Annotated in this window: 64 protein-coding genes (2 of these 64 cut by a window edge); 55 read left to right on the top strand and 9 right to left on the bottom strand. The window is 67.2% G+C overall.

Features of this window, described 5'->3' with window-relative positions; translation table 11 throughout:
• Together CQ045_RS10220 and CQ045_RS10225 are read right to left on the bottom strand one after the other, a co-directional pair.
• On the bottom strand, positions 1-96 hold the 5' end (the start) of the coding sequence (locus CQ045_RS10220) for a YajQ family cyclic di-GMP-binding protein (RefSeq protein WP_105723360.1). The gene continues 393 nt to the left of window position 1, outside the view; the window shows 96 of its 489 coding nt (coding positions 1-96); the start codon lies at positions 94-96; the stop codon falls past the left edge of the window.
• A 13-nt stretch (positions 97-109) separates the two neighbouring features.
• Positions 110-541 (bottom strand): hypothetical protein, encoded by a 432-nt coding sequence (locus CQ045_RS10225; protein WP_105723362.1) that lies wholly within the window; start codon positions 539-541, stop codon positions 110-112.
• A gap of 185 nt (positions 542-726) precedes the next feature.
• On the opposite strand from CQ045_RS10225, the gene CQ045_RS10230 reads away from it, so the two are divergent.
• From CQ045_RS10230 to rplQ, 43 genes are all read left to right on the top strand, one after another.
• Positions 727-1,935, top strand: a complete 1,209-nt coding sequence (locus tag CQ045_RS10230) for a maltose ABC transporter substrate-binding protein (RefSeq protein WP_105723364.1) — start codon at positions 727-729, stop codon at positions 1,933-1,935.
• Positions 1,936-2,005: 70 nt separating this feature from the next.
• The gene (locus tag CQ045_RS10235) at positions 2,006-3,610 is read left to right on the top strand and encodes an ABC transporter permease subunit (RefSeq protein WP_105723366.1); all 1,605 of its coding nucleotides are present in this window, start codon (positions 2,006-2,008) and stop codon (positions 3,608-3,610) included.
• Position 3,611: 1 nt separating this feature from the next.
• Positions 3,612-4,535: a sugar ABC transporter permease gene (locus CQ045_RS10240; protein WP_105723368.1), complete on the top strand. Its 924-nt coding sequence runs from the start codon at positions 3,612-3,614 to the stop codon at positions 4,533-4,535.
• Positions 4,536-4,625: 90 nt separating this feature from the next.
• Positions 4,626-4,778, top strand: a complete 153-nt coding sequence (locus CQ045_RS18850) for a hypothetical protein (RefSeq protein ID WP_181156533.1) — start codon at positions 4,626-4,628, stop codon at positions 4,776-4,778.
• Positions 4,779-4,893: 115 nt separating this feature from the next.
• Positions 4,894-5,901: an ABC transporter gene (locus tag CQ045_RS10245; protein WP_105723370.1), complete on the top strand. Its 1,008-nt coding sequence runs from the start codon at positions 4,894-4,896 to the stop codon at positions 5,899-5,901.
• A 65-nt stretch (positions 5,902-5,966) separates the two neighbouring features.
• The gene (locus CQ045_RS10250) at positions 5,967-6,401 is read left to right on the top strand and encodes a hypothetical protein (RefSeq protein ID WP_105723372.1); all 435 of its coding nucleotides are present in this window, start codon (positions 5,967-5,969) and stop codon (positions 6,399-6,401) included.
• 92 nt (positions 6,402-6,493) lie between these two features.
• The gene (locus CQ045_RS10255; RefSeq protein ID WP_181156534.1) at positions 6,494-7,141 is read left to right on the top strand and encodes a spermidine/putrescine ABC transporter substrate-binding protein; all 648 of its coding nucleotides are present in this window, start codon (positions 6,494-6,496) and stop codon (positions 7,139-7,141) included.
• 235 nt (positions 7,142-7,376) lie between these two features.
• Complete coding sequence (rpsL, locus tag CQ045_RS10260; protein WP_017201609.1) at positions 7,377-7,745, top strand: 30S ribosomal protein S12; 369 nt, start codon at positions 7,377-7,379, stop codon at positions 7,743-7,745.
• 5 nt (positions 7,746-7,750) lie between these two features.
• Entirely contained in the window at positions 7,751-8,221 is a 471-nt protein-coding gene (gene rpsG, locus CQ045_RS10265; RefSeq protein WP_017201608.1) for a 30S ribosomal protein S7, read from the top strand.
• A gap of 87 nt (positions 8,222-8,308) precedes the next feature.
• Entirely contained in the window at positions 8,309-10,423 is a 2,115-nt protein-coding gene (gene fusA, locus CQ045_RS10270) for an elongation factor G (protein WP_105723376.1), read from the top strand.
• Positions 10,424-10,592: 169 nt separating this feature from the next.
• Positions 10,593-11,783 (top strand): elongation factor Tu, encoded by a 1,191-nt coding sequence (gene tuf, locus CQ045_RS10275; RefSeq protein WP_046747810.1) that lies wholly within the window; start codon positions 10,593-10,595, stop codon positions 11,781-11,783.
• 151 nt (positions 11,784-11,934) lie between these two features.
• The gene (locus CQ045_RS10280) at positions 11,935-12,147 is read left to right on the top strand and encodes a hypothetical protein (protein ID WP_105723378.1); all 213 of its coding nucleotides are present in this window, start codon (positions 11,935-11,937) and stop codon (positions 12,145-12,147) included.
• A 321-nt stretch (positions 12,148-12,468) separates the two neighbouring features.
• On the top strand, positions 12,469-19,416 hold the full coding sequence (locus CQ045_RS10285) for a DUF5979 domain-containing protein (RefSeq protein ID WP_105723380.1): 6,948 nt from the start codon (positions 12,469-12,471) through the stop codon (positions 19,414-19,416).
• 800 nt (positions 19,417-20,216) lie between these two features.
• Positions 20,217-20,525, top strand: a complete 309-nt coding sequence (gene rpsJ, locus CQ045_RS10290; RefSeq protein WP_017201594.1) for a 30S ribosomal protein S10 — start codon at positions 20,217-20,219, stop codon at positions 20,523-20,525.
• Between the two features lie 8 nt (positions 20,526-20,533).
• Entirely contained in the window at positions 20,534-21,193 is a 660-nt protein-coding gene (rplC, locus tag CQ045_RS10295) for a 50S ribosomal protein L3 (RefSeq protein WP_105723382.1), read from the top strand.
• 2 nt (positions 21,194-21,195) lie between these two features.
• Entirely contained in the window at positions 21,196-21,858 is a 663-nt protein-coding gene (gene rplD / locus CQ045_RS10300) for a 50S ribosomal protein L4 (protein ID WP_105723384.1), read from the top strand.
• Positions 21,855-22,178 carry a 50S ribosomal protein L23 gene (gene rplW / locus CQ045_RS10305; protein ID WP_017829206.1) on the top strand — a complete coding sequence of 108 codons (324 nt, stop codon included), beginning with the start codon at positions 21,855-21,857 and terminating at the stop codon, positions 22,176-22,178. The genes rplD and rplW overlap by 4 nt, the downstream gene beginning before the upstream one ends.
• A gap of 20 nt (positions 22,179-22,198) precedes the next feature.
• Positions 22,199-23,038 carry a 50S ribosomal protein L2 gene (gene rplB, locus CQ045_RS10310; protein WP_105670831.1) on the top strand — a complete coding sequence of 280 codons (840 nt, stop codon included), beginning with the start codon at positions 22,199-22,201 and terminating at the stop codon, positions 23,036-23,038.
• 12 nt (positions 23,039-23,050) lie between these two features.
• Positions 23,051-23,332, top strand: coding sequence for a 30S ribosomal protein S19 (rpsS, locus tag CQ045_RS10315; RefSeq protein ID WP_017829205.1), 282 nt, complete (start codon positions 23,051-23,053; stop codon positions 23,330-23,332).
• Entirely contained in the window at positions 23,332-23,730 is a 399-nt protein-coding gene (gene rplV, locus CQ045_RS10320) for a 50S ribosomal protein L22 (protein WP_017829204.1), read from the top strand. Before rpsS ends, rplV begins: the two co-directional genes overlap by 1 nt.
• Complete coding sequence (gene rpsC, locus CQ045_RS10325; RefSeq protein WP_017201587.1) at positions 23,730-24,485, top strand: 30S ribosomal protein S3; 756 nt, start codon at positions 23,730-23,732, stop codon at positions 24,483-24,485. The genes rplV and rpsC overlap by 1 nt, the downstream gene beginning before the upstream one ends.
• A complete protein-coding gene (rplP, locus tag CQ045_RS10330; protein ID WP_017829203.1) occupies positions 24,485-24,904 on the top strand; it encodes a 50S ribosomal protein L16 in 420 nt (139 codons plus the stop codon). Before rpsC ends, rplP begins: the two co-directional genes overlap by 1 nt.
• Entirely contained in the window at positions 24,904-25,221 is a 318-nt protein-coding gene (rpmC, locus tag CQ045_RS10335) for a 50S ribosomal protein L29 (protein WP_017829202.1), read from the top strand. The genes rplP and rpmC overlap by 1 nt, the downstream gene beginning before the upstream one ends.
• Positions 25,221-25,553 carry a 30S ribosomal protein S17 gene (gene rpsQ, locus CQ045_RS10340; protein WP_021201120.1) on the top strand — a complete coding sequence of 111 codons (333 nt, stop codon included), beginning with the start codon at positions 25,221-25,223 and terminating at the stop codon, positions 25,551-25,553. Before rpmC ends, rpsQ begins: the two co-directional genes overlap by 1 nt.
• The gene (gene rplN, locus CQ045_RS10345) at positions 25,550-25,918 is read left to right on the top strand and encodes a 50S ribosomal protein L14 (RefSeq protein WP_017201583.1); all 369 of its coding nucleotides are present in this window, start codon (positions 25,550-25,552) and stop codon (positions 25,916-25,918) included. Before rpsQ ends, rplN begins: the two co-directional genes overlap by 4 nt.
• A gap of 2 nt (positions 25,919-25,920) precedes the next feature.
• Positions 25,921-26,280, top strand: coding sequence for a 50S ribosomal protein L24 (gene rplX, locus CQ045_RS10350; protein ID WP_017829200.1), 360 nt, complete (start codon positions 25,921-25,923; stop codon positions 26,278-26,280).
• Positions 26,280-26,870, top strand: coding sequence for a 50S ribosomal protein L5 (rplE, locus tag CQ045_RS10355; RefSeq protein ID WP_105670832.1), 591 nt, complete (start codon positions 26,280-26,282; stop codon positions 26,868-26,870). Before rplX ends, rplE begins: the two co-directional genes overlap by 1 nt.
• A 132-nt stretch (positions 26,871-27,002) precedes the next feature.
• Positions 27,003-27,401 (top strand): 30S ribosomal protein S8, encoded by a 399-nt coding sequence (gene rpsH, locus CQ045_RS10360; protein WP_017829198.1) that lies wholly within the window; start codon positions 27,003-27,005, stop codon positions 27,399-27,401.
• 6 nt (positions 27,402-27,407) lie between these two features.
• Complete coding sequence (rplF, locus tag CQ045_RS10365) at positions 27,408-27,944, top strand: 50S ribosomal protein L6 (protein ID WP_105723386.1); 537 nt, start codon at positions 27,408-27,410, stop codon at positions 27,942-27,944.
• Positions 27,945-27,946: 2 nt separating this feature from the next.
• Positions 27,947-28,306 carry a 50S ribosomal protein L18 gene (gene rplR, locus CQ045_RS10370; RefSeq protein ID WP_029260926.1) on the top strand — a complete coding sequence of 120 codons (360 nt, stop codon included), beginning with the start codon at positions 27,947-27,949 and terminating at the stop codon, positions 28,304-28,306.
• A complete protein-coding gene (gene rpsE / locus CQ045_RS10375) occupies positions 28,303-29,004 on the top strand; it encodes a 30S ribosomal protein S5 (protein WP_029260927.1) in 702 nt (233 codons plus the stop codon). The genes rplR and rpsE overlap by 4 nt, the downstream gene beginning before the upstream one ends.
• Positions 29,004-29,189 (top strand): 50S ribosomal protein L30, encoded by a 186-nt coding sequence (gene rpmD / locus CQ045_RS10380; RefSeq protein WP_017201575.1) that lies wholly within the window; start codon positions 29,004-29,006, stop codon positions 29,187-29,189. The genes rpsE and rpmD overlap by 1 nt, the downstream gene beginning before the upstream one ends.
• Positions 29,189-29,839: a 50S ribosomal protein L15 gene (rplO, locus tag CQ045_RS10385; protein WP_105723388.1), complete on the top strand. Its 651-nt coding sequence runs from the start codon at positions 29,189-29,191 to the stop codon at positions 29,837-29,839. Before rpmD ends, rplO begins: the two co-directional genes overlap by 1 nt.
• Before the next feature lie 183 nt (positions 29,840-30,022).
• On the top strand, positions 30,023-31,345 hold the full coding sequence (secY, locus tag CQ045_RS10390; RefSeq protein ID WP_105723390.1) for a preprotein translocase subunit SecY: 1,323 nt from the start codon (positions 30,023-30,025) through the stop codon (positions 31,343-31,345).
• Positions 31,342-31,947 carry an adenylate kinase gene (locus CQ045_RS10395; protein ID WP_105723392.1) on the top strand — a complete coding sequence of 202 codons (606 nt, stop codon included), beginning with the start codon at positions 31,342-31,344 and terminating at the stop codon, positions 31,945-31,947. The genes secY and CQ045_RS10395 overlap by 4 nt, the downstream gene beginning before the upstream one ends.
• A gap of 1 nt (position 31,948) precedes the next feature.
• A complete protein-coding gene (gene map / locus CQ045_RS10400) occupies positions 31,949-32,800 on the top strand; it encodes a type I methionyl aminopeptidase (RefSeq protein ID WP_105723394.1) in 852 nt (283 codons plus the stop codon).
• Positions 32,800-33,462, top strand: coding sequence for a thioredoxin domain-containing protein (locus CQ045_RS10405; protein ID WP_105723396.1), 663 nt, complete (start codon positions 32,800-32,802; stop codon positions 33,460-33,462). Before map ends, CQ045_RS10405 begins: the two co-directional genes overlap by 1 nt.
• A 161-nt stretch (positions 33,463-33,623) precedes the next feature.
• Positions 33,624-33,845 (top strand): translation initiation factor IF-1, encoded by a 222-nt coding sequence (gene infA, locus CQ045_RS10410; RefSeq protein ID WP_017201569.1) that lies wholly within the window; start codon positions 33,624-33,626, stop codon positions 33,843-33,845.
• Between the two features lie 64 nt (positions 33,846-33,909).
• Entirely contained in the window at positions 33,910-34,026 is a 117-nt protein-coding gene (gene rpmJ, locus CQ045_RS10415) for a 50S ribosomal protein L36 (protein ID WP_005050492.1), read from the top strand.
• A 176-nt stretch (positions 34,027-34,202) separates the two neighbouring features.
• Complete coding sequence (rpsM, locus tag CQ045_RS10420; RefSeq protein WP_017201568.1) at positions 34,203-34,577, top strand: 30S ribosomal protein S13; 375 nt, start codon at positions 34,203-34,205, stop codon at positions 34,575-34,577.
• Positions 34,578-34,608: 31 nt separating this feature from the next.
• On the top strand, positions 34,609-35,007 hold the full coding sequence (gene rpsK / locus CQ045_RS10425) for a 30S ribosomal protein S11 (RefSeq protein ID WP_017829189.1): 399 nt from the start codon (positions 34,609-34,611) through the stop codon (positions 35,005-35,007).
• 132 nt (positions 35,008-35,139) lie between these two features.
• Entirely contained in the window at positions 35,140-36,129 is a 990-nt protein-coding gene (locus tag CQ045_RS10430; RefSeq protein WP_105670838.1) for a DNA-directed RNA polymerase subunit alpha, read from the top strand.
• Between the two features lie 33 nt (positions 36,130-36,162).
• Positions 36,163-36,726 (top strand): 50S ribosomal protein L17, encoded by a 564-nt coding sequence (rplQ, locus tag CQ045_RS10435; protein WP_105723398.1) that lies wholly within the window; start codon positions 36,163-36,165, stop codon positions 36,724-36,726.
• A gap of 75 nt (positions 36,727-36,801) precedes the next feature.
• On the opposite strand, the gene CQ045_RS10440 is transcribed toward rplQ, so the two are convergent.
• Entirely contained in the window at positions 36,802-38,376 is a 1,575-nt protein-coding gene (locus tag CQ045_RS10440) for an AMP-binding protein (protein ID WP_105723400.1), read from the bottom strand.
• 174 nt (positions 38,377-38,550) lie between these two features.
• Between CQ045_RS10440 and CQ045_RS10445 the strand changes: the two genes are divergently transcribed.
• Genes CQ045_RS10445 through CQ045_RS10465 form a run of 5 tightly spaced genes read left to right on the top strand, consistent with a single transcriptional unit; the run spans position 38,551 to position 41,822 of the window.
• Entirely contained in the window at positions 38,551-39,348 is a 798-nt protein-coding gene (locus CQ045_RS10445; RefSeq protein WP_105723402.1) for a sulfite exporter TauE/SafE family protein, read from the top strand.
• A gap of 28 nt (positions 39,349-39,376) precedes the next feature.
• A complete protein-coding gene (locus CQ045_RS10450; RefSeq protein WP_105723404.1) occupies positions 39,377-39,844 on the top strand; it encodes a MaoC family dehydratase N-terminal domain-containing protein in 468 nt (155 codons plus the stop codon).
• The gene (locus CQ045_RS10455) at positions 39,844-40,242 is read left to right on the top strand and encodes a MaoC/PaaZ C-terminal domain-containing protein (protein WP_105723406.1); all 399 of its coding nucleotides are present in this window, start codon (positions 39,844-39,846) and stop codon (positions 40,240-40,242) included. Before CQ045_RS10450 ends, CQ045_RS10455 begins: the two co-directional genes overlap by 1 nt.
• A 13-nt stretch (positions 40,243-40,255) precedes the next feature.
• Entirely contained in the window at positions 40,256-41,389 is a 1,134-nt protein-coding gene (locus CQ045_RS10460; RefSeq protein WP_105723408.1) for a UDP-N-acetylmuramate dehydrogenase, read from the top strand.
• Between the two features lie 31 nt (positions 41,390-41,420).
• The gene (locus CQ045_RS10465; RefSeq protein ID WP_105723411.1) at positions 41,421-41,822 is read left to right on the top strand and encodes a VOC family protein; all 402 of its coding nucleotides are present in this window, start codon (positions 41,421-41,423) and stop codon (positions 41,820-41,822) included.
• Here the strand turns inward: CQ045_RS10465 and CQ045_RS10470 are convergent.
• The 3 genes from CQ045_RS10470 to ald form a co-directional block, all read right to left on the bottom strand.
• Positions 41,780-42,217 carry a hypothetical protein gene (locus CQ045_RS10470; RefSeq protein ID WP_105723413.1) on the bottom strand — a complete coding sequence of 146 codons (438 nt, stop codon included), beginning with the start codon at positions 42,215-42,217 and terminating at the stop codon, positions 41,780-41,782. The two genes, CQ045_RS10465 and CQ045_RS10470, sit on opposite strands and share 43 nt — an antisense overlap.
• A gap of 98 nt (positions 42,218-42,315) precedes the next feature.
• Positions 42,316-43,515: a pyridoxal phosphate-dependent aminotransferase gene (locus CQ045_RS10475; protein WP_105723415.1), complete on the bottom strand. Its 1,200-nt coding sequence runs from the start codon at positions 43,513-43,515 to the stop codon at positions 42,316-42,318.
• An 82-nt stretch (positions 43,516-43,597) separates the two neighbouring features.
• A complete protein-coding gene (ald, locus tag CQ045_RS10480) occupies positions 43,598-44,692 on the bottom strand; it encodes an alanine dehydrogenase (protein ID WP_105723417.1) in 1,095 nt (364 codons plus the stop codon).
• Positions 44,693-44,799: 107 nt separating this feature from the next.
• Between ald and CQ045_RS10485 the strand changes: the two genes are divergently transcribed.
• Positions 44,800-45,318, top strand: a complete 519-nt coding sequence (locus tag CQ045_RS10485) for an Lrp/AsnC family transcriptional regulator (RefSeq protein ID WP_105723419.1) — start codon at positions 44,800-44,802, stop codon at positions 45,316-45,318.
• A gap of 82 nt (positions 45,319-45,400) precedes the next feature.
• Here the strand turns inward: CQ045_RS10485 and CQ045_RS10490 are convergent, their stop codons facing one another.
• The 3 genes from CQ045_RS10490 to aceA all read right to left on the bottom strand — a co-directional run bounded on the left by CQ045_RS10490 (position 45,401) and on the right by aceA (position 48,964).
• On the bottom strand, positions 45,401-45,832 hold the full coding sequence (locus CQ045_RS10490) for a hypothetical protein (protein WP_105723421.1): 432 nt from the start codon (positions 45,830-45,832) through the stop codon (positions 45,401-45,403).
• A gap of 97 nt (positions 45,833-45,929) precedes the next feature.
• Entirely contained in the window at positions 45,930-47,585 is a 1,656-nt protein-coding gene (gene aceB / locus CQ045_RS10495; RefSeq protein WP_105723423.1) for a malate synthase A, read from the bottom strand.
• A gap of 53 nt (positions 47,586-47,638) precedes the next feature.
• The gene (gene aceA, locus CQ045_RS10500; protein WP_105723425.1) at positions 47,639-48,964 is read right to left on the bottom strand and encodes an isocitrate lyase; all 1,326 of its coding nucleotides are present in this window, start codon (positions 48,962-48,964) and stop codon (positions 47,639-47,641) included.
• Positions 48,965-49,097: 133 nt separating this feature from the next.
• Between aceA and CQ045_RS10505 the strand changes: the two genes are divergently transcribed.
• The 6 genes from CQ045_RS10505 to CQ045_RS10530 all read left to right on the top strand — a co-directional run.
• Positions 49,098-50,549 (top strand): helix-turn-helix domain-containing protein, encoded by a 1,452-nt coding sequence (locus CQ045_RS10505; RefSeq protein WP_105723427.1) that lies wholly within the window; start codon positions 49,098-49,100, stop codon positions 50,547-50,549.
• A 69-nt stretch (positions 50,550-50,618) separates the two neighbouring features.
• Positions 50,619-51,104: a hypothetical protein gene (locus tag CQ045_RS10510; RefSeq protein WP_105723429.1), complete on the top strand. Its 486-nt coding sequence runs from the start codon at positions 50,619-50,621 to the stop codon at positions 51,102-51,104.
• A gap of 148 nt (positions 51,105-51,252) precedes the next feature.
• Positions 51,253-52,356, top strand: a complete 1,104-nt coding sequence (locus tag CQ045_RS10515) for an ABC transporter substrate-binding protein (protein WP_258131030.1) — start codon at positions 51,253-51,255, stop codon at positions 52,354-52,356.
• Entirely contained in the window at positions 52,356-53,153 is a 798-nt protein-coding gene (locus CQ045_RS10520; protein WP_105723433.1) for an ABC transporter ATP-binding protein, read from the top strand. The genes CQ045_RS10515 and CQ045_RS10520 overlap by 1 nt, the downstream gene beginning before the upstream one ends.
• Positions 53,146-53,994, top strand: a complete 849-nt coding sequence (locus CQ045_RS10525; protein WP_105723435.1) for an ABC transporter permease — start codon at positions 53,146-53,148, stop codon at positions 53,992-53,994. Before CQ045_RS10520 ends, CQ045_RS10525 begins: the two co-directional genes overlap by 8 nt.
• Before the next feature lie 110 nt (positions 53,995-54,104).
• Positions 54,105-54,424 carry the start of an NtaA/DmoA family FMN-dependent monooxygenase gene (locus CQ045_RS10530; protein WP_105723437.1) on the top strand. The gene runs 1,060 nt beyond the window's last position, so 320 of the gene's 1,380 nt are visible here — the first part of the coding sequence; its start codon is at positions 54,105-54,107; the stop codon falls past the right edge of the window.

Consider the following 54,424-nt stretch of genomic DNA (forward strand, 5'->3'; position numbering starts at 1 on the left):
GTAGCGCTGCTCGATCTCCTTGCGGGCCTGGTTCAGGGCGTTCTCGGCCTCCTGGTGATCCACCTTCGAGACGATGTCAAATGAGCTGTCAGCCATGGATTCATCCTACTCAGGGGCTCAGCGCGTACACATTGTCGGAGATCCTGGTGGCCCCGTCCGGTGTGGGGTAGTCGTCGGGAACCGTCGTGAAGTGACCGGCCGGGCCGCTCATCTCGACGGGGCCGCGCTCGCCTCCGCAGCCCATGCCCCACTCGCTCTCGTCGAGGTAGGCGAGCACGCAGACCGTCGACGGCTCGACTCCCCGTAGGAGCCAGACCGAGCTGCCGGAGTGTTCTCCGACGAACCGAGCCGAAGACAGATCGGCGACGTCGCCGGAGTCCTGCTCGATCACCCCGTCCGGCACCGTGTCTGCAGGCTCGGCGTCCCGGTCCAGGACGGCGTAGCTCGCCGAGGATGCTGTGCAGCCGCTCAGGGCGATCGCAGACAGTGCCAGGAGGAGACCTGCCGCCGCGCGTGCGAGGGGAAGGGAACGATCCGTCATGCCCCCAGTCTACGAACCTCCGTTTTCGGCAGCCATGGAAGCGTTTTCATCGCCTCGATTGCCGATCTGCCCGGTCACGGGTTGATATCGACGCCCTCGCTCGTTGCGAATCTCGCCATTTTCGATGCATACTGTAAGCGCTTGCAGTCCTTGCAGGTGATCAGCACTGAGAGAGGCACACACCAATGAAGGTGAACAAGAGGGGCATCGTCGCCGCGGGCGCGATCGCCATCGTTTCGACTCTGACGCTCGCCGGCTGCTCCGCAGGGACCAGCGGCGACGACACCTCCGGCTCCGAGGACAGCGGGAAGCTGACCGTCTGGGTCGACGCCGAGCGCGTCGATGCGCTGCAGGGGGCTGCGGACGCATACAAGGACAAGACCGGCGTCAAGGTCGAGCTCGTCGGCAAGTCCGTCGACGACATGAAGGACGACTTCATCCAGCAGGTGCCGACCGGCAAGGGGCCGGACGTCGTCATGGGCGCGCACGACTGGCTCGGCGAGCTCTCCACGAACGGCGTCGTCGCACCGATCGAGCTCGGCGACAGCTCGGAGGACTACCTCCCGGTCGCGCTTCAGGCCGCGACCTACGACGGCACCGTCTACATGCTCCCGTACGCGGTCGAGAACATCGCCGTTCTGCGCAACACCGACCTCGTCCCGGCGGCCGCGACGAGCTTCGACGACATGGTCTCGAAGGGCACGTTCGTCGTCGAGCAGGGAGCCGAGGGCAACCCGTACCACCTGTACCCGTTCCAGACGGCGTTCGGCGCCCCGGTCTTCGGCACGGATGACTCCGGCAGCTACGACGCCACCGACCTCCAGCTCGGCAGCGAGGGCGGCTTCGCCTTCGCCGACTGGCTGGGTGCACAGGGCGCAGCAGGCGTTCTGAACACCGACGTCGACGGCGAGATCGCCAAGCAGCAGTTCCTCGACGGCACGGCGGCCTTCTGGCTGACCGGTCCGTGGAACGTGGGTGCGGCCACCGACGCGGGCATCAACGTCGCGATCGACCCGATCCCGAGCCCGACCGGCGAGACCGCGTCGCCGTTCGCCGGGGTGAAGGGCTTCTTCGTGAGCTCGGAGTCGAAGAACAAGGTCGCCGCGAACGACTTCCTGGTGAACTACATCGGCACCGAAGAGGTGCAGCTCGAGCTGTTCAAGGCAGGCAACATCCTGCCCGCGCTGACCGCAGCCGCCGACACCGCGGCATCCGACCCGATCATCGCGGGCTTCCAGGCCGTGGGCGCCGATGCCGTGCCGATGCCCGCCATCCCGGCGATGGGCGCCGTCTGGCAGTACTGGGGCGTCGCCGAGGCGGCCATCATCAACGGCGAGGACCCGGCGACGACGTGGCAGAAGCTCGTCGATGACGTGACCGCCGCGATCAAGTAACAGCCATCACACTGACCCTGCCGGGGTGGGCGCTCTCCGCCCGCCCCGGCAGGATCATGACGAGGACGACATGACAGACACCGACGAGCGCACTGCTCCTCCGACCAGACGCCAACGCCAGGCCGCGAAGATCGCGGAGGCCGCATCCGGCCCCATCGGCTGGCTGCTGCTGAAGATCCTCCTGCTGGCCGTCGTCGATGCGATCGCGCTGTACGCCGCGTTCGTGCTGTTCACGCACCAGGAGTGGCTGATCCTCGGCATCGTCGTCGCGGTCGCCATCCTCGTCAACTACATCTACTTCTCCCGCAGGCGCATCGCAGCGAAGTACCTCACTCCCGGCATCATCTTCCTGGTCGTGTTCCAGGTCTTCACGCTGCTCTACACCGGATACATCGGCTTCACGAACTACGGCACCGGCCACAACGGCACCAAGGATCAGGCGATCTCCTCGCTCCTCGCTTCGGCGCAGGAGCGCGTGGAGGACTCGCCGACCTACCCGGTGACGGTCGTCGAGCAGTTCGGCACCTACGGCCTGCTCGTGACCGATCCGGACTCCGGCGACGCGCTGCTCGGCACCGCCGAGCAGCCGCTCGAGGAGGTCGACGCCGAGTTCGAGGGAGGCCAGGCCGTCGCGGTCGACGGCTGGACCACTCTTCCGCTGGCGACCGTCTTCACGCTCTCCGAAGAGCTCGAGAAGCTGTCGGTCCCGTTCAGCGACGACCCGAACGACGGCAGCCTCCGCGCACCGGACGGCCAGAAGGGGTACCTCTACGTCTCGACACTCGAGTACGACGAGGCGGCCGACACCATCACCGACACCACGAGCGGGACGGTGTACTCCGACACGGGAGACGGGGCCTTCACCGCGGAGGGCGGCGAGCAGCTGCTCCCCGGGTGGCAGACCACGGTCGGCTTCGACAACTTCGTCCGTGCGGTCACCGACTCCTCGATCCGCGGGCCGCTCATCTCGGTGACGCTCTGGACGTTCGCGTTCGCGTTGATCTCGGTGGCCACGACGTTCTTCCTCGGGCTCCTGCTCGCGCTGGTCTTCAACAACACCCGGATGCGGTTCCGCAACGGCTACCGGATCATCCTGATCCTTCCGTACGCCTTCCCCGCCTTCCTCTCGGCGCTGGTCTGGGCCGGGATGATGAACGAGAGCTTCGGCTTCATCAACCAGGTCATCTTCGGGGGCGCGGACATCCCGTGGCTCACCGATCCCGCCCTCGCGAAGGTGTCGGTCCTGCTTGTGAACCTCTGGCTCGGCTTCCCTTACATGTTCCTCGTCTGCATGGGTGCGCTCCAGGGCATCCCGGAGGACGTGAACGAGGCTGCCGTCATGGACGGCGCCAATCCCTGGCAGGTCTTCCGCCGCATCAAGCTGCCGCTGCTGCTCGTGACGGTGGCGCCGCTGCTGATCTCGTCGTTCGCGTTCAACTTCAACAACTTCAACCTGATCTACATGCTCACCAACGGCGGGCCGCGATTCAGCGACGTGTCGATCCCGGTCGGGCACACCGACATCCTGATCTCGATGGTCTACAAGGTGGCCTTCACCGGTCAGACCCGCGACTACGGTCTCGCATCGGCCTTCACCATCCTGATCTTCGTCGTGGTCGCGACGATCTCGATCATCAGCTTCCGCAAGACCAAGGCCCTCGAGGAGCTGAACTGACATGAGCACCACCTCCCGCTCCACCACTCGCTCCACCAGCGACGTGCAGATCCTCGCCCCGCGTCGCCGCAGCTTCGGCGCCTGGTTCGCAGACACCGGATGGCGCCACCTCGTCGCCGTCGTCGTGAGCGCATTCGCCCTGTTCCCGCTGCTGTACGTGTTCTCGGCGTCGTTGAACCCGAAGGGAACGCTGACGGGATCGAACCAGCTGTTCTCGGCGATCGGCATCGACAGCTACGTCCGCATCCTCAGCGACCCGCAGAACCCTTACGGCACCTGGTTCCTCAACACCCTGCTCATCGCCGTGGTCACGGGAGCCGTGACCGTGTTCATCGGCGCATGCGCCGCGTATGCCTTCTCGCGCATGCGGTTCGCCGGACGCCGGGTGGGCCTGGTCACGATCGTGGTCGTGCAGATGTTCCCGCAGCTGCTCGCGGTCGTCGCGATCTTCCTGCTCATGTCGACGCTGGGCGACTGGTTCCCCGCGATCGGCCTGAACACGCACACCGGCCTGATCCTGGTGTACCTCGGCGGAGCGCTCGGCGTGAACACGTACCTGATGTACGGCTTCTTCAACACGATCCCGAAGGAGATCGATGAGGCGGCGCGCATCGACGGCGCCGGTCACGCCCGGATCTTCTTCACCATCATCCTGCGTCTCGTCGCGCCGATCCTCGCGGTGGTCGGACTCCTGTCGTTCATCGGCACGGTCAACGAGTATGTGATCGCGAGCGTGATGCTCGTCGACGTGGAGCAGCAGACGCTCGTCGTCGGACTCACCAAGCTCGTCGCGAATCCGCGCTACGCGGACTGGTCGGCGTTCTCGGCCGGCGCGGTGATGGCCGCGATCCCGGTCATGATCCTGTTCCTCTTCCTGCAGAAGTACATCGTCGGTGGGCTGACCGCCGGCGCGACCAAGGGCTGAGTGCCCGGAACAACCCGCCCGCGGAGCCGGGGGCGAGCCTCCTCGGCGTTGCTCCCCGCGTCTCCTCTTCTTCGGTCGTAGCGTGGAGTCATGGCACGGGTGGGTGGACGCAACCTCGGGATGAGCTGGTTCGCCGGCATCGTGTGCGCCGGCATCATCGGCGCCCTGGTCTGGCTGTCGCTGCCGATGCTCCCGGTGCTCGCCGGGTTCGCCGGCGATGCGCTGCGCAGCGCCCTCCCCTGAAACGTCGCAGCAGGGCCGCGGCCTCGCGTATGACGACACGTCGGCACGCCTCCGTGAGCGGTCCCTTGCGCGGCGGTACCCTCACAATGCACATATCCGATGAGAGGCGCACCCCATGAGTGACCCCGACGTTCCCCAGCCCGAGAAGCCGGCTGACGTGGACGACGTCGTCGGCAGCGCGAACGCCGGCCTCGACGCCGCCGCCGCCGCAGGCGCGGATGTTCCCGGTGCCGACGATGTCCCCGAGGGTGAGCCGGTCGACACGTCCGTCGACTCGGACCTCGCCGCCTTCGAAGCGGCCGAGCGGGATCACCCCGGCACCTTCGCGCCGCCTCCTCCCGCCGCATCCCCGGCCGTCGAGGAGCCGCGTGCCTGGGCCGAGGAGCCCCGGGAGGATGCCGATGCGACCGCCGTGTTCGTCGCACCGGCCGCCGCCACCTTCGCCGATGAGCGCGCCGAGTCGGGAATGGCCGATGCCGCGTACGCTCCCTACGGTGACGACTCCGAGACGCGTATCGTCCCGTCCGAGCCGCTCGTCGTCGCGGCCGCCGCACAGCCGCAGCCCATCTTCGTTCAGGCCCCCGAGCCCCCGCGCGACCGGGGCAACCGCGGCACCGCAGGCGCCATCGGACTGCTCGCGACCCTCGTCTTCGCCGTGCTGTACCTCGGCACGGCGCTCGGGCTCCGCGCGATCGCAGGGGACGTGACCGGTGAGAACATCGGCGAGGCCGCGATCGCCCCGCTGGCCACATGGGGCTACTGGACGCCCGTCGTCGTTTTCTTCCTCGGCTTCTGGCTGCTCGGAGCGATCATCAACCGCGGCCGCTGGGGACTCTGGGTGGTCTTCGGCATCATCGTCGGTCTCATCGCGTACGCCGGCCACATCCTCGGACAGCTCTTCGAGGCCCCGTTCTGGAAGCTCACCGCCTCGCAGGGCCTCGATCTGGTCGGGGAGCAGCTGCTCGCCCCGCTGGCCATCGCCGCCTTCGTGTTCGCCCGCGAGCTGACGATCTGGTTCGGCGCCTGGGTCGCTCGCAGCGGTGCCCGCAAGACCGAGCTGAACGCCGAGGCGCAGCGCGAGTACGAGCGCACCCTCGAAGCCGGCCCGACGCTGGCGAGGTAATCACGAACTCCACCACGCCGAACCCCCGCGGACCCGAGTCCGCGGGGGTTTCGGCTGTCCTCGCCGTGGCGCTCGCCACCATCAGCTTCTTCGCGCTCGCGGTCTTCGGGCTCGGTGCACTGAGCGTGGCGACGGATGCGGACATCATCGCGGTGCGGGATCTCGGGCAGGCGCCCGGCGTGATCGGCATGCTCGCCGCGGTCGTGTCGTTCGCGCTCATGCTGTGGTCGACGCTGCGCCGCGGCGATCCCTCCTACGTCGCCACGATCGCGATCGCGTTGGTCACCGGTCTCGTTCATCTGGCCGCGGTGTGGATCGCCGTGCTGGTCGGAACCGGGAGCATCGTGCTCGCCACCGCCGTCGCAGGCGATCTCGTGCGTGGCGGAGCGAGCGCGATCCTCCTGCTCGCGGCCCTGATCGCCGCGTGGGGTGGGATCGCCCTCCGCCGCACCCGCGCAGAGCATCCGCGCTGGCCCTGGGAGCGCGACGAGGACGAGTGACCTCCGACCGGCGGAGGGAGGCGGAGATGATCCGCCCCGCCGGGGTGCGGGAAATCGCGGCGGTGGCAGGCGACGCGCCGTACGCTGGTGGGGTGGAGCGCTCATTGGAGACGCAGGTGGACCAGGCCGTCGAGGCCTGGTTGCGCTGGGTGCCGCGCTGGGAGCCGGCGACCCACCGCGGTCGAGTCGCGCCGTGTCGCCGCTGCCTCGGATCGCCGATCCTCTCGGCCGCCGGGATCGGGGCGAACACCCCTCACGGCGTGCAGCACGGGCTCTCGACCCGGATCAAGACCATCGTCGACCACGCGGTCGCCGACTACACGGCGCGGAACCTGCCGATGCTGCAGCGCGAGCTCGATCAGCAGGCCGCACGCAACCGCGCCCGCAGCTACCGCCCGGCCGAAGACCTCGACCCTGAGTTCGACGGGCTCCCGCTCGACCCGGAGCCGGTGGCGGGGGCGCCGTTCCTGTTCACGATCGCGGGACTCGCAGACGACTCCGCCGCGGAGCTGCCCGCGCTGCCGCCCTTGACGGAGGAGGCGAAGATCGCCCTCCGGCAGGAGGTCACCCTCGCCGACGAGTATGCCAACATGGTCGGCCGCGAGATCTGCGGCATCCTGCTCCGTCATCGCATCCACATTCAGGCCGCCATCTCGCAGCACGTCGAACCGCAGATCGAGGCGCTGCTGGCGGAGCTGACCGAATCGCTGGACTCGCCGTTCGACCCCGACCTGCCGTGAGGGGGACGCGGCTCCCGAGCCGCGCCGGACTTGCGCTCATTTGACCGTCACGTTACGCGGCATTACACTTGACCAGGTGTGTGCACGTCTTGACGTGCGCACTGGGCGTCGGCACCATGCCGGTCCGCTCCCACGGCATACCCACCACACCAAAAGCTCGTCGATTCCGGCGTGCCGGTGGGTCATGATGTGAAACCCATCACGCTGTCACCGTGCAGCACTATGAGGAGAGAACGTGCCAACCATTCAGCAGTTGGTTCGCAAGGGTCGCTCGCCCAAGGTCACCAAGACCAAGGCGCCGGCGCTCAAGTCGAACCCGCAGCAGGCCGGGGTCTGCACCCGCGTCTACACCACCACCCCGAAGAAGCCGAACTCGGCGATGCGCAAGGTCGCTCGTGTGAAGCTCCGCAACGGGACCGAGGTCACCGCCTACATCCCCGGTGAGGGCCACAACCTGCAGGAGCACTCGCTGGTGCTCGTGCGCGGCGGTCGTGTCAAGGACCTCCCCGGTGTGCGTTACAAGATCGTCCGTGGCGCCCTGGACACCCAGGCTGTCAAGAACCGTAAGCAGGCTCGTTCCCGCTACGGCGCGAAGAAGGGTTGAGTTAGATGCCTCGTAAGGGTCCCGCCCCCAAGCGCCCCGTCGTCAACGACCCGGTATACGGCGCGCCGATCGTCACCTCGCTGGTGAACAAGATCCTCGTCGACGGCAAGAAGTCGCTGGCCGAGTCGATCGTCTACGGCGCCCTCCGCGGTGTCGAGGCGAAGAACGGTCAGGACGCCGTCGCCACGCTCAAGAAGGCGCTCGACAACGTGCGCCCGACCCTCGAGGTCCGCAGCCGCCGCGTCGGTGGCTCGACCTACCAGGTGCCGGTCGAGGTCAAGCCTCACCGTGCCAACACGCTCGCACTGCGCTGGCTCGTGAGCTACGCGAAGGGCCGTCGTGAGAAGACGATGACCGAGCGTCTGCAGAACGAGATCCTCGACGCGTCGAACGGCCTGGGTGCCGCGGTCAAGCGCCGTGAGGACACGCACAAGATGGCCGAGTCGAACCGCGCGTTCGCTCACTACCGCTGGTAAACAGCTTCGCCCGCCCCTCGGCCACTCGCCGAGGGGCGGGCACCCCCTCTTCGCAGTACGACTGCTCCAAAAGATAAGGACACTCCTGTGGCACAAGACGTGCTCACGGACCTGAGCAAGGTCCGCAACATCGGCATCATGGCGCACATCGATGCCGGCAAGACCACGACGACCGAGCGCATCCTGTTCTACACGGGCGTCAACCACAAGCTCGGCGAGACGCACGATGGTGCCTCGACCACCGACTGGATGGAGCAGGAGAAGGAGCGCGGCATCACGATCACGTCTGCCGCCGTGACCTGCTTCTGGAACAAGAACCAGATCAACATCATCGACACCCCCGGTCACGTGGACTTCACGGTCGAGGTGGAGCGCTCGCTCCGCGTCCTCGACGGTGCCGTCGCGGTGTTCGACGGCAAGGAGGGCGTCGAGCCCCAGTCCGAGACCGTCTGGCGTCAGGCCGACAAGTACAACGTCCCCCGTATCTGCTTCGTCAACAAGATGGACAAGCTCGGTGCGGACTTCTACTTCACCGTCGACACGATCATCAACCGTCTGGGTGCCAAGCCCCTCGTCATCCAGCTGCCGATCGGCGCGGAGAGCGACTTCATCGGCGTCGTCGACCTGGTCGAGATGCGTGCACTCGTCTGGGCCGGTGACTCCAAGGGTGACGTCACCATGGGTGCCTCCTACGAGATCCAGGAGATCCCGGAAGACCTCAAGGAGAAGGCGGCCGAGTACCGTCAGCAGCTCCTCGAGACCGTCGCCGAGACCGACGACGCGCTGCTCGAGAAGTTCTTCGGTGGCGAGGAGCTCACGGTCGCCGAGATCAAGGGCGCGATCCGCAAGCTGACCGTCGCATCCGAGATCTACCCGGTGCTCTGCGGCTCCGCGTTCAAGAACCGCGGCGTCCAGCCGATGCTCGACGCGGTCGTCGACTACCTCCCGAACCCGCTCGACGTGGGTTCCATCGAGGCGCACGACCCCAAGGACTACGACACGATCATCGAGCGTCACCCCGACGCGAAGGACCCGTTCGCGGCCCTCGCGTTCAAGGTCGCCGTGCACCCGTTCTTCGGTCGCCTGACCTACGTGCGCGTCTACTCGGGTCACCTCGAGTCCGGTTCTGCGGTCATCAACTCGACCAAGAACAAGAAGGAGCGCATCGGGAAGATCTTCCAGATGCACGCCAACAAGGAGATCCCGGTCCCCTCGGTCACCGCCGGCAACATCTACGCGGTCATCGGCCTCAAGGACACCACCACGGGTGACACCCTCACCGACCCGGCGGCTCCGGTCGTCCTCGAGTCGATGACGTTCCCCGAGCCCGTCATCGAGGTCGCCATCGAGCCGAAGACCAAGGCCGACCAGGAGAAGCTGGGTGTCGCCATCCAGAAGCTCGCTGAGGAGGACCCGACCTTCCGCACGGAGCTCAACCCCGAGACCGGTCAGACGACCATCAAGGGCATGGGCGAGCTCCACCTCGACATCCTCGTGGACCGCATGAAGCGCGAGTTCAACGTCGAGGCCAACGTGGGCAAGCCGCAGGTGGCATACCGCGAGACGCTCAAGAAGGCCGTCGAGAAGCACGACTACACGCACAAGAAGCAGACCGGTGGCTCCGGCCAGTTCGCGAAGATCCAGTTCACCATCGAGCCGATGGACCTGGACTCCGAGAAGACCTACGAGTTCGTGAACGCCGTCACCGGTGGTCGCATCCCTCGTGAGTACATCGGCTCGATCGACGCCGGTTTCCAGGATGCGATGAACGTCGGCGTGCTCGCGGGCTACCCGATGGTCGGCGTCAAGGCGACCATCGTCGATGGTGCGGCTCACGACGTCGACTCCTCGGAGATGGCGTTCAAGATCGCGGGCTCCATGGGCTTCAAGGAGGCCGCTCGTCGCGCCAACCCCGTGCTGCTCGAGCCGCTGATGGCCGTCGAGGTCCGTACGCCCGAGGAGTACATGGGCGACGTCATCGGCGACCTGAACTCGCGTCGTGGCCAGATCCAGTCGATGGAAGACGCCGCAGGCGTCAAGGTCGTCCGCGCTCAGGTCCCGCTGTCCGAGATGTTCGGCTACATCGGCGACCTGCGCTCGAAGACCTCGGGCCGCGCCGTCTACTCGATGGAGTTCCACAGCTACGCTGAGGTTCCCCGCGCAGTGGCCGACGAGATCGTCCAGAAGACCAAGGGCGAGTAATCGCTCTTCTGGGTTCCCCGCGGCGCCGAGCACCGCGAAGCGCCGCGGGGTTCCCAGGTCACCTACAACTTCACATTCCCTCTCTACTAAACTGAGAACCTAACCCGTAGAGAACCGGTCGCAAACCAGTGCCCGGTCACCTCTACAACGACGTCCTGAGGAGGACCCAGTGGCTAAGGCCAAGTTCGAGCGGACCAAGCCGCACGTCAACATCGGAACGATCGGTCACGTCGACCACGGCAAGACCACGCTCTCCGCAGCGATCTCGAAGGTGCTTGCTGACAAGTTCCCGTCCGACACCAACGTGCAGCGCGACTTCGCTTCCATCGACTCGGCGCCGGAAGAGCGCCAGCGTGGAATCACCATCAACATCTCGCACATCGAGTACGAGACCCCCAAGCGTCACTACGCTCACGTCGACGCTCCCGGCCACGCCGACTACGTCAAGAACATGATCACCGGTGCTGCTCAGATGGACGGCGCGATCCTCGTGGTCGCCGCCACCGACGGCCCGATGGCTCAGACGCGTGAGCACGTGCTGCTCGCCAAGCAGGTCGGCGTTCCGTACCTGCTGGTCGCGCTGAACAAGTCCGACATGGTCGACGACGAGGAGATCCTGGAGCTCGTCGAGCTCGAGGTCCGCGAGCTGCTCGCAGGCCAGGGCTTCGACGAGGACGCTCCTGTCGTCCGCGTCTCGGCTCTCAAGGCGCTCGAGGGCGACGAGAAGTGGACCCAGGCGATCCTGGACCTCATGCAGGCTGTCGACGACAGCGTTCCGGACCCGGAGCGTGACCGTGACAAGCCGTTCCTGATGCCCGTCGAGGACGTCTTCACGATCACCGGCCGTGGAACCGTCGTCACGGGTCGCGCCGAGCGTGGCACGCTGGCCATCAACTCCGAGGTCGAGATCGTCGGACTCCGTCCGACCGTCAAGACCACGGTCACGGGTATCGAGATGTTCCACAAGCAGCTCGACGAGGCCTGGGCCGGCGAGAACTGTGGTCTCCTGCTCCGTGGCACGAAGCGTGAGGACGTCGAGCGCGGTCAGGTCATCGTCAAGCCGGGTTCGGTCACGCCGCACACCGACTTCGAGGGCACCGCGTACATCCTGTCCAAGGACGAGGGTGGGCGTCACAACCCCTTCTACACGAACTACCGCCCGCAGTTCTACTTCCGCACCACCGACGTCACCGGCGTCATCTCGCTGCCCGAGGGCACCGAGATGGTCATGCCCGGCGACACCACCGACATGACGGTCGAGCTGATCCAGCCGATCGCCATGGAGGAGGGCCTCGGCTTCGCCATCCGTGAGGGTGGACGCACCGTCGGCGCCGGTACGGTCACGAAGATCATCAAGTAAGCATCTGCTTCCTCGCAGCGGGGTCGGGCCTTCGGGTCCGGCCCCGCTGTCGTTAACCGGGGACCCGAGGGTTCCCTTCGGCGGGACGGGCATGCACAATGAGTGTGGTCGGCCCGTCGGTCGACAGCACACACGTCAGAAGGGGAACCATATGGGCATCGACGACGCCGTGAACAAGGGCAAAGACCTCTACGAGCAGAACAAGGACAAGATCGCCGAGGCGGTCAAGAGCGAGCAGGCCGAGGACATCAGCGACAAGGTGCTCGACGGCGTCGCCGACTTCGCCAAGAAGATCGCCCCGGGTGCTGCCGACAAGATCGATGAGATCCGCGACAGCGCGGACAAGGCGGTCGGCAACGAGTAGCAACCCCTCACCTCGCTGAGCGGCGACCCATCCATCGGATGGGTCGCCGCTTTTTCGTGCGCTGACGAGACGCGTCGGTTCGCCGATTGGCATCCTGAAGTATCGATATGCCAGGATAAAGGAAGTACGACTCCTTGGACGTTTGGCTACAGACGCTCGAGGTGGCTGGTCGTTCAGCCAGAGGCGACCGGATTCGCCGCGCCCTCTCCGCAGAGGGCCGGAGCTGCCGTTCTGCCGCGCGCATGAGCGGAAATCGCCCCCCGGACCGGGGGGATAGGGGAGGGCCGTCGGCATTGTCGACGGCGGGGGAGGAATGCGCTCATGCGCGCCGAAAAACTGTACGTTCACGCTGCCCGCCGCAAGCCGTGGGCCATCATCGCAGCGATCGCCGTTCTCGTCTCGGCACTCGTCGTGCCGACCGCACCGGTCTACGCGGCCGAAGGGGATCCCGAGTACCTGACGGTCTCGAAGAGCGTCTCGCCCGCCACGGTCTCGCCGGGGCAGCCGTTCACCTACACGATCGCGGTCAACTGCTCGGAGAGCTCGTGCCTCGACGCGACTCTCACGGATGCGCTGCCGGCCGAGCTCGCCGGCTACACGATCCAGAACGTGTCGATGCAGCCGGGGGCAGCGAGCATTCCGCGTGACGTCACCTGGAGCGTCGACGGAGCGGTCGGCACGACGACCCCGTCCGTCGTGACCGCCGACACCGTCCTCGACGTCGACTTCACGGGTGCCATCAGCGCACCCGCCGGAACCGGACTGCAGAACGGTCAGACGTTCACGGTCACGATCACCCTCCAGGTCCCCGACTACCTGCCGCCGGGGACCCGGACGATCACGAACGTGGCGAAGACGGAGGCGACCAACTCCGCGCCCGACACCGATGACGCGACCATCACCGTGGTCACTCCGGAGATCCTCGCCGTCGACGTGGCGAAGACGTGGTCGCCTTCGCCGCAGAGCTTCAACCCCGGTTCGGCCTCGAGCATCGGCCTGACCGTCACGAACGCCTCCAACGGGCCCGTCGAGACACTCATCGTCCAGGAGCCCGCGACCGCGGAGGACGGCGCGACGACCCTCGACGCGAGCAACCCGTTCCTGATCACGGACTTCACCGGCTTCGGCGCGACCGCCCTGCCCGACGGGGCGGATGAGGTGCAGACCGATCTCTACCTGCAGCAGGCGGACGGGACGTGGCAGTGGGTTCCCGGACCTCCGTCCGGCAGGCCCGAGATCCCCTCCGACGTGGACCCGGCCGCGATCGGCGGCATCCGACTCACCTACACCGGCTCGGCGATCCAGGAGGCAGCGAGCGGCACCGTCGCCATCGACGTCGTCCAGCGTGAGACGAACCGCAACACCGACGCCGACCTGTCGACCGCCACGCACAAGATCGACAACGTCGTGACGGCGACGGCTGCCGTCGAAGGACGAGACCCGGTCACGGACACGGCAGGAGCCACCTATCAGGTGATCCCCGCCTCGATCGCCGCAGCGACGAGCAAGAACATCAACCCCGATCGCATCGCCGCCGGCGACAGCGCCGAGGCCCGCATCGTCGGCACCAACACCTCCGACGTGGGGGTCAACGAGCTGCGGGTCGCAGACCTCGACTTCTTCGACGAGGACATCCTCTTCCTGGGCTTCACCTCCGCGCCGGTGTGGCCGCAGGACGCGGACGCCGGTGTGGTGCGCTACCACCCGCTCGACGGCAGCGCGGTGGTCGAGGTGGCGCTGGTCGAGGGTGTGATTCCGGCCCTGCCCGCGGACGCCATCTCCGGATTCGAGTTCGTCTTCACCGCCGCGAACGGCGGGATCGCCTCCGGATCGAGTGCTGTCATCGACTTCACGATCGGCTCGAAGGAGTCCGCGATCGGCAGTGGCACGCAGCGGACAGTGACGAACTCGGCCACCACCTCGGTCATCGCGCAGAACGGCGTGGATGCCGAGGCGACCGACACGGCCGATCTCACGCTGCTCAAGCCCGAGATCGATGTCACGCTGGACAAGAGCATCCGCCCCTCCGGATCCGTCGCCCCCGGCGAGCGGGTCGTGACGGAGCTGACCGCGAAGCTCACCACGACGTCCGACTACGTGCGTCCGACGCAGATCGTCGTCGAGGACGCCTGGACCGGCGACGGCGACTTCTGGGACGCCTTCGACCTCGTGTCGATCGCTCCGACGCAGGTCCCCTCGAACGCAACCCTCGCGATCGAGGTGCAGGACGAGAACGGAGACTGGCGACAGCTCCAGGTGTTCTTCGCGCAGGCACAGCCGCACCTGGTCTCGATGACCGCGACCGAGATCGCGGCCGCGCTCCCGAGCAGTGTCTCGATCGACGACCTCCGCGGCATCCGCTTCACATTCGACAACACGACCGCCGACGGATTCCCGGCCGGTACCACCGTGACGCCGTACGTCGTGACGGAGGCGCGCAGCGAGCTGCGCAGCGGAGGCGACACGGCCCCGGTCCCCGACAAGCCGGTGACGTACACGAACAGTGCGACCACGACCGGCACCGGCAAGACGGCGGTGGGCACCCCGCTCACCGACACCGACGAAGACCAGGGCACCGCCGTCATCGAGACCGAATCGGGCCAGGGGACGATCGGGATCGACAAGCGGTGGAGCGAACCCACCGTCTCCGCACAGTCCGGGCAGCTCCGCGGCACGACTCTGAGCTGGAGCGTGGGCGAGGGGTACGGCAGCGTCGTGATCTCCGACCCCGCCACGAGCGGCGACGCCTTCGACCCGGCCAGCGCTCCCGGCGCGATCGCCGGTTCCGTGTTCGACGCGTTCGACCTCGTGCGGATCAACGCGATCCCCGCGGATCCCGAGCCGTTCAGCAACGGCTGGTACATGCGGTACGACAACGTAGACGCGGTGGAGCTCTACCTCGGCGGCACGTGGCAGACGATTCCCGCGCCCCCGGAAGGATGGATCCAGAACGGAGCGTTCGTCGGTCACGTGCTGGCGCCCGCTGCCAGCGAGAACGCCACCGGCTTCCGCATCCGTCTCTCCCCGAACGATCAGGCTCGAGCCGCGGCCGTCGCAGCGGGTGACCCGTGGGTCACCGCGCTGGGCGCCGGTGTCGGATCCAGCAGCGCGATCCGGACCTTCGACCTGACCTGGCAGATCCGCGACCAGAAGCGGTCGGACGGGAGCTGGGTCACCGACAAGGCGCGGTACAACACCGCTGACGCCGGGTTGGTCGAGAACTCCACGCGCATCGACGCCGAGACCCTCGCGACAGGTGCCGTGCACAGCGACACCGACGCCGATTCGATCCTGATCACCAACCCGGGTCCGGGAGTCACGGTGCGCAAGTCGGTCACGCCGACCTCGTCTCTGCACGTGCCGTTCCCCGGCACCGCCCCGTCCGCCTACCCGACCGCGAGCTACACTCTCGAGGCCCGCAACGACTCCGTCTCCTCCGCGTCGTATGTCCGTGTCACGGACCCGCCGGTGTGCGCCGACGGAGAGGCGATGGCGCTCTGCCAGAGCCCCGGAACAGCGGCCGGCGCGACGGGGGATCCCTTCGCAGACGGCATCGACTGGCTGACCGGGTCCGGACAGGGGAACCCGTTCGAGCGCTTCGACCTGCGCCGGGTCACCGTATCGGCCTCGATCCCCGCTGAGGTCGACCTGGCGGCGAGCATCGTGTGGCTCCTGCGTCACGACGACGGCTCGTACACCACCGAGCAGTCGACGGCAGCTGCGGTGAATGCGATGGCTCCGGCGGACCTCGCCGACGTCGTGGGCGTCAGCGTCACCTTCCAGGGGACCGACCCGGCGACCACCGGCGGCACCATCAGCTCGGCGAACGTGCTGCGGATCGTCATGGACACCCAGCTGCGACCGACGCTGCGGAGTTCCGGCGAGCCGCAGGTCGTGGCCGCCAACGAGAGGGTCGGAGTGGCCAACCGCGTGTTCGCGCAGTCCTACGACCCCATCCTGAACGACGGCGTGACCACCGGCGCGCGCGATGCCGTGGCGGTGACGCTCACGGGCGGCGACCTCAACGTCGCGCCGCGCAAGACCGTGTCGCCGAACGCGCTCACGGAACCGACGAAGGACACTCCCGTCACGGTCACTCTGGGCGCGAACCAGGGCACCTCGCCGGTCAGCACGCTGTCTCCTGCGGAGGTGCGTCTGACCGATGACATCACGGGCTCGCCGAAGTTCTGGAACTCGTTCGACTTCACCGGCCTCGGCGCCATCACGCCGCCGGCCGGAGCCGATCGGGTGCGGGTCGCGGTGTTCGGTCCGTTCGGCGCCGACGGTGCGGCGGAGTGGGTCGAGTCCGCTCCGACGGCGATCGGGAGCGCGACCGTCCCGGTCGCGGCCGACCGGTACGGCGACGTGCAGGGCATCCGGTTCGCGTTCTCCCGCGCCGACGGCGCGTTCTTCTCGCCGACCGTTCCCGCTCCGCGCTGGAGCACTTCGGCGGCGTTCACGGTGCAGCTCCGTGAGGACGACCGCGCCACCGGTGCCGCGATCGCCATGACCGGCAGCGTGCCCAATACGGTGACGGTCATCAGCGACCGGCTGAACGGCGAGACCTCGGAGGAGAAGTCCACCGACGCCTCGATCGCGCTGAGCCCGGGCACCTTCCGGATCTCGGTCAACAAGCAGGTCAACGACGGCGTCAGCCACTTCGCCACCGCTGGCGACCTGCTGCCGTGGGACCTCGCCTTCACGAACACCGGCACCGGGTACCTGACGGTCGAGGAGCTTCGCGATCTGCTGCCGTCGCACCTCGTGTACCTGGGTGACGAGCCCGTGTACACGCCTGCTTCCGGAGGCCTGCTCGGTGCGCCGGAGAGCATGACCGAGGAAGACGGGGAACTCGTGTTCACCTGGGGGACCGGCGCGCGCATGGCGCCCGGCGAGACCTTCTCGGTCAGGGTGCTCCTGCAGCTCCAGCCCGGTCTGGGCATCGGCCAGCAGGCTGTGAACCAGATGACCGTCCACACGGCGGAGAACCTGCAGGCATGCACCAACACCCGCCCCGGCGGTGCCGTCACGGGTGCGTGGGCGGCGGACGACACCACCTGCGGGACCACCGACTACGTCACGCCCGCGAACGCGACCAGCCTGTTCGTGGTCAAGGGCGTGCGCGGTGAGCGTCCCGGCGCCGTGTTCCCGGGCGCTCCCGACCGGATCTGCCAGCAGAACCTGGTCGTGACCGGTGGAGCGTACTTCCGCTCGCCGTGCGCGGCGAACAGCGAGATCGGCGGGACCGACGACTGGGTGCTTCGCGCGCAGAACGGCGGGACCAGCGAGATGGCGGAGATGGTGCTGTTCGACCAGCTCCCCGTCGCGGGCGACCGTTCGCTGATCTCCGGCGCGAGCCGCGGATCGGTGTTCCGGCCGCAGCTGCTCGATGATCTCGCGATCAACGCCCCGCAGGGGACGACGACGGTCGTGCAGGTCTCGACGTCCGCGGACGTCTGCGCCCGCACCTGGGGCAACCTGGTCAACCAGAACCCGTGCGAGCAGAACGGCGAAGTGTGGGTGGTCGCCGATGCGGACACCGACTGGTCCGTCGTCTCCGGCATCCGCGTGAGCCTGGACTTCCGTTCGACGGCGGCCGGGGCTCTCACGCCGGGGCAGTTCGTCGACGTGACGTACAGCACGACGAACGTCGTGGCCTCGGCAGCGAACCCGAGTGGTGCGCCTTCGAGCGTCCCCGCTTCGGATTCGTTCGCCTGGAACCAGTTCGGCGTGAAGTTCCGCGACAAGGACTCGGCCGCCTTCCAGCGCATCGCACCGTCTCCGGTCGGCACACACCTCGTGGTCGGCGCCCTGCGCGTCGACAAGAAGGTCACCGGTGCGGCGGCGGCGTACGCTCCTGATGAGTTCCGGGCCGATGTGGTCTGCACGATCGACGGCGTCGAGCTCGGCATGGGCGCGGACGCGGTCGTCGTGCTCGATGACGGAAACGGCTTCAGCCGCCGTATCGACGGCATTCCGCTCGGCGCCTCCTGCACGATCACCGAGCAGGGCGCGACCGGCTCCTACGGAGAGGCGAGCCGCTCCGGCTCCCCGACCACGGTCGTGATCTCCGAGGTGGCGGAAGCAGGCGACGCCGTTCCGGCGGATGACATCGTGGAACTCGGCAACGACTACACGTTCTCCGGGTTCAGCGTCACGAAGGACGTGGACACGGATGCCGTCGCCGGCAGCTTCGGTCCGTTCGACTTCACCGTGACCTGCACGACGGCGACCGGTGTTCCCGTGACCTTCGCCGGGGGTGCGACCCAGCTCGACTTCACGCTCGCCGCGGGGGAGACCTTCACGGCGCCCGCGAACACGGTGCCCGCGCGTTCGGTGTGCGTGGTCACCGAGGTCGGAAGCTCGGCCGCCGACGAGATCGTCATCACCGGCACCGGCGTCACCGACCTCGGTGGCGGCGCGGCGGAGATCGAGGTCGGCGTGGCGACGGCGGATGTCACCGTCACCAACAGCTACGACACCGGCATCCTGACCGTCGTGAAGGAGGTCGACGGCGACGGGGCGGCTCTCTACGGAACCGAAGCGTTCACGTTCTCCGCGCTGTGCACCTATCGGGGCCAGGAGATCCTGAACCTCGAGTTCGAACTCGAGGCCGGGAGCATGCGGACCTTCGGTCCGTACCCCGCGTCCAGCTCGTGCGCGGTCGAGGAGATCGATGCGGCTGGAGCGACGAGCGCGACGCTCGCGCCGGCGGACGGGATCGTGACCGTCGGCGAAGGCGTCGACCCGGCATGGACGGTCACGGCGACGAACACGTTCGACCTCACCGAGATCGCGGTGACGAAGACGCGCACCGGTGACCTGGATGCGGAGGGCGCCGACGGCGTCTTCACCGTGGAACTCCAGTGCGTCCTGCCGACCGACGGCGACGACCGGGTGATCGCGATCCCGGGTGGTGCGGTGCGCGAGCTGCGGGCATCGAGCGGATACCGGGCGGACTACGGTTCTCTTCCGGTCGACGCACGGTGCGAGATCACCGAGACCGACGCCGGCACCGCCGTGCGGACGTCGGTGACGGTCGCGACCTCCCAGGCGCCGGCGGCGACCTCGGCGGGGACGACGGCACAGATCGATCTCGCGGGTGCGGATGCGCCGACCGAGGTCGAGATCCGCAACGAGTTCGTCAAGGTGCTGCCGATGACCGGACTCGGCGGCACGCTGGCGCTCTGGACGATCATCCTCGTCCTGATCGCCGGAGGCGCCCTCCTGCTGCTGGCTCAGCGTCGTCGGTCCCGACAGGGGAGCTGATCACGATGCCGGGGCGGGCACAGGACGTGCCCGCCCCGGCATCCAATGTGGCGCATTCGCCGGTGTATCGAGTAGGATCATCTCGACCGCCTGGGGATCTTGCGGTCGGGGAAGCCGAAGGGGTTCGGTTTCCTGAAGCACGCGGTCTTCCGCGTACAAACTGGGGATAAGCGATCTTGGGGATCATCGTGCGACGCGCGCACTTCGTGCGCCTGAGCGTCTCCCTGCCTGCGCGGCGGGTCTTCTTCCGCCGCGCCCTCCATCGAGGAGTTCGGCGTCCCTTCACGCCGGGCTACTCGCGTTCGGTGTGCCCCCTCGCACTGAACGCCCTCCCCAAGCGGGGCGAGGCATGGGGATGCCTCGCCCCGCTATCTCCTGCGATCTGACCCGCTCGCGAACCGCGGAAGTGCCCGCTCGACGGGCGCGACACGCCCGGGTTTGCAGAAGTGAAATCAGCCGTGGCAGAATAGACAGGTTCGATATTCCGTCGCCGCTGTGCGTGCGCCGGATCACTGCCAGGGCAGTGCATAGACGGCGCCTCCTCCGGGACGGTGCAGGGTTCTAGGCCGCGGGTAGCAGAACACACACCCCGACACCTTCCTGATGGAGGTTCTGCCGTGCGCGGCGGAGGTCGGCATCCGTTCGCCTCACGGCGTGCGGCTGACAGAAGAACAGTGGTGCAGCAGATCGACTCGCAAGAGCCGTTCTCGTGCCGAGGCGCGAACAGCGCCGACGTGCGTCCAATGCCCCAGGGCCACCCGGTCCCGGACGGTATGACGCCTAAAGAGAGAGAGCAGACAATGGCGGGACAGAAGATCCGCATTCGCCTGAAGTCGTATGACCATGAGGTCATCGACACGTCCGCACGCAAGATCGTCGACACCGTGACCCGTGCGGGCGCAACCGTCGTCGGCCCCGTGCCCCTTCCGACCGAGAAGAACGTCGTGTGCGTCATCCGGTCGCCGCACAAGTACAAGGACAGCCGCGAGCACTTCGAGATGCGCACCCACAAGCGTCTGATCGACATCGTCGACCCGACGCCCAAGGCCGTCGACTCGCTGATGCGTCTCGACCTGCCTGCCGATGTCAACATCGAGATCAAGCTCTGAGGCTCGGCATGACTGACATCAACTCCAAGGTTTCCAAGGGCATGCTGGGCACGAAGCTCGGTATGACCCAGGTCTGGAACGAGAGCGGCAAGCTCGTTCCCGTCACCGTCATCGAGCTCGCCTCGAACGTGGTCACGCAGATCCGTACGCCCGAGAAGGACGGCTACAACGCCGTGCAGATCGCCTACGGCCAGATCGACCCCCGCAAGGTGAACAAGCCCCTCACGGCTCACTTCGAGGCAGCCGGCGTCACGCCGCGTCGTCACGTCACCGAGATCCGCACCGCGGACGCCGGCGACTACAGCCTGGGCCAGGAGCTCACGGTCGACGGCACCTTCGAAGCGGGCCAGCTCGTCGACGTCGTCGGCACGAGCAAGGGCAAGGGCTTCGCCGGTGTCATGAAGCGTCACAACTTCAAGGGCGTCTCGGCCTCGCACGGTTCGCACCGCAACCACCGCAAGCCCGGCTCCATCGGCGCATCGTCGACCCCGAGCCGCGTCTTCAAGGGCATGCGCATGGCCGGCCGTATGGGTGGCGAGCGCGTGACCGTCCTCAACCTCACGGTGCACGCCGTCGACATCGAGAAGGGTCTGCTGCTCGTCAAGGGCGCCGTCCCCGGTGCTCGTGGCCGCATCGTCTATGTCCGCAACGCAGTGAAGGGTGCCTGATCATGGCTGACTCCACTCTCGCGCTCGACGTCCTCAAGGCAGACGGCAAGAAGGCAGGCTCGATCGAGCTTCCCGCCGCGCTGTTCGACGCCAAGACGAACATCCCGCTCATCCACCAGGTCGTCGTCGCGCAGCTCGCGGCGGCTCGCCAGGGCACGCACTCGACCAAGCGTCGTGGCGAGGTCTCCGGTGCCGGCCGCAAGCCCTTCAAGCAGAAGGGCACGGGTAACGCCCGTCAGGGTTCCATCCGCGCGCCGCACATGACCGGTGGTGGCATCGTGCACGGCCCCAAGCCGCGCGACTACTCGCAGCGCACCCCCAAGAAGATGATCGCCGCCGCCCTGCTGGGCGCGCTCAGCGACCGCTTCCGCGGTGACCGCATCCACGCGATCGAGTCCTTCGGGATCGATGGCACGCCCTCGACCAAGACCGCGGTGAACTTCCTCACCAACGTCGTCTCGTCGAAGAACGTGCTCGTCGTGACCGAGCGCAACGACGACGTGACGCTGAAGAGCATCCGCAACCTGTCGAACCTGCACGTGCTGACGTTCGACCAGCTCAACGCATACGACGTTCTCGTCTCCGACGACATCGTCTTCACCCAGGCCGCGCTCGAAGGCTTCATCGCCTCCAAGTCCGGCGCCAACCAGGAGGTCTCCGCATGAGCGAGCAGGCATCTGTTCTCCAGACGGCCCTGAACAAGGACCCGCGCGACATCATCCTGAAGCCGGTCGTGTCCGAGAAGAGCTACGGTCTCATCGATGAAGGCAAGTACACCTTCCTCGTCGACCCGCGCGCTTCGAAGACCGAGATCAAGCTCGCCATCGAGAAGATCTTCGGCGTCAAGGTCGCAGGGGTCAACACCCTCAACCGCGTCGGCAAGGCTCGCCGCACCCGCTTCGGCACCGGCAAGCGCAAGGACACCAAGCGCGCCATCGTCACCCTGAAGTCGGGCACCATCGACATCTTCACGGCAATCGGCTGATCCGGGGGATAAGGACAATAATGGCTATTCGCAAGTACAAGCCCACGACCCCGGGCCGTCGCGGCTCGTCGGTGGCTGACTTCGCCGAGATCACTCGATCGACGCCGGAGAAGTCGCTGCTGCGCCCGCTCTCGAAGACCGGTGGTCGCAACAACCAGGGCCGCATCACGACCCGTCACATCGGTGGTGGCCACAAGCGCCAGTACCGTGTCATCGACTTCCGTCGTAACGACAAGGACGGCGTCAACGCCAAGGTCGCTCACATCGAGTACGACCCCAACCGCACCGCGCGCATCGCGCTGCTGCACTACTTCGACGGAGAGAAGCGCTACATCCTTGCTCCGGCGAAGCTGAAGCAGGGCGACGTCGTCGAGTCGGGTGCCGGCGCTGACATCAAGCCGGGCAACAACCTCCCGCTGAAGAACATCCCCACGGGTACCGTCATCCACGCGATCGAGCTCCGTCCCGGTGGCGGCGCGAAGATGGCACGTTCGGCCGGTGCATCTGTCCGTCTCGTCGCCAAGGACGGCCCCTACGCCCAGCTGCGTCTCCCCTCGGGCGAGATCCGCAACGTCGATGCGCGCTGCCGCGCGACCATCGGCGAGGTCGGCAACGCCGAGCAGTCGAACATCAACTGGGGTAAGGCCGGCCGCATGCGCTGGAAGGGCGTCCGCCCGACCGTGCGTGGTGTCGCGATGAACCCGGTCGACCACCCGCACGGTGGTGGTGAGGGTAAGACGTCCGGTGGTCGTCACCCCGTCTCCCCGTGGGGCCAGGCTGAGGGTCGTACCCGTCACGCCAACAAGGAAAGCGACAAGTACATCGTGCGTCGTCGTAACGCCGGCAAGAAGCGTAAGTAGGAGTAAGAGAAGATGCCTCGCAGTCTTAAGAAGGGCCCCTTCGTCGACGATCACCTGCTTCGCAAGGTGGTCGTGCAGAACGAAGCCGGCACCAAGAACGTCATCAAGACCTGGTCCCGTCGGTCCATGATCATCCCGGCCATGCTGGGTCACACGATCGCGGTCCACGACGGACGCAAGCACATCCCTGTGTTCGTGTCCGAGACCATGGTCGGTCACAAGCTGGGCGAGTTCGCGCCCACCCGCACCTTCCGCGGCCACGAGAAGGACGACAAGAAGGGGCGGCGCCGCTAATGGTCGAATCGATCGCACGCGTGCGACACATCCGCGTGACCCCTCAGAAGGCTCGTCGTGTCGTCGCGCTCATCAAGGGCAAGCAGGCCCAGGAGGCTCTGGCGATCCTGAAGTTCGCACAGCAGAGCGCCAGCGAGCCGATCTACAAGCTTGTCGCGTCGGCCATGGCCAACGCGCAGGTCAAGGCAGATCGCGACGGCGAGTTCCTCGACGAGAAGGACCTGTACGTGGCCAACGCGTACGTCGACGAGGGCACCACGCTCAAGCGTTTCCAGCCCCGTGCACAGGGTCGCGCTTTCCAGATCAAGAAGCGCACGAGCCACATCACGGTCGTGCTCTCGACGCCTGAGGCAGCTCCGGCCGCCGCGGGCGACAGCAACAAGAAGGCGAGCAAGTAATGGGACAGAAGGTAAACCCGTACGGCTTCCGTCTCGGCATCACGACGGACCACGTCTCGCGTTGGTTCTCTGACTCGACGAAGCCGGGTCAGCGTTACGCCGACTACGTCGCCGAGGACATCAAGATCCGTAACCTGCTCAAGACGCAGCTCGACCGCGCCGGTGTCTCGAACATCGAGATCGAGCGCACCCGTGACCGCGTCCGCGTCGACATTCACACCGCCCGCCCGGGCATCGTGATCGGTCGTCGTGGCGCCGAGGCCGAGCGCATCCGCGGCGACCTCGAGAAGCTCTCGGGCAAGCAGATCCAGCTGAACATCCTCGAGGTCAAGAACCCCGAGGCCGACGCTCAGCTCGTCGCACAGGGCATCGCCGAGCAGCTGTCTGCTCGCGTGGCGTTCCGTCGTGCGATGCGCAAGGGTCTGCAGGGCGCTCAGCGCGCAGGCGCCAAGGGCATCCGCATCCAGGTCTCCGGCCGCCTCGGTGGCGCCGAGATGAGCCGTTCGGAGTTCTACCGCGAGGGTCGTGTGCCGCTGCACACGCTGCGCGCGAACATCGACTACGGCTTCTACGAGGCGAAGACCACCTTCGGCCGCATCGGCGTGAAGGTCTGGATCTACAAGGGCGACCTGACCGCGAAGGAGCTCGCTCGCGAGCAGGCCAACGCACCCAAGGCTCGTCGTGACGACCGTGGTGGCGACCGCCGCCGTGCCCCGCGCAACGAGGCACCTGTCGCAGAAGGAGCGTCGGCATAATGCTCATCCCCCGTAAGGTCAAGTTCCGCAAGCAGCACCACCCGGGTCGCTCGGGTCAGGCCACCGGCGGCACGAAGGTCTCCTTCGGCGAGTACGGTATCCAGGCCCTCACGCCCGCTTACGTGACGAACCGTCAGATCGAGTCCGCTCGTATCGCGATGACCCGTCACATCAAGCGTGGTGGAAAGGTGTGGATCAACATCTACCCCGACCGTCCGCTCACGAAGAAGCCTGCCGAGACCCGCATGGGTTCCGGTAAGGGTTCCCCCGAGTGGTGGGTCGCCAACGTCAAGCCGGGCCGTGTCCTCTTCGAGGTCGCGGGTGTCGACGAGGAGCTCGCTCGCGAAGCTCTGACCCGTGCAATTCACAAGCTGCCGCTCAAGGCACGCATCATCAAGCGCGAGGAGGGCGACGCGTAATGGCGATCGGCACCAAGGAGCTCGCCCCGGCAGAGCTCGATACATTCGAAGACCAGCGCCTCGTCGAGGAGCTGCGCAAGGCCAAGGAGGAGCTGTTCAACCTCCGTTTCCAGTCGGCCACCGGCCAGCTGGAGAGCCACGGCCGCATCCGCGCCGTCAAGCGCGACATCGCGCGTCTCTACACCGTGATCCGCGAACGCGAGCTGGGCATCCGTGCGACGCCCGCTCCGGTCGAGGCTCCGGCCAAGAAGGCGACCAAGTCGAAGGCGAAGAAGGCGGACTCCGCCGACGACGCCGTGAAGGAAGAGGCTGAGTGATGGCCACCAAGAAGGAAGCGACTGTGGAGACGCAGGCCGCAGGACACGAGTCGTCCGAGCACGACGTCCGCGACTCCGCTGCCCGCGGTTACCGCAAGGCACGTCGCGGCTACGTCGTCAGCGACAAGATGGACAAGACCATCGTGGTCGAGGTCGAGGACCGCGTGAAGCACCCGCTTTACGGCAAGGTCATCCGCCGCACCTCGAAGGTCAAGGCGCACGATGAGGCGAACTCCGCCGGCATCGGCGACCTGGTCCTGATCAACGAGACCCGCCCGCTGAGCGCCACGAAGCGCTGGCGCCTGGTGGAGATTCTGGAGAAGGCCAAGTGATTCAGCAGGAATCCCGACTCAAGGTCGCCGACAACACCGGCGCCAAGGAGCTGCTCACCATCCGCGTTCTCGGTGGCTCGAAGCGTCGTTACGCCGGTCTGGGTGACACCATCGTCGCGACCGTCAAGGACGCGATCCCCGGTGGCAACGTGAAGAAGGGCGACGTCGTCAAGGCGGTCATCGTCCGCACCAAGAAGGAGGTCCGTCGTCCGGACGGCTCCTACATCAAGTTCGACGAGAACGCCGCAGTCATCCTGAAGAACGACGGGGAGCCCCGCGGCACCCGTATCTTCGGGCCGGTCGGTCGTGAGCTTCGCGACAAGAAGTTCATGAAGATCGTCTCGCTGGCGCCGGAGGTCATCTAATCATGGCGAAGATCAAGAAGGGTGACCTGGTTCAGGTCATCACCGGTGCGACGCAGGAGCGTGGCGGCGACCGCGGCAAGCAGGGCAAGGTCCTCGATGTCCTTGCCGAGAAGAACCGCGTCATCGTCGAAGGCGTGAACTACGTCACCAAGCACACCCGCGTCGGCCAGACGCAGCGTGGCACCAAGACCGGAGGCATCGAGACCGTCGAAGCCTCCATCCACATCTCGAACGTCGCACTCGTCGACCCCTCGACCAAGAAGCCGACCAAGGTCGGCCACCGGGTGGAGGAGCAGACGAAGGACGGCGTGAAGCGCACCGTCCGCGTGCGTTACGCGAAGAAGAGCGGTAAGGACCTCTGATGAGCACCGATACTGCCGCGCCGGCTGGCAAGATCCAGCCGCGCCTGAAGCAGAAGTACAATTCCGAGATCAAGAAGGCGCTGCAGGAAGAGTTCGGTTACGCGAACGTCATGCAGATCCCCGGACTGGTCAAGGTCGTCGTGAACACCGGTGTCGGCGAGGCAGCTCGCGACAGCAAGGTGATCGATGGTGCGGTCGACGACCTCACCAAGATCACCGGCCAGAAGCCGATCGTCACGAAGGCCCGCAAGTCCATCGCGCAGTTCAAGCTGCGTGAGGGCCAGGCCATCGGCGCGCACGTCACCCTCCGTGGCGACCGCGCGTGGGAGTTCGTGGACCGCCTGGTCTCGCTCGCACTGCCCCGTATCCGCGACTTCCGCGGTCTCTCGGCCAAGCAGTTCGACGGGAACGGCAACTACACCTTCGGTCTCCAGGAGCAGAGCGTGTTCCACGAGATCGATCAGGACAAGATCGACCGGGTTCGCGGTTTCGACATCACCGTCGTCACCACCGCGAAGACGGATGACGAGGGTCGGGCTCTGCTCCGCCACCTCGGCTTCCCGTTCCGCTCGGAAGACGCACAGGCGTAACACCTTTGACGGGCTCAGTGGTCATGTGTCACTGAGCCCGTCGATGTGCACGTACAATTGAAGATTGCGTGTCATCGCAGGCCGTCTGTCGTGTAACGGCAGCCGGAACCTCATGAACAAAGGAAAACAACCATGACAATGACAGACCCGGTCGCAGATCTGCTGACCCGTCTGCGCAACGCGAACTCGGCGCACCACGATTCCGTGACCCTGCCGTCGAGCAAGCTCAAGACGCACATCGCTCAGATCCTCCAGCAGGAGGGCTACATCGCCGGCTGGGAGACCTCTGACGCTCGCGTCGGGAAGAACCTCACGCTGACGCTGAAGTACGGCCCGAACCGTGAGCGCTCGATCGCTGGCATCAAGCGCGTCTCGAAGCCCGGCCTCCGCGTCTACGCGAAGTCGACCGAGCTCCCCACGGTCCTCGGCGGCCTCGGCGTGGCCATCCTGTCCACTTCCTCCGGTCTTCTCACCGACCGTCAGGCTGAGCAGAAGGGCGTGGGCGGAGAAGTTCTCGCCTACGTGTGGTAATTCGAAATGTCGCGTATTGGACGACTTCCCATCGACGTTCCCGCGGGCGTGACCGTTTCGGTCGACGGCCGTGAGGTCGCGGTGAAGGGCCCCAAGGGTGAGCTCACCCTCACGGTGGCCAGCCCCATCGAGGTCGCGGTCGAGGAGAACCAGGTTCTGGTCTCCCGTCCCGACGACGAGCGTGAGTCGCGGTCGCTTCACGGCCTGACCCGCACGCTCATCAACAACAACATCATCGGCGTGACCCAGGGCTACACCAAGGGTCTCGAGGTCGTGGGTACCGGTTACCGTGTGCAGCAGAAGGGCAGCTCGGTCGAGTTCGCCCTCGGCTTCTCGCACCCGGTCCTGATCGACCCGCCCGCCGGGATCACGCTCACGGTCGAGGGCACCACCAAGCTCACCGTCAGCGGAATCGACAAGCAGGCTGTCGGCGAGGCAGCTGCGAACATCCGCAAGATCCGCAAGCCCGAGCCGTACAAGGGCAAGGGCGTGCGCTACGCCGGCGAGGTCGTGCGTCGCAAGGCCGGAAAGAGTGGTAAGTAACCATGGCTCTCAAGTCAAAGTCTGACGCCCGCGCGCGTCGTCACGCCCGCCTTCGCAAGAAGGTCGTCGGCACCGAGGTGCGTCCGCGCCTCGTCGTCAACCGCTCGGCCCGCCACGTCTTCGTGCAGCTGGTCGACGACAGCAAGGGTCACACCGTGGCGTCGGCTTCGACGCTCGAGACCGACCTGCGCTCGCTCGAGGGTGACAAGACCGCCAAGGCCCGCAAGGTCGGCGAGCTCCTCGCCGAGCGTGCGAAGGCTGCCGGCGTTTCCGAGGCAGTGTTCGACCGTGGCGGCAACCGCTACGCCGGTCGTGTCGCCGCCATCGCCGACGGCGCCCGCGAGGGGGGTCTGGCACTGTGAGTGACAACAAGGAGAACGAAGTGACCGAAGCGGCTGCTGCCACTTCCGAGACGGCTGCCGGCACCACGCAGGCTGAGCCGGCTCGCGATCAGCGTGACGGCCGCCGCGGTGGCCGCGGCGACCGCAACCAGGGTGGCCGCGACCGCAACTCGCGCGACCGTGGTGACAACCAGTTCCTGGAGCGCGTCGTCACGATCAACCGCGTCTCGAAGGTCGTGAAGGGTGGTCGTCGCTTCAGCTTCACCGCCCTCGTGGTCGTCGGTGACGGCAACGGTCTGGTCGGCGTCGGCTACGGCAAGGCACGAGAGGTCCCCCTGGCGATCTCGAAGGGTGTCGAAGAGGCCAAGCGCAACTTCTTCCGCGTTCCGCGCGTCGGCAGCACCATCCCGCACCCGGTGCAGGGTGAGGCGGCCGCCGGTGTGGTCCTGCTCCGTCCGGCCGCTGCCGGTACCGGTGTCATCGCCGGTGGTCCGGTCCGCGCCGTGCTCGAGTGCGCCGGAATCCACGACGTGCTGTCGAAGTCGCTCGGTTCGTCGAACACGATCAACATCGTGCACGCGACGGTCACCGCCCTGAAGCAGCTCGAGGAGCCTCGTGCGGTCGCCGCACGTCGTGGCCTCGAGTTCGACCAGGTCGCCCCGGCACGCCTCGTGCGCGCCGAGGCCGAGGCCATCGCCGCACAGAAGGTAGGTGCCTGATGGCCGCGCGACTGAAGGTCACGCAGATCAAGTCCAAGGTGAGCGAGAAGCAGAACCAGCGCGACACGCTGCGCAGCCTCGGTCTGAAGCGGATCGGTGACACCACCGTCCGCCCCGACGACGCGCAGACGCGCGGTTACGTCAAGACCGTCGCACACCTCGTCAAGGTTGAGGAGATCGACTAATGGCTGAGAAGAACGAGGCCGTCGAGGCTGAGAAGGCCACGAAGAAGGCTGCAGCTCCCAAGGCTGCCGCCGAGAAGAAGCCGGCTGCGAAGAAGGCTCCGGCCAAGAGCGCTGCCGCCGATGCCAAGGGCGAGGCCGCGGCCAAGAAGCCTGCGGCCAAGAAGCCGGCTGCCAAGAAGGCTGCACCCGCGAAGGATGCTCCGGCATCCCGCCCGGGTGTGCTGAAGGTGCACCACCTGCGTCCCGTTCCCGGGGCCAACACCGCCAAGACTCGCGTCGGCCGTGGTGAGGGCTCGAAGGGCAAGACCGCCGGTCGTGGTACCAAGGGCACCAAGGCGCGCAACACCGTTCGCGTCGGCTTCGAGGGTGGGCAGATGCCGCTGCACATGCGCACCCCGAAGCTGCGCGGGTTCAAGAACCCGTTCCGCGTCGAGTACCAGGTCGTCAACCTGGAGAAGCTCGCGGAACTGTACCCCAAGGGTGGCGATGTCACCATCGGCGACCTGGTCGCCAAGGGTGCCGTTCGCAAGAACGAGAAGGTCAAGGTTCTCGGAAACGGCGACATCGCCGTGAAGCTCACCGTTTCGGTCGACAAGGTCTCGGGTTCTGCCGAGCAGAAGATCGTCGCGGCGGGCGGATCCGTCAAGTAACCGCTGCACGAGAGGGGTCGGAGATTCTCCGGCCCCTCTTGTGGTTTCACACTCCGAGACCTCGCTCTGGGGCCGCATCCGGCGGGCCGGGGATCGGTGACGAATTCCGGGGACCCTGGTTTGCGTTACCCTGGTCTTTCAGCCGTCCTTCGGGAATCGGCAACCTTTTCAGGAGGAACGTCCTTGTTTAGCGCCATCGCGCGGATCTTCCGCACCCCCGACCTGCGTCGGAAGATCGGTTTCACCCTCGCCATCATCGCGATCTACCGACTCGGTTCCAACGTGCCGGCCCCGTTCGTGAACTTCCCGAATGTCGAGGAGTGTCTTGCCGCCAACGCGGGCACCGATGGGCTGCTCGGACTGGTCAACCTCTTCTCCGGCGGCGCACTGCTGCAGCTCTCCATCTTCGCGCTGGGCGTCATGCCCTACATCACCGCGACGATCATCACGCAGCTCCTCCGCGTCGTCATCCCGCACTTCGAGGCGCTGCACAAGGAAGGGCAGGCCGGCCAGGCCCGTCTGACCCAGTACACGCGCTACCTCACGATTGCCCTCGCGCTGCTCCAGTCGACGACGCTCGTCACGGTGGCGCGCAGTGGGCAGCTCTTCGGCTCGACAGATCTCGCCGCCTGCCAGCAGCTCCTGACGAACGACGTCTGGTGGGCGCAGCTGCTCATCATCATGACGATGACGGCCGGCACGGGTCTGATCATGTGGTTCGCCGAGCTCGTCACGGAGCGCGGCATCGGCAACGGCATGTCGCTCCTCATCTTCACCTCGATCGCCGCGACGTTCCCCGGAGCTATGGGCCTGATCTGGCAGACCAAGGGCTTCGAGGTCTTCCTGCTGGTGCTGCTCGTCGGAATCATCGTCATGGGACTGGTCGTCTTCGTCGAGCAGTCGCAGAGACGCATCCCGGTGCAGTACGCCAAGCGGATGGTCGGACGTCGCACGTACGGCGGGACGAACACGTACATCCCGATCAAGGTGAACATGGCGGGTGTGATCCCCGTCATCTTCGCCTCGTCGCTGCTTTACATCCCTGCGTTGATCGCCCAGTTCAACACTCCGCAGGACGGGTCCACCCCGGCCGCCTGGGTCACCTGGATCACGACGAACTTCACCACCGGCAACAGCCCGGTGTACATGGCCGCCTACTTCCTGCTCATCATCGGGTTCACCTACTTCTACGTGGCGATCACGTTCAACCCGGTCGAGGTCGCAGACAACATGAAGAAGTACGGCGGGTTCATCCCGGGTATCCGTGCGGGTCGTCCCACGGCCGAGTACCTCGACTACGTGCTCACCCGCATCACGCTTCCGGGCTCGCTGTACCTGGGTCTGATCGCGCTCATCCCGCTGATCGCGCTGGCCACGGTCGGCGCGAACCAGAACTTCCCGTTCGGCGGCGCCTCGATCCTCATCATCGTCGGTGTGGGTCTCGAGACGGTCAAGCAGATCGACGCGCAGCTGCAGCAGCGACACTACGAAGGGCTCCTCCGATGACAGCATCCGCACGTCTTCTCATCGTCGGCCCGCAGGGTTCCGGCAAGGGCACGCAGGGCGTGCGCATCGCCGAGTCCTACGGCATCCCGGTCGTGTCGACCGGTGACATCTTCCGGGCGAACATCAAGGAGGGGACGCCGCTGGGCCAGCAGGTCACGGCGATCCTCGACAAGGGCGACCTGGTCCCGGATGAGCTGACGAGCGAGATCGTGCGCGACCGGCTGTCTCAGGAAGACGCGGCTCACGGGTTCCTGCTCGACGGATACCCGCGCAACACCGCGCAGGTCGGGCACCTGGAGTCGTTCCTCGCGGAGCGCGGGGAGTCGCTCGACGCGGTCATCCTCCTCGATGTGCCGCGTGAGGAGAGCCTGGAGCGTCTGACGCTCCGCGCCACCGAGCAGGGCCGTTCGGACGACACCCCGGAGGCCATCGGCCACCGCCTCGACATCTACGAGCGCGAGACCGCTCCGATCATCGAGGTCTACGGCGCCAAGGGCATCGTGGACCGCATCGACGGAACCGGCGCTCTCGACGAGGTCACCGAGCGGATCACGGCGGCGCTGGCCGCCCGCGGCCTGCGTCTCGCGGCCTCCGCGTCCTGAGATGTTCCGCCGGTCGATCTACAAGACCCCGGCTCAGCTGCGAGCCATGGTCGAGCCCGGGCTCATCACGGCAGCGGCGCTGGACGCCGTCCGTCCGCTGATCAGAGCCGGAGTCACGACGCTGGAGCTGGATGCCGTGGCGAACCGGACGATCCTCGCTCGTGGCGCGGAGTCGAACTTCCAGCTGGTGCGGGGATACCGCCACACCACCTGCATCTCGGTGAACGAGCAGGTCGTGCACGGCATCCCGGGGGAGCGGGTGCTGCAGCCCGGAGACATCGTGTCGGTCGACTGCGGAGCGCAGTTCCACGGCTGGAACGGGGACAGTGCGATGACCGTCGTCGTCCCCGACCCGGAGCGTGCCGAGCTGGTCGCCCGGCGCCAGGAGCTCTCCCGCGTCACCGAGGGCTCGATGTGGGCCGGCATCGCCGCGATGGCCTCCGTGTCGTCCATCGACGAGATCGGTGCGGCGATCCAGGACTACATCGAGGCTCAGGGGCCCTCTGCGGTCTCCGGGGAGCCTTACGGCATCCTCCGCGAGTATGTGGGCCACGGCATCGGCCGGAAGATGCACGAGGCCCCGAGTGTCTTCAACTACCGCACGCCCGACCGCGGCGAAGACGTGAAGCCCGGTCTCGTGCTCGCGATCGAGCCGATGGTGACCGCGGGGGGAGAGGCGACCTTCGTCGAGGACGACGACTGGACGGTCACCACGGTCGACGGCACGGACGGCTCTCACTGGGAACATAGCGTCGCACTGCATGATGGTGGTATCTGGGTGCTCACCGCGCCCGATGGCGGAAGAGCCGGACTCGCCCCGTTCGGGGTAGAGCCTCGAGAGATCGGAAAGTAATGGCAGCGGCGAAGAGCAACACCAACTGGTTCGCGATCGGCGTCTCCATCGCTGTGGTCGTGGTGCTGGTAGCGATCGGTGGACTCGTGGTGTTCCTCAATAATCAGGCGACCGCGCCTGGGGTCGCTCCGAAGAGCGACATCATCAACGAGGAGACCGGCGCGATCTCGTTCGGCGACGGCGAGGACGAGGTCGACACGTTCGTCGACTTCATGTGCCCGATCTGCGGCGACTTCGAGAAGCAGTACGGCGAGCAGCTGCAGGCCGCGGCCGCCGACGGGAAGATCACCCTGAACCTGCACCCGATCTCGATCCTCGACCGCTACTCGCAGAACACGCAGTTCTCGACGCGCGCGGCCGCCTCGGTGTACTGCGTGGCCGAGAAGGCGCCGGAGTCGGCGCTGGACTACTTCAACCTCCTGTTCGAGAACCAGCCCGAGGAGAACACCGCCGGTCTCACCGACGACGAGCTCGCCGCTTTGGCCGACCAGGTGGGGGCGGGAGCCGCCGCGGACTGCATCGCCGACGGCACCTACATGGACTTCATCGGGGATCAGACCAAGAACCACGAGATCCAGGGAACGCCGACCATCGAGGTCAACGGCAAGCGCCTCGACCTGCAGGCCGGCGACATCACGATCATGGAGAAGCTGCTCGGGTGATCGGGCCGTTCTCCACCGGCGCTCAAGTTGCCGGATGGCTCCGGAGCGTCTAACATAGATCTTTGGTGCTTTGTGCCTTGATTCGGCGTGTCCGGCGGCGCAGCACCGCAATCCAATCACCCACCGCAGATCGACCGGTCTGCAGAAGCGTCAGCGAGGCTATGGCTAAGAAAGACGGTGTCATCGAGATCGAGGGCGTGATCTCCGAGGCTCTGCCCAACGCGATGTTCCGCGTTGAGCTCAGCAACGGACACAAGGTCCTTGCAACGATCTCCGGCAAGATGCGACAGAACTACATCCGCATCATCCCCGAGGACCGTGTGGTCGTGGAGCTCAGCCCCTACGACCTGACCCGCGGCCGTATCGTCTACCGCTACCGCTGATCGGTCGAGAAGTAACGGCCTGCCCCTGCCCGGGGCGGTACGAAGACAGCGAACAGGAAACATCATGAAGGTCAACCCCAGCGTCAAGCCCATCTGCGATCACTGCAAGGTGATCCGCCGTCACGGCCGCGTCATGGTGATCTGCAAGAGCAACCCGCGTCACAAGCAGCGCCAGGGCTGAGTCCCCGGCGGGCCCGCCGATCCGATCGACGGCCCGAGCTGCGCGGCATCGCTCACGCACATCTCACAACTGAAAACACAACGGCAGGATCAGAACCCGCGGAAGCGGGGGACACCTCGGGCGGAGGCCCGGGCACCGATCCTGTTCCACACCTCCACAACACCCAGGAGAACCGCATGGCACGTCTTGCCGGCGTTGACATCCCGCGCGACAAGCGCGTGGTGATCGCCCTTACCTACATCTACGGCGTCGGCCGTACCCGCTCGGTCGAGATCCTCAAGGCGACGGACATCGACGAGAGCATCCGCGTGAAGGACCTCAGCGACGACCAGCTGATCGCCCTCCGCGACCACATCGAAGGCAACTACAAGGTGGAGGGTGACCTGCGCCGCGAGGTCGCCGCAGACATCCGCCGCAAGGTCGAGATCGGCTCCTACGAGGGCATCCGCCACCGTCGTGGTCTCCCGGTCCGTGGTCAGCGCACCAAGACCAACGCCCGTACCCGCAAGGGCCCGAAGCGCACCGTCGCAGGCAAGAAGAAGGCCCGCTAAGCGCGGCCCCAGGGACTAGGAGAACACTTTCATGGCTGCACCCAAGGCCGCCGCGCGCAAGCCGCGCCGCAAGGAAAAGAAGAACATCGCGCTGGGCCAGGCCCACATCAAGTCGACGTTCAACAACACGATCGTCTCGATCACCGACCCGTCCGGCGCTGTCATCGCCTGGGCATCGTCGGGTGGCGTGGGCTTCAAGGGCTCCCGCAAGTCGACCCCGTACGCCGCCGGTATGGCTGCCGAGTCCGCAGCTCGCCAGGCCGCGGAGCACGGCGTCAAGAAGGTCGACGTCCTCGTGAAGGGTCCGGGCTCCGGCCGCGAGACCGCGATCCGCTCGCTGCAGGCCGCCGGCCTCGAGGTCGGTTCGATCCAGGATGTCACCCCGCAGGCGCACAACGGCTGCCGTCCGCCGAAGCGCCGCCGCGTCTGACGCGCGTTCGAGCCGCTCGGCCCTTCGGGTCCGAGCGGCTCGTCGCCCGCATGCGGGCATCGACTTCCCAAAACTCAAAACCTCACCCCACCACATGTCATATAGCGGGCATGTGATCGAAAGGAACACAGAGTGCTTATTGCACAGCGTCCCACACTGACCGAGGAAAAGATCGTCGAGAACCGGAGCCGGTTCATCATCGAGCCTCTGGAGCCCGGCTTCGGTTACACGATCGGCAACGCGCTGCGTCGCAGCCTGCTGTCGTCGATCCCCGGTGCTGCTGTCACCAGCGTTCGCATCGACGGCGTGCTGCACGAGTTCAGCACCATCCCCGGCGTGAAGGAGGATGTCACCGAGATCATCCTCAACATCAAGCAGCTCGTCGTCTCGTCAGAGCGCGATGAGCCCATCACGGCGTACCTGCGCAAGACCGGTTCGGGCGAGGTCACCGCCGCCGACATCTCGGCTCCGGCCGGTGTCGAGGTGCAGAACCCGGAGCTCGTCATCGCCACGCTGAACGACACCGCGAAGTTCGAGCTCGAGCTCACGATCGAGCGTGGCCGCGGCTACGTCTCGGCGACGCAGAACCGCAACGAGTACGCCGAGGCCGGTCAGATCCCGATCGACTCGATCTACTCGCCGGTCCTCAAGGTCAGCTACCGCGTCGACGCGACCCGTGCCGGGGAGCGCACCGACTTCGACAAGCTCGTCCTCGACGTCGAGACCAAGTCGGCCATCAGCCCGCGCGACGCCGTGGCTTCGGCTGCGAAGACGCTCACCGAGCTGTTCGGTCTCGCCCGCGAGCTGAACGTCGAGGCCGAGGGCATCGAGATCGGTCCGGCGCCGGTGGAGGCAGTGAACTCCAGCGAGCTGTCGATGCCGATCGAAGACCTCGACCTCTCGGTCCGCTCTTACAACTGCCTGAAGCGTGAGGGCATCAACACCGTTTCTGAGCTCGTCGCCTTGTCGGAGACGCAGCTCATGAACATCCGCAATTTCGGCCAGAAGTCGGTCGACGAGGTGCGCGACAAGCTCATCTCGCTCGGTCTGTCGCTCAAGGATTCGGTGCCCGGTTTCGACGGCGCCCACTTCTACGGCGGCAGCGAAGACGAGTCCTTCTGATACCCGACCTTTCTGACCAGGAGTTAGACGATTATGCCCAAGCCCACTAAGGGTCCCCGCCTCGGAGGCGGCCCCGCACACGAGCGCCTCATGCTTGCCAACCTCGCGGCGGCGCTCTACACCCACAAGTCGATCAAGACGACCGAGACCAAGGCCAAGCGCCTTCGTCCGCTCGCCGAGCGTCTGATCACGTTCGCGAAGCGTGGCGACCTGCACGCGCGTCGTCGCGTGCTGTCGGTCATCGGTGACAAGGAAGTCGTGCACGTCCTGTTCTCCGAGATCGCGCCGCTCGTCGCTGACCGTGAGGGTGGCTACACCCGCATCACGAAGGTCGGCAACCGTAAGGGCGACAACGCTCCGATGGCCGTGATCGAGCTCGTTCTCGAGCCCGTCACCCCGAAGAAGAAGGCCGCCGCCAAGGCTGCTCCGAAGGCTGACAAGGCCGCCAAGGCTGAGAAGCCGGCCGAGGTCGTCGAGGAGGCTCCCGTCGAGGAGGCTCCCGCCGAGGACGCCGCCGACGCCGGCGCCGAGTCGCAGGCCGAGGGCGAAGCAGCCGAGGCTGCCGCCGAGGACGCTGTCGAGAAGAAGTCCGAGTAAGGACCTCGCTCACGAAGAAGCCCGCCGCCCCTTTCGGGATGGCGGGCTTCTTCGCGTATCGGGCGACGGATGCGGTCAGCGTGCCCGCAGATCCTTGCGGAGGATCTTCCCGGAGCTGGACTTGGGGATCATCTCGATGAACTCCACCTGCCGCACCTTCTCATGCGGCGCGACATGAGCGGCCACGTGAGTCATCACCGCGTCAGCGTCGAGCTCGGCTCCGCTCTGCCGCACCACGAAGGCCTTCGGCACTTCCTGGCCGTCTTCGTCGAACGCGCCGATCACGGCGGCGTCCGCGATGGCGGGATGCTCGAGGAGCACTGCTTCCAGCACGGCCGGCGCGACCTGATAGCCCTTGTACTTGATGAGCTCTTTGAGTCGGTCCACGATCCGGTAGATGCCGTCGTGGGTGACCGTCGCGACATCGCCGGTGTGCAGCCAGCCGTCGGCGTCGAGCATCTCGGCGGTGGCCTCGGGGCGGTTGAGGTACCCGACCATGACCTGCGGGCCGCGCACCCACAGCTCGCCCGGTTCGCTGATGCCCTCCACAGGCACGGCGACGTCCTCGCCGGAGTCCGGGTCGACCAGCCGCGCCTCGGTGTTCGGCACGAGGGGGCCGATGCCCGAGCGGTCGATGTCGTCGCGCGTCTCGGAGGTGAGGTTCACCGCGGGGCTGGTCTCCGTCATGCCGTACCCCTGGGTGACGATGCAGCCGAGTCGGTTCGCCACCGCTGAGGCCAGCGCCCCGTCGAGCGGAGCGGCCCCGGAGAAGATCACCTTCACCGCGGAGAGATCGTATTGGTCGACGATCGGATGCTTCGCGAGCGCGACGGCGATGGGCGGAGCCACGAACACCCAGGTCGTGCGGTGCTCGGCGATGGTGCGCAGGAACTCGGGGAGATCGAACTTCGGCATCGTGACGAGCCCGGCCCGCTGGCGCAGGGCGAAGTTCAGCAGGACGGTCATCCCATAGATGTGGAAGAAGGGGAGTACGGCAAGGACGCGGTCGCTCGACCCGACACCGAGGACCGGCCGACACTGCGAGACGTTCGCCACGAGGTTCCGATGGGTGAGCATCACACCCTTCGGGCGCCCGGTGGTTCCGGAGGAGTAAGGGAGGACGGCGAGGTGGGTCGACGGGTCAAACGACACGTCCGGTGCCGGATGACCCTCGCCCAGGAGTGCGGGAAGCGACGGGTGCCCCTCTGCCCCGTCCAGCACGATGACGTGGTCCGCGGTGAACCCGAGCCGATCCGCGGCGGCCTGAGCGCCCGGCAGAAGCGGGGAGACGGTGACGAGCCAGGTCGCGCCGGCGTCGGTCAGCTGATTCGCGATCTCGTCGGCGGTGTAGAGCGAATTGATGGTCGTCGCCGTCGCACCTGCACGCAGGATGCCATGGAACACGGTGGCGAATGCGGGGACGTTCGGGCAGAGCACGGCGACCGTGGTGCCGACCCCGACGCCTCGAGCCGCCAGAGCGCCGGCGAACAGGTCGATCTGCCCGACCAGCTGGCGGTAGGTGGTGGTCGCTCCGCTCGCCCCGTCGACGAGGGCGACGGCGTCGAGTTCCGCCTCGTCGAGGTCGCCGAACAGGAAGTCGTAGATGGAGACCTCGGGGATCACCACATCGGGATAGGTACTGCGAACCATGAGATCTCCTTCGATCCGGCCAGTCCGACGGCATCGTCGAATGCGATCCAGTGTCGCATACAACGGCACTGCGTCCCAGAGTTCGAAGGGTTCAGACCATGCCGTTCGTGCCGATCAAGGCGGATTCGGAGGTCTGAGTTCGAGACGGGAGGAAGCCGCGAGTAGGCTGATGCGGTGAGTGACGTACAGGCCCCGGCAAGAGGGCCTCGTGCCTACACGGCGTTCATCGGAATCGGCCTCCTCGCCGGTCTCCTCTCCGGACTCTTCGGCGTCGGCGGCGGCACGGTCATCGTCCCGCTGCTGGTCCTCCTGCTGCACTTCGATCAGCGCCTCGCCGCCGGGACCTCCCTGGCGGCGATCGTGCCGACGGCCAGCGTCGGCGTGATCTCCTACGCCACGACCGGGTCGGTGGCCTGGGTGCCCGCGATCATCCTCGCCGCCGGAGCGGTGGTCGGTGCACAGATCGGCACGCGCCTGCTGCCGCGTATTTCGCAGACCGCGCTGCGCTGGGGTTTCGTCGGCTTCCTGGTCGTCGTGATCGTCAGTCTCTTCCTGGTCATCCCCTCACGCGATGCCGCATTCGAACTCTCCTGGCTGACCGGCATCGCCCTGCTGGGGGTGGGCGTCGGCACCGGCATCCTCGCCGGGCTCATCGGTGTCGGCGGTGGCGTGATCGTCGTCCCCGTGCTCATGCTGGCCTTCGGCACGAGCGACCTGGTCGCGAAGGGCACTTCACTGCTCATGATGATCCCGACGGCGATCTCCGGCACGGTCGGCAACTTCCGCAACCGCAACGTCGACCTCCTCGCCGCGCTGCTCATCGGCGTCTCGGCCTGCACGACCACCGCCCTCGGAGCCTGGCTGGCCACGATCGTCGATCCCACTGTGGGAAACATGTTGTTCGCGGCATATCTCGTGGTCATCGCCGTGCAGATGGCGATCAAGGCGATCCGAGGGCGCAAGCGCGGTTGACCCGGCTGTGCCTCGGTAGGATCGAGGGGTGGCAGTGAACCAAGATCTGATCGGCCGGGAGTTCCCGCCGACGGCCCCGTACCTCGTCGGCCGTGAGAAGGTGCGTGAGTTCGCTCGCGCCGTCTTCGCCGACGCCCCGCAGCACACCGACGTCAAGGCGGCCCGCGCGGCCGGCTTCTCCGACGTGGTCGCTCCGCCGACCTTCGCGATGGTCATCCAGGACCTCACCCTCCAGCAGCTGCTGGGGCAGGAGGACTCCGGGATCGTGCTCGCCCGCACGATCCACGCCGAGCAGCGCTTCACGTACACGCGACCCATCATCGCGGGCGACGAGCTCACCGCACAGCTGCGTGTCACCGGCATCCGGATGATGGGCGGCAACGCCATGATCACCAGCGAGGCCGAGATCACCGACCCCGCGGGGGCCCATGTCGTCACGGCCACCAGCGTGCTGCTGGTCGGAGCGGAGACCACGGACGAAGGGGAGGCCGCCTGATGGGCTACACCGTCGGAGACGTTCTCGCCGAGCGCACCGTGCACCTCACCCGCGAGTCTCTCGTGCGCTACGCCGGAGCATCCGGAGACTTCAACCCCATCCACTACCGCGATGACGTGGCCGAGTCCGTCGGCCTCCCCGGAGTTCTCGCGCACGGCATGCTCACGATGGGCATCGCCTCATCGGTCGTCGTCGCGGCACTCGACCCGCAGACCCGGATCCTCGACTACGGCGTGCGCTTCACCAAGCCGGTCGTCGTCGATGCGGAGGACGGGGCCGACATCCACGTCGTGGCCACGGTCGGCGCGGTCGACGATGAGGTCGCGCGCATCGATCTCAAGGTCACGTTCGGCGAGACGACGGTGCTCGTCAAGGCGCAGCTGCGCGTCGCCGTCTGATGAGGACGGTCTGATGCGGGAGATCGAGTCGATCCGGCTCGCGGAGCTGACGACGCTTCGCACCGGTGCAGCCCCGGAGCGGATGCTGGAGGCGTCGACGACCGAAGGCCTGGTCGAGGCGCTGCGCGAGACGTGGCGACGCGGCGACGAGTGGTTCGTGCTCGGCGGCGGCTCCAACCTCTTCGTCGGCGACGAGCCGTTCGAGGGCACGGTGATCTGCGTGCGCACCGAGGGCATCGAAGAGCTGCCGTCCCCGCATCCGGGCCGTATCCGCCTGCGGGCACAGGCCGGGCACGGCTGGGACGACCTGGTAGCCCATGCCGTCGCTCACGGCTATGCGGGCCTGGAGGCCATGAGCGGGATCCCCGGCACCGTCGGCGCTGCCCCGGTACAGAACATCGGTGCCTACGGGCAGGAGATCCAGGAGACGCTGGTCGAGGTCGAGCTGATCGACGAGTCGACCGGGGAGATCTCCACAGTTCCCGCCGCCGAGCTCGGGCTGGGCTTCCGCACCTCGGTCCTGAAGCATCACCACGGCAGCGTTCCGTTGCGCCGTGCCGTGATCCTCTCCGTGACCCTCGACCTGCTGGTCGCGGGTGAGCGCGTGGTGCGCGGCGAGCAGCTGCGTCGCGCGCTGGGCCTGACCGACGACACGCCCGTTCCGCTGGGCTGGGTGCGCGAGCGCATCCTCGCGACCCGCGCCTCGAAGGGAATGCTGCTCGATGCCGACGACCCCGACACGCACGGCGTCGGTTCGTTCTTCCAGAACGCGATCGTGACGGCGGCGGTGGCCAGGGCACTGCCGCCGGAGTGCCCGCGCTGGCCGGTCGCGCCGGACCTCGACGCGGTGACGGTGATCCCGCTCGCGTCCTACGACGGATTGGTCCCGCAGTCGAAGCCCGCCGTGGTCTCCGACGTCAAGGTGAGCGCGGCCTGGCTGATCGAGCAGGCCGGCATCCGCAAGGGCTTCAAGCTCCCGCGCTCGCGCGCCTCGGTGTCGACGAAGCACGCGCTGGCGCTGACCAACCGCGGCGGCGCGTCCGCTGGCGAGGTCGCCGAGCTTGCACGATTCATCCAGAGCAGGGTGCACGCCGAGTTCGGTCTCGTGCTGCAGCCCGAGCCCGTGCTCGTCGGCGTCGAGCTGTAGCGGCGTCGGCTGTCGCGACTACACTCGCGGGATGAGCGGACTGACCCCGTACCTGCTTTTCCCCGGCAATGCCGCGGAGGCCCTGCGTCACTATCAGTCGGTGTTCGGCGGTGACCTGCAGCTTCTCGACTACGCGACCGCAGGTCGGCACGACGGGCCGGGCGATGCGATCGCACACGGGCAGCTGGGCGGGCTGGTGGAGATCGCGGGAGCGGATGCCGGAGCCGACGACGATGCCGTGCAGATGGGCGGCATGTTCCTCTCGCTGCTCGGCACGGCCGACGCGTTGACGCTGACCGGCTGGTACGACATGCTCGCAGCGGACGGTCGAGTTATCGATGCGTTGCAGAAGCGCCCATGGGGCGATTACGACGGCACGTTGGTCGACCGCTACGGCATCCGCTGGCTGATCGGGTTCCACCCCGAGGACTGAGGTGTCCCGATGCCGAAGTAGGGACGAGACGACGGCAGGAAGATCAACACGACCGCCGCGGTGGTGAGGGAGAGGGCCGCGAGGCCGGCCCAGAACTCCCAGATCGGGGCCGCTACCGCCGGAACGTAGAGCGCGAGCGGGAGCGGGAACAGCAGAGTCGCGTATCGGGCCCACGACTTTCGTCTGATCACCAGCACGGTGATGGTCGCGTAGACGACCACCGGTACGAAGGGGAGCACACTGAGCCACTGACGCGACTCTCCTCCCCAGTACCAGAGGAAGGGAGCGACCGCGAGGGAGAGGAAGAAGACCAGCACGGTCACCGTGATCAGGATGGCGAAGGCCGCCCGCAGAGTCACGGGCATCCGCTCATCCTCGTGCTCGCCGTTCGTCATGCCTCCAGTATCGCTGACCCTCGCCTCAGGGCAGGGAGACATCGTGACGAAGGCCCCTCCCGTCTGCAGACGGGAGGGGCCTTCGTCGGTTCCGCAGCTCAGGCGAACAGCCGCTGCAGGCGCTGGATGCCCTCGAGCAGCTGGTCGTCGCCGAGCGCGTACGACATGCGGATGTAGCCGGACGGACCGAAGGCCTCACCGGGAACGACCGCGACCTCGGCCTGCTCCAGGATGAGATCGGCGAGTTCGAGCGAGGTGGTCGGCGTCACGCCGCCCCAGGTGCGACCGAGGAGGCCCTGCACGTCGGGGTAGACGTAGAACGCGCCGAGCGGGTTCGGCACCACGAGGCCGTCGATCTTCGACAGCTCCGAGACGATGAGCTTGCGCCGGCGGTCGAAGGCCTCGCGGAACTGCTCCGCCTCGGTCTGCGGTCCGTTGAGGGCGGCGATCGCGGCCTTCTGTGCGACGTTGTTCACGTTGCTCGTCAGGTGGGACTGCAGGTTGCCGGCGATCTTGATGGCATCGGCGGGGCCGACCATCCAGCCCACGCGCCAGCCGGTCATGGCGTAGGTCTTCGCCACGCCGTTCACCAGGATGGTCTGCCCGGCGACCGCGGGGACCGCCTCGACGATCGAGGTCGCCTTGACGCCCTCATACGTGAGGTTCTGGTAGATCTCGTCGCTGATGATCCAGATGCCGTGCTCGAGAGCCCATTCGCCGATGGCCTGGGTCTCTTCGGCGGTGTACACCGAGCCGGTCGGGTTCGACGGCGAGACGAAGACGAGCACAGTAGTGCGCGCGGTGCGAGCGGCCTCGAGCTGCTCGACCGTGACCTTGTACTCCTGGTCCGCGCCGGCGAAGACCTCGACCGGAGTGCCGTCGGCGAGACGGATGGCCTCGGGGTAGGTGGTCCAGTACGGTGCCGGCAGCAGCACCTCGTCGCCGGGGTTCACCACGGCCTGGAACGCCTGATAGACGGACTGCTTGCCGCCGTTGGTGACGATGACCTGGCTGGGGGAGACCTCGAGACCGGAGTCGCGCAGGGTCTTCGCGGCGATCGCCTCGCGCAGGGCCGGAAGGCCGGGTGCGGGCGTGTAGCGGTAGCTCGACGGATCTGCGAGAGCCTCGGCCGCGGCATCCACGATGAACTGCGGCGTCGCGAAGTCGGGCTCGCCGGCAGCGTACGAGATGACGTCCTTGCCTTCGGCCTTGAGGGCCTTGGCCTTGGCGTCGACCTTCAGAGTCGCGGACTCGGCGATGGCGGACAGCTTGCGGGAGAGAGGAGCGCGTTCGGTCACGATTACGAGCGTACTCGGGTCGGTGCGGCGGGTGAGGTGTCGGAAGCCGCCAAGATCCGAGCTTCTTTCGGGTTCGCCAGGGTCAGTCCGTCGTGAGGCCGTGTGCCTGCGCGACGGCATCCAGGGTGATCCGTCCGCCCTGGACGTTCAGACCCTTCGCGAGAGACGGATCGTCGGATGCCGCGCGATCCCAGCCCTTGCCGGCGATCGCCGAGACGTAGGGCAGGGTCGCGTTGGTCAGGGCACGTGTCGCTGTCTCCGGCACGGCGCCGGGCATGTTCGCGACGCAGTAGTAGATCGAGTCGTGCACCTCGAACGTCGGGTCGTCGTGGGTGGTCGGTCGCGAGCCCTCGAAGCATCCGCCCTGGTCGATCGCGATGTCGACGAGCACCGAGCCCGGCTTCATCGCGGCGACCATGTCATCGGTGACGAGCTTGGGCGCGGCGGCACCGGGGATGAGCACCGAGCCGATGACCAGGTCGGCGGTCGCGAGCTCCTCGGCGATGTCGTAGCGGCTCGACGCACGCGTCTCCAGCGCTCCGCCGTAGCGGTGCTCGAGCTCACGCAGGCGCGGCAGCGCCACGTCGACCACCGTGACCTTCGAGCCGAGGCCCAGGGCGTTCGCGGCCGCATGCTCTCCGGCGACACCGCCGCCGATCACCACGGTCTTCGCGCGCGGTGTGCCGGCGATGCCGCCGAGGAGCATGCCACGGCCGCCCTGCGAGCGGAGCAGCGAGTACGAGCCCATCGTGACCGAGAGGCGCCCGGCGATCTCGCTCATCGGCACGAGCAGCGGCAGGGTGCGGTCGGGCAGCTGCACCGTCTCGTAGGCGACCGCCGTGGTCCCGGCATCCATGAGGGCCGTGGTCAGGGCGCGGTCGGCGGCGAGGTGCAGGTAGGTGAAGAGCGTGAGGTCGGAGCGAAGGAAGCCGTACTCCTGAGCGATCGGCTCCTTGACCTTGATGACCAGGTCGGCCTCGCCCCAGGCATCTGCGGCGGTCGCGACGATCTCGGCACCGGCGGCGCGGTACGCGTCGTCCGTGATGCGCGAGCCGAGACCGGCACCGGACTGCACGAGGACGCGATGGCCCTCGCGGACGAGGCGGTCGGCACCGGCCGGGGTGAGGGCGACGCGGTTCTCGTTGTTCTTGACCTCGGTCGGGACGCCGATCTTCATTGATCCTCCTGGGATGGTGTACGTGGTTCGGCACCCAGGATCGCAGAAACATCGAAGATTCAACAGAATCTGTGAAGATGATTCGCGTGACGCGGAAATGCTGAATAATGCTTCGCATGGAGACGAGATCTGACGCCCCCGAGCCGAACACCGTTCGGGCCCCTGCGCTCGACCCGATCGACGCGAGGATCGTCCGCCTGCTCACGGCCGACGGACGGATGACGAATGCCGAGCTCGCCGGTCGTCTCGGCGTCGCTCCCTCGACGGCCCACGCCCGGCTGCGCGCCCTCGTCGACCGCGGCGTGATCACGGGATTCCATGCCAGCGTGGACGAGCGGATGCTGGGCGCCGGACTCCAGGCTGTCATCGGCGTCACCCTGCGCCCGAGCGGCCGCCGCGAGAGCATCGTGGAGTTCGCCGACCGCGTGCGCGTGCTGCCGCAGGTGATCCAGGTGTTCTTCCTCGGCGGGGATGACGACTTCCTCCTGCACATCGCCGTCGCGGACTCCTCGGAGATGCGCGAGTTCGTGCTCGAGCATCTGTCGGCCCAGAGCAGCGTCGCCTCGACGCGCACGAGCATCGTGTTCGACTACCACCGGAACTCGGTCGCCGCCTCGTTCCATTGAGCCGACCGTGCCGGCGGCGGAATCAGTGCTCGGTGGCGCCCGACAGGACAGCGGCCAGCCGTTCGAGCCGAGCGACGCCCGGTCAGGCGCCGTAGGAGGCGGGCAGAGCGCAGTAGTCGGCGAAGCGCCGTGTCGGATGCGCAGGGTCGGTCACATCGACGATCGACCCCGCGACCGTGTGCGGAGGCTCGTCGCCCGCCAGCTGCCACACCGCGTAGTTCCACATGCCTCTGGTGCGCTCGCCGAGCAGGGTCGCCGGGCCGGAGAGCAGGAGGATGCCGTCGCTCTTCGGGTCTTCGCGGAACGCCGTGACCACCGCGCGCACGTCCGATTCTTCTCCGTCCGCGGAATGCTCGCGGATGACTTGCTGACCTGCCGCGGCCAGCGCCGTCGACAGCGCATCCGCGGCCTCTCTCGAACGCTCGGCATCTGCTCCGGCGACCGCGAGCAGCCGCCGACCTCGCGGGTAGAAGTGCAGGAACTCGGAGGCGATGTCCGCCCAGACGTCGGTCATGCCTCCAGGCTACGCCCGCCAGGGCGCGCGGGCACCGGGCACGAGAAGAGCCCCCGGGCCACGGCATCCGCCGCAGCTCGGGGGCTCTTTCGTGCGCTCAGTCCTCGTCGATCAGGAACCGGCTGTAGGCGCCCAGTGTCAGGAAGGTCGGGAACTCCTCCTGCAGGGCGACTTCGCGGAAGATCTCCGCCGCGTCGTCGAAGCGGTCCCCGTGGCTGCGCGTCGCCTGGGCCAGCACCTGGGTGATCAGTCCCTCGATGTACTCCGTGGTGATCGGGGTCCCGTCCTGCGTGCTGCGGTCCTGGTGGATCCACTGCCACACCTGAGAGCGGCTGATCTCGGCCGTCGCGGCATCCTCCATCAGGTTGTCGATCGCCACCGCGCCGAGTCCGCGCAGCCAGGCCTCGAGGTAGCGGATGGCGACGGAGACGTTGTCGCGAACACCCTGCGCCGTGATCGGACGGCCGATGTGGAGGTCGAGCAGGTCGCGAGCCTCCACGTGCACGTCGTCCCGCTGCCGGTCGACCTGGTTCGGCCGGTCGCCGAGCACGGCATCGAACTCGGCCCGTGCCGTCGGGATCAGGTCGGGGTGGGCGACCCAGGTGCCGTCGAAGCCGTCGCCGGCCTCGCGGTTCTTGTCGGCCGCGACCTTCTCGATCGCCCGTGCCGTCGCCTCGGGGTCTCGACGGTTGGGGATCGATGCGCTCATGCCGCCGATGGCGAAGGCGCCCCGCTTGTGGCAGGTCTTCACGAGCAGCTCGGTGTATGCCCTCATGAAGGGCACCGTCATCGTCACCTCGCTGCGATCCGGGAGCACGAATCGCGCCCCGCGACCGCGGTAGTTCTTGATGATCGAGAAGATGTAGTCCCAGCGACCGGCGTTGAGGCCCGCGCAGTGGTCACGCAGCTCGTAGAGGATCTCGTCCATCTCGAAGGCGGCGGGCAGCGTCTCGATGAGCACCGTCGCGCGGATCGTGCCGTGCGGGAGGCCGATGTACTCCTCGCTGAACGAGAAGATGTCATCCCACAGCTTGGCCTCTTCGCTGGACTCGAGCTTGGCGATGTAGAAGTACGGTCCGCGGCCCCCGTCGATGAGTGCCTGCGCGTTGTGCAGGAAGTACAGGCCGAAGTCGACCAGGGAGCCGGAGGCCGAGGTCCGGCGGCCGGCGCGATCGATGAAGGCGATGTGCTTCTCGGGCAGGTGCCAGCCGCGCGGACGCATCACGATCGTGGGGGTGCGGTCGGCGGTGACGCGGTACTCCTTGCCCTCGGGCGAGGTGAAGGAGAGCTCGCCCCGGATCGCGTCCCGCAGGGAGAGCTGCCCTTCGATCACGTTCTTCCAGGTCGGGCTCGTCGCATCCTCCTGGTCGGCCAGCCAGACCCGCGCACCCGAGTTGAGGGCGTTGATCGTCATCTTCGGGTCGGTGGGCCCGGTGATCTCCACCCGCCGGTCCTCGAGGCCGGGACCGGCACCGGCCACGCGCCAGTCGGCGTCCTCGCGGATGTGGGCGGTGTCCTCCCGGAAGCGCGGATCGTGTCCGTTGCCGATCTCGAAGCGCCGACGCATCCGGTCGGCGAGCCGGTCGTGACGTCGGGCGGCGAACCGGTGGTGGAGCTCGGTGAGGAAGGCGATCGCCGCGGGGGTGAGGATCTCCTCGTAGCGGTCGCGCAGGGGGCCGGTGACCTCGATCGCCGGACCCTGCTGGGTCGTCTGGATCGGGGCCGTCGTCGGGGGAGCGGTGGGAGTGGTCATGATCTGGAGTCCTTTGAGTCGTGTCGAGCACCTCGACGAAGAGGGGCGTGGGATCAGTGGAACTGCGCGGCTTCGGTGGAGCCGGCGAGGGCGAGGGTCGCGCTTTCGGGGTTGAGCGCGGTGGAGATGACGTCGAAGTATCCGGTACCCGCCTCGCGCTGGTGCTTGGTGGCGGTGTACCCGTCGGCTTCGGCGGCGAACTCGGCTTCCTGCAGCTCGACGTACGCGCTCATGGCGCGATCGGCGTAGCCGCGGGCGAGGTCGAACATCGAGTAGTTCAGGGCGTGGAAGCCGGCCAGCGTGATGAACTGGAACTTGTAGCCGAGGTCGGACAGCTCCTGTTGGAACGTCGCGATCTCGGCGTCCGACAGATGGCGCTTCCAGTTGAAGCTCGGGGAGCAGTTGTACGCCAGGAGCTTGCCGGGGAACTGCGCGTGGACGGCTGCGGCGAACGCGCGGGCGAGTTCGATGTCCGGCTCACCCGTCTCGACCCAGATCAGGTCGGCGTAGGGCGCGAAGGCGAGGCCTCGACTGATGACCGATTCCAGGCCGGGGCGGATGCGGTAGAAGCCCTCGGTGGTGCGCTCGCCGGTGGTGAACTGCTGGTCGCGCTCGTCGACATCGCTGGTGAGCAGGTCGGCGGCGAGAGCATCCGTGCGGGCGATGATGACGGTCGGCACTCCCGCGACGTCGGCCGCGAGGCGGGCCGCGTTCAGGGTGCGGATGTGCTGCTGAGTGGGCACGAGCACCTTGCCGCCGAGGTGGCCGCACTTCTTCTCGCTCGCCAGCTGGTCTTCCCAATGGATGCCGGCTGCTCCCGACTGGATGAGCGACTGCGCGAGCTCGTACGCGTTCAGCGGTCCGCCGAAGCCGGCCTCGGCGTCGGCGACGATCGGCGCCAGCCAGTCCTGCGTGACCTCGCCCTCCGCGTGCTCGAGCTGGTCCTGGCGGATCAGCGCGTTGTTGATGCGACGCACGACCGCCGGCACGGAGTTCGCGGGGTAGAGCGACTGGTCGGGGTAGGTCTGGCCGGCGAGGTTGCCGTCGGCGGCGACCTGCCATCCCGAGAGGTAGATGGCCTTGAGTCCGGCGCGCACCTGCTGCACGGCCTGGCCGCCGGTGTAGGCGCCGAGCGCCCGGACGTAGTCCTCGGTGTGCAGGAGGTTCCAGAGGTTCTCGGCTCCGCGGTGCGCGAGCGTGGACTCCTCTCGGACCGACCCGCGGATGCGGATGACGTCTTCGGCCGAGTAGGTGCGCTCGACGCCGTCCCAGCGGGGATCGGTGTCCCAGATCTCCTGGAGCTCGGCGGCCGTCTGAACCTGGTCGCCGGCTCGCAGACCGGCGGGGCGGGGCGTCGGGGTGTGGGCGGTGTGCGTCATGGTCTCTCCTCGGTGGATCCGGCGGCTGTGCCGGTGTGGCGTGGTTCCACTGTGAGTGAAGTTCGTCAGGTCGAACGACCGATTCCGAGGAGAAGATCGGCCGAACTTCTGTTTCTGTGACAGAATCACCGCCATGAGCACCATCGACGTTGCAGAAGAGACCGACGCCCTCACGATCGGTCGCCGCATCCGGCAGCTGCGGACCGCACGGGGGATGACGCTCGACGACCTCGCCTCGGCCGTCGACCGCGCCCCGAGTCAGATGTCGATGATCGAGACGGGCAAGCGCGAGCCCAAGCTGACGCAGCTGCAGGCGATCGCCCGAGCCCTGGGCGTGACGATCGACGCCCTGCTGGAGGGGGAGCCGCTCGACGAACGCAGCGCGATCGAGATCGCCCTGGAGCGCGCGATGAAGGGCCAGACGTTCCAGGCGTTGGGCATCGAGCCGTTCCGCATCGCGAAGACCCTGCCGACGGATGCTCTGAAGGCCCTGCTCGCGCTGCACGGCGAGATCGACCGGCTCAGGGATGAACGGGCGGCGACCCCCGAAGAGGCGCGGCGGGCCAACGTCGAGCTGCGGCATCTGATGCGGCGGCAGGACAACCACTTCGCCGATCTGGAGACGAAGGCCGCGGAGATCCTCGCCGCGGTCGGGCATCCCGGCGGGCCGCTGACCCAGCGCACCGCCTCCGAGATCGCCGCCTATCTCGGCTTCACGCTGCACTACGCGCCGGACCTGCCGCAGACGACCCGGAGCGTGGCCGACCTCGCGAACGGGCGGCTCTACCTGTCGAGCCGGGTGCCGGCGAAGGGGGATGCCCGCACCGCGGTGCTGCAGGCGCTGTCGAGCCGGATCCTCGGGCACTCCGAGCCGCGCAGCTACGCCGAGTTCCTGCGGCAGCGGGTGGAGACCAACTACCTGACCGGCGCGCTCCTCATCCCCGAGGCGCACGTCGTGCCCGCGTTGAAGGACGCCAAGCAGCGGCGTTCGATCTCGATCGAAGACCTGCGCGACGCCTACTCGGTGTCTTACGAGACGGCGGCGCATCGCTTCACGAACCTCGCGACGCGGCACCTCGACATCCCCGTCCACTTCCTCAAGGTGCACGAGTCGGGCACGATCACGAAGGCGTACGAGAACGACGACGTGAACTTCCCGACCGACCGGCTCGGCGCCATCGAAGGGCAGATGTGCTGCCGCAAGTGGACGTCGCGGGTCGTGTTCGACGAGGACGATCGCTTCAACCCGTACTACCAGTACACCGACACCGGCAACGGCACGTACTGGTGCACCGCACGGGTGGAGTCGTCGAGCGAGGGGCTGCACTCGGTGAGCGTCGGGGTGCGCTTCGACGACACCAAGTGGTTCGTGGGGCGCGACACCTCGCACCGGGGCGTCTCGAAGCACTCGGTCGAGGTGTGCTGCCGCCGGGCGCCCGCCGATCTGGAGGAGCGTTGGCGCGAGAACTCCTGGCCGAACGTGAAGACTCCGCGCACGCTGCTCGCGACTCTGCCGACGGGTTCCTTCCCCGGCGTCGACACCACCGACGTCTACGAGTTCCTGGAAGCCCATGCCCCGAGGTGAGCAGTAGAGTTTTACGTTTTACCCCCGTGATACCGTCGTGGGATCACTGATCGATCCGGGGGATTCGCCATGCTCGCTCGCAAGAAGACCGCCTTTCTCGGCTCCGCCGTCGTGGCGCTCGCTCTGTCTCTGGCGGGTGCGACGAGCGCTCAGGGAGCAGCCGGGCCGATGGCCGACCTGACGGGCGCGGTGGTCTCCGGCGCGGTGGTCTCGGGCGAGAAGGTCGCGGCGGCGGCCGACGGACTCGATCCCCGGCTCGCCTCCGCGACGGATCTGGAACTGGTGTCGCTGCTCTTGACCGGGAGCGGCGCTCTCGCCGATGCTCATCCCGAGCTGGTCACGGAGTTCGGACTCCGTGTGCTGACGGCGGAGAAGGCGGCCGCGATGGTTCCCGTCGCGGAGCAGTTCCTCGCGACGCATCCTGTCTTCACCACGACCTGGGCGCCGGCGATCAGGAGTGCGGACCCTCTTCTGGTCGACCAGGGGATCAACGGATTCATGACCGATTTCATGGACTACGTGGCGCGTTCCTGCCGCCCCTCCTGCACCGCCTGAGGTCGCCCGCCGCGCGTTCGTCGCGAAGCCGTGCAGGCGCGAGCCCTCGACCCGGCTTCGTCAACATTTAGTTTGATCTTGCTTAGTCAATCTTGACTATGTTACTTTCGACGAGCCATCAATGACGAACGGCCGAGAAGGGACCCTCATGGCTACTTCCTCTGCGGAAACCCGATTCCGCATCACTGCCACCCTGACGTGCGTTCTCGCCGCCACGCTGACGCTCGGAGCATGTTCCGCGCAGACGCCAGGCGGCGATTCCGCCCCCACGAGTGCGAGCGACACCGACGCCTGCAAGCGCAATCAGGATGCCGGCACCATCACCTACATCTCCGGCTACGGCTACTCCGCCAGCGCCGGTCAGCTCGACGTGTTCCTCGCCGAGGAGCTGGGCTACTTCGACGACCTCTGCCTCGATGTCGAGATCAACGCCTCCGGTGCGAACGGGCAGCAGCTCGTGGCATCCGGTCAGGCGCAGTTCACGGCGCTCGGCTCCGCATCCGACGTGATGCTGGCGGCGGCGAACAGCAAGAACCTCACGGCGGTCGCCACCTACGGCACCACCCCGCCGTTCTCGATCTTCGGCAACGAGAAGCTCGAGAGCCTCACGGACCTCGAGGGCGGCTCGCTCGGGTACTTCATCAACCTGACCCCGATCGCCTCGGCCATGCTCGACGAGGCCGGCGTCGACGTGTCGAAGGTCGAGATGGTCAAGATGACCAACTACGACCCCACCGTGGTCGTGCGCGAGCAGGTCGACGCGATCGTCGGCTACGCCTCCAACCAGCCGCAGTCGCTGAAGGCGCAGGATCTGCCGTTCAGCGAGTTCCTCCCCGCCGACCTCGGCGTCGAGGGCACCTACAACGTGATGGAGGTCAACTCCCGCTTCCTCGATGAGCACCGCGAGGTCGCCGCCGACTTCATGCGCGCGAGCCTCAAGGCGCTGCAGTACTGCCTCGACGAGTCGGATGCCTGCATCGACAAACTCGCGAAGCTGGCCGAGGACAACAACCAGGGCGCCGCGTTCCCGCGCGACCAGCTCGCTCGCACCTGGGAGGTGGAGTCCGCCTGGGTCCGCGAGAGCGCCGGTGGCAACCCGGGTGTGCAGACCGAGGCCATGTGGGAGCCGGAGTACGCGCTCGTGAAGAAGTACGGCGACGTCAAGGAGCTTCCCGCCATCGCCGACATGATGGACGCCGACCTGGTCGCCGACCTGTACGACGGCGACACCCTGACGTGGCCGGCGAAGTGATGGCGGCCGCACACGGAGCAGGCGTCGAGGTCAGGGGCGTCTCCAAGTCCTTCGGCGTCGACGGTGCTCAGGTCACGGTGCTCGACGACGTGAGCCTGACGATCGGCATGGGCGAGTTCGTGTCGGTGATCGGTCCGAGCGGCTGCGGCAAGTCCACGCTGCTCAAGGTCGTCGCCGGGCTCCTCGATGCCGACTCCGGCACCGTCACGATCGACGGCGAGAGCGTCACTGCGGCCTCGCGCGACAAGAAGATCGGCCTCGTGCCGCAGTCGCCCGCCCTCCTGCCGTGGAAGACGGTGCGTGAGAACGTCGAGCTGCCGGTGCGCATCAACGCCAAGGCGAACACCGGGCGAGCGCTGCGCGATCCCGCGGAGCTGCTGGCGACCTTCGGCCTCGGTCAGGCGATGACGAAGTACCCCGGTCAGCTGTCCGGCGGCATGCAGCAGCGCGCCGCGATCGCCAGGGCGTTCGTGTTCGACCCGGCCATCATGCTGATGGACGAGCCGTTCTCGGCACTCGACGAGATGAACCGCGACCTGCAGCGGATCGCGCTGTTGGAGTTCTGGCAGTCGAACCGCAAGGCGGTCATGTTCGTCACGCACTCGGTGCCGGAGGCGATCATGCTCTCCGACCGCATCGTCGTGATGGCCGCCCACCCCGGGCGCATCGCCCAGGTGATCGACGTGAACCTCCCGCGGCCGCGCACCGAGGAGGCCTACGCGACGGACGAGTTCCGCGAACTGGAAGCAGTCGTGCGCGGTGCGCTGCGCGCGCAGACGGAGAAGGCCCATGTCTGAGCTGACGATGAGAGACACGACCGCGACCCTCGCGACCGCTCGACTGAGATCCCAACCGCGCCGCGGCGCCCCGCCCTGGCTGCGCTGGGGAGCGTGGGGTCCGACCCTGATCACCTTCGTGATCGCGGCGCTGCTGTGGCAGGTCGTGGCATGGACCAACCCGTACGTGCTCCCGACCCTGGAAGCCATCGGCGGAAGCCTCGTCGACGATGCCGGCATGTACTGGTCGAACTTCCTCGTCACGCTGCTCGAAGTCGTGGTCGGTGCCTCCGCCGGCATCCTCGCCGGGTTCCTGCTGGCGGTGATCATGGCCGAGTTCCAGATCATCGAGCGGGCCGTGATGCCGCTCGTGATCATCGTGATGGTCACCCCGATCGTGGCGATCGCCCCGGCGCTGGTCGTGGCCTTCGGCTTCGGAATGGTGCCGAAGTTCATCGTGACCGGGCTCGTGGTGTTCTTCCCGATGCTCGTGAACTCGCTGGCCGGTCTCCGCGACGTCGATCAGAAGGCGATGGACGTCTTCAGGACGCTGCATGCCTCGCGGTGGGAGATCTTCCGTGAGCTGCGGTTCCCCGGGAGCATGCCGTACGTGTTCGCGGGTCTGCGCATCGCCCTGCCGCTCGCAGTGGTCGGCGCCGCGGTCGCCGAGTTCGTCGCGGCAGGACAGCAGGCCGGTCTCGGCTCGCTCGTCACCACCTCTGCTGCACAGGCGAACCTGCCCGTCACCTGGGCCAGCATCGCCCTGCTGTGCCTCCTCGGTGTGCTCCTGATCATCGTCCTCGCCCTGGTGCGCAAGCGCGTGCTCTGGTGGAGCGACGGCGAGGTCACGGCCAAGGGCTGACGCGGCATCCGGATCCCGGGACGGCCGCCCCCACCCGTCCCGGGGTTCCTCCGGCGTGCCCGGAATCACTCGAGAACGACCAGAACCACCCACAAGGAAGGCACCCGCACATGACCGATCAGAACACCGTCAAGCAGCTGCGTCTCGGCCTCTTCGAGAACGCCCAGGCCAACGACTCCGGCACCGCGACCTGGCGGCACCCCGACAACGGGCGCTACCTGTTCGACAAGCTCGAGTACTGGCGCGACACCGCGCGGATGGTCGAGGACGCCGGGTTCGACTTCCTGTTCCTCGCCGATGCCTGGGGCTGGGCCGACGTCGCGGGCGAGCGTCCCGACATCTGCTCGGTCGAGGGCCTCGACCTGCCGCGGCTCGATCCGGCGATCATCCTCGCCGCCCTCATCCCCGAGACGACGCGGCTGGGTCTCGT

This window comes from Microbacterium sp. MYb66 (assembly GCF_002979435.1).
Lineage (GTDB): Bacteria > Actinomycetota > Actinomycetes > Actinomycetales > Microbacteriaceae > Microbacterium.

What these genes read in the sequence shown, in the direction of transcription:
- rplO (WP_105723388.1), top strand. Translation starts at nt 29,189, where the DNA reads ATGGCTGAGAAGAACGAGGCCGTCGAGGCTGAGAAGGCCACGAAGAAG.
- rplQ (WP_105723398.1), top strand. Translation starts at nt 36,163, where the DNA reads ATGCCCAAGCCCACTAAGGGTCCCCGCCTCGGAGGCGGCCCCGCACAC.
- CQ045_RS10405 (WP_105723396.1), top strand. Translation starts at nt 32,800, where the DNA reads ATGGCAGCGGCGAAGAGCAACACCAACTGGTTCGCGATCGGCGTCTCC.
- rpsM (WP_017201568.1), top strand. Translation starts at nt 34,203, where the DNA reads ATGGCACGTCTTGCCGGCGTTGACATCCCGCGCGACAAGCGCGTGGTG.
- aceA (WP_105723425.1), bottom strand. Translation starts at nt 48,964, where the DNA reads ATGACGCACACCGCCCACACCCCGACGCCCCGCCCCGCCGGTCTGCGA.
- CQ045_RS10465 (WP_105723411.1), top strand. Translation starts at nt 41,421, where the DNA reads ATGAGCGGACTGACCCCGTACCTGCTTTTCCCCGGCAATGCCGCGGAG.
- rpsG (WP_017201608.1), top strand. Translation starts at nt 7,751, where the DNA reads ATGCCTCGTAAGGGTCCCGCCCCCAAGCGCCCCGTCGTCAACGACCCG.
- rpsC (WP_017201587.1), top strand. Translation starts at nt 23,730, where the DNA reads ATGGGACAGAAGGTAAACCCGTACGGCTTCCGTCTCGGCATCACGACG.
- rpmJ (WP_005050492.1), top strand. Translation starts at nt 33,910, where the DNA reads ATGAAGGTCAACCCCAGCGTCAAGCCCATCTGCGATCACTGCAAGGTG.
- rplX (WP_017829200.1), top strand. Translation starts at nt 25,921, where the DNA reads ATGGCGAAGATCAAGAAGGGTGACCTGGTTCAGGTCATCACCGGTGCG.
- CQ045_RS10225 (WP_105723362.1), bottom strand. Translation starts at nt 541, where the DNA reads ATGACGGATCGTTCCCTTCCCCTCGCACGCGCGGCGGCAGGTCTCCTC.
- rplB (WP_105670831.1), top strand. Translation starts at nt 22,199, where the DNA reads ATGGCTATTCGCAAGTACAAGCCCACGACCCCGGGCCGTCGCGGCTCG.
- rpsH (WP_017829198.1), top strand. Translation starts at nt 27,003, where the DNA reads ATGACAATGACAGACCCGGTCGCAGATCTGCTGACCCGTCTGCGCAAC.
- rplW (WP_017829206.1), top strand. Translation starts at nt 21,855, where the DNA reads ATGAGCGAGCAGGCATCTGTTCTCCAGACGGCCCTGAACAAGGACCCG.
- CQ045_RS10490 (WP_105723421.1), bottom strand. Translation starts at nt 45,832, where the DNA reads ATGACCGACGTCTGGGCGGACATCGCCTCCGAGTTCCTGCACTTCTAC.
- rplF (WP_105723386.1), top strand. Translation starts at nt 27,408, where the DNA reads ATGTCGCGTATTGGACGACTTCCCATCGACGTTCCCGCGGGCGTGACC.
- CQ045_RS10395 (WP_105723392.1), top strand. Translation starts at nt 31,342, where the DNA reads ATGACAGCATCCGCACGTCTTCTCATCGTCGGCCCGCAGGGTTCCGGC.
- rpsS (WP_017829205.1), top strand. Translation starts at nt 23,051, where the DNA reads ATGCCTCGCAGTCTTAAGAAGGGCCCCTTCGTCGACGATCACCTGCTT.
- CQ045_RS10285 (WP_105723380.1), top strand. Translation starts at nt 12,469, where the DNA reads ATGCGCGCCGAAAAACTGTACGTTCACGCTGCCCGCCGCAAGCCGTGG.
- rplR (WP_029260926.1), top strand. Translation starts at nt 27,947, where the DNA reads ATGGCTCTCAAGTCAAAGTCTGACGCCCGCGCGCGTCGTCACGCCCGC.
- rplD (WP_105723384.1), top strand. Translation starts at nt 21,196, where the DNA reads ATGGCTGACTCCACTCTCGCGCTCGACGTCCTCAAGGCAGACGGCAAG.
- CQ045_RS10440 (WP_105723400.1), bottom strand. Translation starts at nt 38,376, where the DNA reads ATGGTTCGCAGTACCTATCCCGATGTGGTGATCCCCGAGGTCTCCATC.
- CQ045_RS10230 (WP_105723364.1), top strand. Translation starts at nt 727, where the DNA reads ATGAAGGTGAACAAGAGGGGCATCGTCGCCGCGGGCGCGATCGCCATC.
- CQ045_RS10235 (WP_105723366.1), top strand. Translation starts at nt 2,006, where the DNA reads ATGACAGACACCGACGAGCGCACTGCTCCTCCGACCAGACGCCAACGC.
- CQ045_RS10280 (WP_105723378.1), top strand. Translation starts at nt 11,935, where the DNA reads ATGGGCATCGACGACGCCGTGAACAAGGGCAAAGACCTCTACGAGCAG.
- CQ045_RS10460 (WP_105723408.1), top strand. Translation starts at nt 40,256, where the DNA reads ATGCGGGAGATCGAGTCGATCCGGCTCGCGGAGCTGACGACGCTTCGC.
- rpsQ (WP_021201120.1), top strand. Translation starts at nt 25,221, where the DNA reads ATGGCCACCAAGAAGGAAGCGACTGTGGAGACGCAGGCCGCAGGACAC.
- infA (WP_017201569.1), top strand. Translation starts at nt 33,624, where the DNA reads ATGGCTAAGAAAGACGGTGTCATCGAGATCGAGGGCGTGATCTCCGAG.
- CQ045_RS10520 (WP_105723433.1), top strand. Translation starts at nt 52,356, where the DNA reads ATGGCGGCCGCACACGGAGCAGGCGTCGAGGTCAGGGGCGTCTCCAAG.
- rpmC (WP_017829202.1), top strand. Translation starts at nt 24,904, where the DNA reads ATGGCGATCGGCACCAAGGAGCTCGCCCCGGCAGAGCTCGATACATTC.
- CQ045_RS10455 (WP_105723406.1), top strand. Translation starts at nt 39,844, where the DNA reads ATGGGCTACACCGTCGGAGACGTTCTCGCCGAGCGCACCGTGCACCTC.
- map (WP_105723394.1), top strand. Translation starts at nt 31,949, where the DNA reads ATGTTCCGCCGGTCGATCTACAAGACCCCGGCTCAGCTGCGAGCCATG.
- rplE (WP_105670832.1), top strand. Translation starts at nt 26,280, where the DNA reads ATGAGCACCGATACTGCCGCGCCGGCTGGCAAGATCCAGCCGCGCCTG.
- aceB (WP_105723423.1), bottom strand. Translation starts at nt 47,585, where the DNA reads ATGACCACTCCCACCGCTCCCCCGACGACGGCCCCGATCCAGACGACC.
- rpmD (WP_017201575.1), top strand. Translation starts at nt 29,004, where the DNA reads ATGGCCGCGCGACTGAAGGTCACGCAGATCAAGTCCAAGGTGAGCGAG.
- rplC (WP_105723382.1), top strand. Translation starts at nt 20,534, where the DNA reads ATGACTGACATCAACTCCAAGGTTTCCAAGGGCATGCTGGGCACGAAG.
- ald (WP_105723417.1), bottom strand. Translation starts at nt 44,692, where the DNA reads ATGAAGATCGGCGTCCCGACCGAGGTCAAGAACAACGAGAACCGCGTC.
- CQ045_RS10485 (WP_105723419.1), top strand. Translation starts at nt 44,800, where the DNA reads ATGCTTCGCATGGAGACGAGATCTGACGCCCCCGAGCCGAACACCGTT.
- CQ045_RS18850 (WP_181156533.1), top strand. Translation starts at nt 4,626, where the DNA reads ATGGCACGGGTGGGTGGACGCAACCTCGGGATGAGCTGGTTCGCCGGC.
- CQ045_RS10245 (WP_105723370.1), top strand. Translation starts at nt 4,894, where the DNA reads ATGAGTGACCCCGACGTTCCCCAGCCCGAGAAGCCGGCTGACGTGGAC.
- CQ045_RS10515 (WP_258131030.1), top strand. Translation starts at nt 51,253, where the DNA reads ATGGCTACTTCCTCTGCGGAAACCCGATTCCGCATCACTGCCACCCTG.
- rpsJ (WP_017201594.1), top strand. Translation starts at nt 20,217, where the DNA reads ATGGCGGGACAGAAGATCCGCATTCGCCTGAAGTCGTATGACCATGAG.
- rpsK (WP_017829189.1), top strand. Translation starts at nt 34,609, where the DNA reads ATGGCTGCACCCAAGGCCGCCGCGCGCAAGCCGCGCCGCAAGGAAAAG.
- rplV (WP_017829204.1), top strand. Translation starts at nt 23,332, where the DNA reads ATGGTCGAATCGATCGCACGCGTGCGACACATCCGCGTGACCCCTCAG.
- rplP (WP_017829203.1), top strand. Translation starts at nt 24,485, where the DNA reads ATGCTCATCCCCCGTAAGGTCAAGTTCCGCAAGCAGCACCACCCGGGT.
- CQ045_RS10505 (WP_105723427.1), top strand. Translation starts at nt 49,098, where the DNA reads ATGAGCACCATCGACGTTGCAGAAGAGACCGACGCCCTCACGATCGGT.
- CQ045_RS10510 (WP_105723429.1), top strand. Translation starts at nt 50,619, where the DNA reads ATGCTCGCTCGCAAGAAGACCGCCTTTCTCGGCTCCGCCGTCGTGGCG.
- CQ045_RS10470 (WP_105723413.1), bottom strand. Translation starts at nt 42,217, where the DNA reads ATGACGAACGGCGAGCACGAGGATGAGCGGATGCCCGTGACTCTGCGG.
- CQ045_RS10240 (WP_105723368.1), top strand. Translation starts at nt 3,612, where the DNA reads ATGAGCACCACCTCCCGCTCCACCACTCGCTCCACCAGCGACGTGCAG.
- CQ045_RS10525 (WP_105723435.1), top strand. Translation starts at nt 53,146, where the DNA reads ATGTCTGAGCTGACGATGAGAGACACGACCGCGACCCTCGCGACCGCT.